Source organism: Pseudomonas sp. NPDC089569 (genome assembly GCF_050280625.1).
Lineage (GTDB): Bacteria > Pseudomonadota > Gammaproteobacteria > Pseudomonadales > Pseudomonadaceae > Aquipseudomonas.
This window is the reverse complement of sequence record NZ_JBNNVQ010000010.1, coordinates 1-56,961: the sequence shown is the minus strand read 5'-3', so window position 1 is coordinate 56,961 and position 56,961 is coordinate 1. Positions and strand designations below refer to the sequence as shown.

General features: G+C 58.2%; 51 protein-coding genes and 1 pseudogene (1 of these 52 only partly in view). 21 read left to right on the top strand and 31 right to left on the bottom strand.

What is annotated here, in order from left to right; all coding sequences use genetic code 11:
• The 4 genes from ACQKP2_RS07375 to ACQKP2_RS07360 all read right to left on the bottom strand — a co-directional run.
• Window positions 1-1,167: the 5' portion of a methylaspartate ammonia-lyase gene (locus ACQKP2_RS07375; RefSeq protein WP_427575596.1), read on the bottom strand. The gene continues 93 nt to the left of window position 1, outside the view; 1,167 of the gene's 1,260 nt are visible here — the first part of the coding sequence; the start codon lies at window positions 1,165-1,167; its stop codon lies off the left edge, out of view.
• A 104-nt stretch (window positions 1,168-1,271) separates the two neighbouring features.
• Window positions 1,272-2,711: an aldehyde dehydrogenase family protein gene (locus tag ACQKP2_RS07370; RefSeq protein ID WP_427575594.1), complete on the bottom strand. Its 1,440-nt coding sequence runs from the start codon at window positions 2,709-2,711 to the stop codon at window positions 1,272-1,274.
• 312 nt (window positions 2,712-3,023) lie between these two features.
• Window positions 3,024-4,574 (bottom strand): fumarate hydratase, encoded by a 1,551-nt coding sequence (locus tag ACQKP2_RS07365; protein ID WP_427575593.1) that lies wholly within the window; start codon window positions 4,572-4,574, stop codon window positions 3,024-3,026.
• A gap of 242 nt (window positions 4,575-4,816) precedes the next feature.
• Window positions 4,817-5,662, bottom strand: coding sequence for an EamA family transporter (locus tag ACQKP2_RS07360; RefSeq protein WP_427575592.1), 846 nt, complete (start codon window positions 5,660-5,662; stop codon window positions 4,817-4,819).
• 107 nt (window positions 5,663-5,769) lie between these two features.
• On the opposite strand from ACQKP2_RS07360, the gene ACQKP2_RS07355 reads away from it, so the two are divergent.
• Window positions 5,770-6,246, top strand: a complete 477-nt coding sequence (locus ACQKP2_RS07355; RefSeq protein ID WP_427575591.1) for an Lrp/AsnC family transcriptional regulator — start codon at window positions 5,770-5,772, stop codon at window positions 6,244-6,246.
• A 223-nt stretch (window positions 6,247-6,469) separates the two neighbouring features.
• On the opposite strand, the gene ACQKP2_RS07350 is transcribed toward ACQKP2_RS07355, so the two are convergent.
• The 3 genes from ACQKP2_RS07350 to ACQKP2_RS07340 all read right to left on the bottom strand — a co-directional run bounded on the left by ACQKP2_RS07350 (window position 6,470) and on the right by ACQKP2_RS07340 (window position 8,567).
• A complete protein-coding gene (locus ACQKP2_RS07350; protein WP_427575589.1) occupies window positions 6,470-6,787 on the bottom strand; it encodes a hypothetical protein in 318 nt (105 codons plus the stop codon).
• Window positions 6,788-7,056: 269 nt separating this feature from the next.
• On the bottom strand, window positions 7,057-7,818 hold the full coding sequence (locus ACQKP2_RS07345; protein WP_427575588.1) for a glutamine amidotransferase: 762 nt from the start codon (window positions 7,816-7,818) through the stop codon (window positions 7,057-7,059).
• A gap of 47 nt (window positions 7,819-7,865) precedes the next feature.
• The gene (locus ACQKP2_RS07340) at window positions 7,866-8,567 is read right to left on the bottom strand and encodes an aspartate/glutamate racemase family protein (protein WP_427575586.1); all 702 of its coding nucleotides are present in this window, start codon (window positions 8,565-8,567) and stop codon (window positions 7,866-7,868) included.
• Between the two features lie 34 nt (window positions 8,568-8,601).
• On the opposite strand from ACQKP2_RS07340, the gene ACQKP2_RS07335 reads away from it, so the two are divergent.
• Window positions 8,602-9,579 carry a LysR substrate-binding domain-containing protein gene (locus tag ACQKP2_RS07335; protein WP_427575584.1) on the top strand — a complete coding sequence of 326 codons (978 nt, stop codon included), beginning with the start codon at window positions 8,602-8,604 and terminating at the stop codon, window positions 9,577-9,579.
• A 226-nt stretch (window positions 9,580-9,805) separates the two neighbouring features.
• Here the strand turns inward: ACQKP2_RS07335 and ACQKP2_RS07330 are convergent, their stop codons facing one another.
• From ACQKP2_RS07330 to ACQKP2_RS07320, 3 genes are read right to left on the bottom strand one after another with little or no spacing between them, the layout of a single operon-like run.
• Complete coding sequence (locus ACQKP2_RS07330) at window positions 9,806-11,197, bottom strand: aspartate aminotransferase family protein (RefSeq protein ID WP_427575582.1); 1,392 nt, start codon at window positions 11,195-11,197, stop codon at window positions 9,806-9,808.
• A gap of 20 nt (window positions 11,198-11,217) precedes the next feature.
• Window positions 11,218-12,690: an NAD-dependent succinate-semialdehyde dehydrogenase gene (locus tag ACQKP2_RS07325; protein WP_427575580.1), complete on the bottom strand. Its 1,473-nt coding sequence runs from the start codon at window positions 12,688-12,690 to the stop codon at window positions 11,218-11,220.
• A gap of 38 nt (window positions 12,691-12,728) precedes the next feature.
• Window positions 12,729-13,331, bottom strand: a complete 603-nt coding sequence (locus ACQKP2_RS07320) for an amino acid synthesis family protein (RefSeq protein ID WP_427575579.1) — start codon at window positions 13,329-13,331, stop codon at window positions 12,729-12,731.
• 144 nt (window positions 13,332-13,475) lie between these two features.
• On the opposite strand from ACQKP2_RS07320, the gene ACQKP2_RS07315 reads away from it, so the two are divergent.
• The 9 genes from ACQKP2_RS07315 (at window position 13,476) to pcaC (ending at window position 23,726) form a co-directional block, all read left to right on the top strand.
• Window positions 13,476-15,269 (top strand): helix-turn-helix domain-containing protein, encoded by a 1,794-nt coding sequence (locus tag ACQKP2_RS07315; protein ID WP_427575578.1) that lies wholly within the window; start codon window positions 13,476-13,478, stop codon window positions 15,267-15,269.
• 182 nt (window positions 15,270-15,451) lie between these two features.
• Window positions 15,452-16,423 (top strand): flavin reductase family protein, encoded by a 972-nt coding sequence (locus tag ACQKP2_RS07310; RefSeq protein WP_427575577.1) that lies wholly within the window; start codon window positions 15,452-15,454, stop codon window positions 16,421-16,423.
• 25 nt (window positions 16,424-16,448) lie between these two features.
• Window positions 16,449-17,960, top strand: a complete 1,512-nt coding sequence (locus ACQKP2_RS07305; protein ID WP_427575575.1) for an aldehyde dehydrogenase — start codon at window positions 16,449-16,451, stop codon at window positions 17,958-17,960.
• A gap of 40 nt (window positions 17,961-18,000) precedes the next feature.
• On the top strand, window positions 18,001-19,065 hold the full coding sequence (locus tag ACQKP2_RS07300; RefSeq protein WP_427575574.1) for an LLM class flavin-dependent oxidoreductase: 1,065 nt from the start codon (window positions 18,001-18,003) through the stop codon (window positions 19,063-19,065).
• Between the two features lie 21 nt (window positions 19,066-19,086).
• Window positions 19,087-19,914, top strand: coding sequence for an alpha/beta fold hydrolase (locus tag ACQKP2_RS07295; protein WP_427575572.1), 828 nt, complete (start codon window positions 19,087-19,089; stop codon window positions 19,912-19,914).
• Window positions 19,915-20,093: 179 nt separating this feature from the next.
• Entirely contained in the window at window positions 20,094-21,278 is a 1,185-nt protein-coding gene (locus ACQKP2_RS07290) for a quaternary amine ABC transporter ATP-binding protein (protein ID WP_427575571.1), read from the top strand.
• Window positions 21,271-22,185, top strand: coding sequence for an ABC transporter permease (locus ACQKP2_RS07285; RefSeq protein WP_427575569.1), 915 nt, complete (start codon window positions 21,271-21,273; stop codon window positions 22,183-22,185). Before ACQKP2_RS07290 ends, ACQKP2_RS07285 begins: the two co-directional genes overlap by 8 nt.
• A gap of 88 nt (window positions 22,186-22,273) precedes the next feature.
• Complete coding sequence (gene proX, locus ACQKP2_RS07280) at window positions 22,274-23,287, top strand: glycine betaine/L-proline ABC transporter substrate-binding protein ProX (RefSeq protein WP_427575567.1); 1,014 nt, start codon at window positions 22,274-22,276, stop codon at window positions 23,285-23,287.
• 64 nt (window positions 23,288-23,351) lie between these two features.
• Window positions 23,352-23,726, top strand: a complete 375-nt coding sequence (gene pcaC, locus ACQKP2_RS07275; protein WP_427575565.1) for a 4-carboxymuconolactone decarboxylase — start codon at window positions 23,352-23,354, stop codon at window positions 23,724-23,726.
• Window positions 23,727-24,184: 458 nt separating this feature from the next.
• Here pcaC and ACQKP2_RS07270 read toward each other — a convergent pair whose 3' ends face one another.
• Window positions 24,185-24,991, bottom strand: a complete 807-nt coding sequence (locus ACQKP2_RS07270; protein WP_427575564.1) for an alpha/beta fold hydrolase — start codon at window positions 24,989-24,991, stop codon at window positions 24,185-24,187.
• A 91-nt stretch (window positions 24,992-25,082) separates the two neighbouring features.
• Complete coding sequence (locus tag ACQKP2_RS07265; RefSeq protein WP_427575562.1) at window positions 25,083-25,982, bottom strand: LysR substrate-binding domain-containing protein; 900 nt, start codon at window positions 25,980-25,982, stop codon at window positions 25,083-25,085.
• A gap of 107 nt (window positions 25,983-26,089) precedes the next feature.
• Between ACQKP2_RS07265 and ACQKP2_RS07260 the strand changes: the two genes are divergently transcribed.
• From ACQKP2_RS07260 to ACQKP2_RS07245, 4 genes are read left to right on the top strand one after another with little or no spacing between them, the layout of a single operon-like run.
• Window positions 26,090-26,752, top strand: coding sequence for an RraA family protein (locus ACQKP2_RS07260; RefSeq protein WP_427575561.1), 663 nt, complete (start codon window positions 26,090-26,092; stop codon window positions 26,750-26,752).
• Window position 26,753: 1 nt separating this feature from the next.
• Window positions 26,754-27,419: an RraA family protein gene (locus ACQKP2_RS07255; RefSeq protein ID WP_427575559.1), complete on the top strand. Its 666-nt coding sequence runs from the start codon at window positions 26,754-26,756 to the stop codon at window positions 27,417-27,419.
• Window positions 27,416-28,045 (top strand): RraA family protein, encoded by a 630-nt coding sequence (locus ACQKP2_RS07250; RefSeq protein ID WP_427575558.1) that lies wholly within the window; start codon window positions 27,416-27,418, stop codon window positions 28,043-28,045. Before ACQKP2_RS07255 ends, ACQKP2_RS07250 begins: the two co-directional genes overlap by 4 nt.
• A complete protein-coding gene (locus ACQKP2_RS07245; protein ID WP_427575556.1) occupies window positions 28,042-29,250 on the top strand; it encodes a pyridoxal phosphate-dependent aminotransferase in 1,209 nt (402 codons plus the stop codon). The genes ACQKP2_RS07250 and ACQKP2_RS07245 overlap by 4 nt, the downstream gene beginning before the upstream one ends.
• Before the next feature lie 259 nt (window positions 29,251-29,509).
• On the opposite strand, the gene ACQKP2_RS07240 is transcribed toward ACQKP2_RS07245, so the two are convergent.
• Window positions 29,510-30,934 carry an amidase gene (locus ACQKP2_RS07240; RefSeq protein WP_427575555.1) on the bottom strand — a complete coding sequence of 475 codons (1,425 nt, stop codon included), beginning with the start codon at window positions 30,932-30,934 and terminating at the stop codon, window positions 29,510-29,512.
• A 2-nt stretch (window positions 30,935-30,936) separates the two neighbouring features.
• Window positions 30,937-31,527 (bottom strand): transcriptional regulator BetI, encoded by a 591-nt coding sequence (gene betI / locus ACQKP2_RS07235; protein WP_427575553.1) that lies wholly within the window; start codon window positions 31,525-31,527, stop codon window positions 30,937-30,939.
• Window positions 31,528-31,618: 91 nt separating this feature from the next.
• Here betI and choX point away from each other — a divergent pair, with 91 nt between their 5' ends.
• A complete protein-coding gene (gene choX, locus ACQKP2_RS07230; protein WP_427575551.1) occupies window positions 31,619-32,560 on the top strand; it encodes a choline ABC transporter substrate-binding protein in 942 nt (313 codons plus the stop codon).
• Between the two features lie 279 nt (window positions 32,561-32,839).
• A pseudogene (locus ACQKP2_RS07225) lies at window positions 32,840-33,026 on the top strand (hypothetical protein); the annotation flags it as partial.
• Window positions 33,027-33,087: 61 nt separating this feature from the next.
• Here ACQKP2_RS07225 and ACQKP2_RS07220 read toward each other — a convergent pair.
• The 12 genes from ACQKP2_RS07220 to ACQKP2_RS07165 form a co-directional block, all read right to left on the bottom strand.
• Window positions 33,088-33,843, bottom strand: a complete 756-nt coding sequence (locus ACQKP2_RS07220; RefSeq protein ID WP_427575549.1) for an SDR family NAD(P)-dependent oxidoreductase — start codon at window positions 33,841-33,843, stop codon at window positions 33,088-33,090.
• A gap of 301 nt (window positions 33,844-34,144) precedes the next feature.
• Window positions 34,145-34,849: a GntR family transcriptional regulator gene (locus ACQKP2_RS07215; protein ID WP_427575548.1), complete on the bottom strand. Its 705-nt coding sequence runs from the start codon at window positions 34,847-34,849 to the stop codon at window positions 34,145-34,147.
• Between the two features lie 107 nt (window positions 34,850-34,956).
• Entirely contained in the window at window positions 34,957-35,991 is a 1,035-nt protein-coding gene (locus ACQKP2_RS07210) for a proline racemase family protein (RefSeq protein WP_427575547.1), read from the bottom strand.
• 69 nt (window positions 35,992-36,060) lie between these two features.
• Entirely contained in the window at window positions 36,061-37,089 is a 1,029-nt protein-coding gene (locus ACQKP2_RS07205; RefSeq protein ID WP_427575546.1) for a proline racemase family protein, read from the bottom strand.
• A 10-nt stretch (window positions 37,090-37,099) separates the two neighbouring features.
• The gene (locus ACQKP2_RS07200; RefSeq protein ID WP_427575544.1) at window positions 37,100-38,581 is read right to left on the bottom strand and encodes an aldehyde dehydrogenase family protein; all 1,482 of its coding nucleotides are present in this window, start codon (window positions 38,579-38,581) and stop codon (window positions 37,100-37,102) included.
• On the bottom strand, window positions 38,578-39,858 hold the full coding sequence (locus tag ACQKP2_RS07195; protein ID WP_427575542.1) for an NAD(P)/FAD-dependent oxidoreductase: 1,281 nt from the start codon (window positions 39,856-39,858) through the stop codon (window positions 38,578-38,580). The genes ACQKP2_RS07200 and ACQKP2_RS07195 overlap by 4 nt, the downstream gene beginning before the upstream one ends.
• A gap of 113 nt (window positions 39,859-39,971) precedes the next feature.
• Entirely contained in the window at window positions 39,972-40,847 is an 876-nt protein-coding gene (locus ACQKP2_RS07190; protein ID WP_427575541.1) for a dihydrodipicolinate synthase family protein, read from the bottom strand.
• Between the two features lie 27 nt (window positions 40,848-40,874).
• Window positions 40,875-41,540 carry an amino acid ABC transporter permease gene (locus tag ACQKP2_RS07185; protein ID WP_427575540.1) on the bottom strand — a complete coding sequence of 222 codons (666 nt, stop codon included), beginning with the start codon at window positions 41,538-41,540 and terminating at the stop codon, window positions 40,875-40,877.
• A gap of 10 nt (window positions 41,541-41,550) precedes the next feature.
• Window positions 41,551-42,222, bottom strand: coding sequence for an amino acid ABC transporter permease (locus tag ACQKP2_RS07180; protein WP_427575539.1), 672 nt, complete (start codon window positions 42,220-42,222; stop codon window positions 41,551-41,553).
• 10 nt (window positions 42,223-42,232) lie between these two features.
• Entirely contained in the window at window positions 42,233-43,054 is an 822-nt protein-coding gene (locus ACQKP2_RS07175; RefSeq protein ID WP_427575538.1) for an amino acid ABC transporter ATP-binding protein, read from the bottom strand.
• A 57-nt stretch (window positions 43,055-43,111) separates the two neighbouring features.
• A complete protein-coding gene (locus ACQKP2_RS07170; RefSeq protein WP_427575537.1) occupies window positions 43,112-44,047 on the bottom strand; it encodes a transporter substrate-binding domain-containing protein in 936 nt (311 codons plus the stop codon).
• 119 nt (window positions 44,048-44,166) lie between these two features.
• Entirely contained in the window at window positions 44,167-45,087 is a 921-nt protein-coding gene (locus ACQKP2_RS07165; RefSeq protein ID WP_427575535.1) for a LysR family transcriptional regulator, read from the bottom strand.
• Window positions 45,088-45,188: 101 nt separating this feature from the next.
• Here ACQKP2_RS07165 and ACQKP2_RS07160 point away from each other — a divergent pair, with 101 nt between their 5' ends.
• The 3 genes from ACQKP2_RS07160 to ACQKP2_RS07150 all read left to right on the top strand — a co-directional run bounded on the left by ACQKP2_RS07160 (window position 45,189) and on the right by ACQKP2_RS07150 (window position 49,631).
• Entirely contained in the window at window positions 45,189-46,535 is a 1,347-nt protein-coding gene (locus ACQKP2_RS07160) for an aspartate aminotransferase family protein (protein ID WP_427575534.1), read from the top strand.
• A gap of 71 nt (window positions 46,536-46,606) precedes the next feature.
• Complete coding sequence (locus ACQKP2_RS07155) at window positions 46,607-48,103, top strand: CoA-acylating methylmalonate-semialdehyde dehydrogenase (protein WP_427575533.1); 1,497 nt, start codon at window positions 46,607-46,609, stop codon at window positions 48,101-48,103.
• A gap of 223 nt (window positions 48,104-48,326) precedes the next feature.
• Window positions 48,327-49,631: an aspartate aminotransferase family protein gene (locus ACQKP2_RS07150; protein ID WP_427575532.1), complete on the top strand. Its 1,305-nt coding sequence runs from the start codon at window positions 48,327-48,329 to the stop codon at window positions 49,629-49,631.
• Between the two features lie 282 nt (window positions 49,632-49,913).
• Here ACQKP2_RS07150 and ACQKP2_RS07145 read toward each other — a convergent pair whose 3' ends face one another.
• The 4 genes from ACQKP2_RS07145 to ACQKP2_RS07130 form a co-directional block, all read right to left on the bottom strand.
• On the bottom strand, window positions 49,914-51,080 hold the full coding sequence (locus ACQKP2_RS07145; RefSeq protein WP_427575531.1) for a M20 aminoacylase family protein: 1,167 nt from the start codon (window positions 51,078-51,080) through the stop codon (window positions 49,914-49,916).
• Between the two features lie 16 nt (window positions 51,081-51,096).
• The gene (locus tag ACQKP2_RS07140; RefSeq protein ID WP_427575529.1) at window positions 51,097-52,740 is read right to left on the bottom strand and encodes an APC family permease; all 1,644 of its coding nucleotides are present in this window, start codon (window positions 52,738-52,740) and stop codon (window positions 51,097-51,099) included.
• Between the two features lie 86 nt (window positions 52,741-52,826).
• Window positions 52,827-54,053: a diaminopropionate ammonia-lyase gene (locus ACQKP2_RS07135; RefSeq protein ID WP_427575527.1), complete on the bottom strand. Its 1,227-nt coding sequence runs from the start codon at window positions 54,051-54,053 to the stop codon at window positions 52,827-52,829.
• 76 nt (window positions 54,054-54,129) lie between these two features.
• Window positions 54,130-55,383: a Zn-dependent hydrolase gene (locus tag ACQKP2_RS07130; RefSeq protein ID WP_427575526.1), complete on the bottom strand. Its 1,254-nt coding sequence runs from the start codon at window positions 55,381-55,383 to the stop codon at window positions 54,130-54,132.
• A 136-nt stretch (window positions 55,384-55,519) separates the two neighbouring features.
• Here ACQKP2_RS07130 and ACQKP2_RS07125 point away from each other — a divergent pair, with 136 nt between their 5' ends.
• Window positions 55,520-55,990 (top strand): Lrp/AsnC family transcriptional regulator, encoded by a 471-nt coding sequence (locus ACQKP2_RS07125; RefSeq protein WP_427575524.1) that lies wholly within the window; start codon window positions 55,520-55,522, stop codon window positions 55,988-55,990.
• 72 nt (window positions 55,991-56,062) lie between these two features.
• Here ACQKP2_RS07125 and ACQKP2_RS07120 read toward each other — a convergent pair.
• Window positions 56,063-56,961: putative PEP-binding protein (locus ACQKP2_RS07120; RefSeq protein WP_427575522.1), on the bottom strand; the 899-nt coding region annotated here is incomplete at its 5' end.

The following is a 56,961-nucleotide window of genomic DNA, read 5'->3' as shown; positions in this document are numbered from 1 at the left end:
GGCCAGCATCTGACTCACGCCAGTTGCTACACCGATGTGCGTGGTGGTGCGCGCCGACTGGTCTGTCTCGGCACAGGTGCCGCCCAGTACCGGTCCGATGCCGTGCTTGTGGCAGTCGAGAATGGCGTCGATTGAGTTATGAATGGAGCCCAGGTCCGGGGTCTTGATCTGCACCATGTCGGTTGCACCCGCTACCGCGAACAGGTGCACATCTTCAGCGGTGTTGGCCCATTCATCGGCGATGATCGCGACCTTGCTTTCACGCGCCTTGAGGGTCCGGCGCAGGGCGGCCATGGCCTGGATCTGGGCATCGCGGCTACCAGCGTCCAGTGGGTGTTCGATCCGTAGTTGGTGATCTCCCGCTGCACGCTCCAGGCGCTGGATGATGTTTGCTGTCTGTTCGATGTCGCCTTGGGCTACAGCACCGATCAAGCCATAGACATCCAGATGGATAATCGGCTGGTAGCTGGGTGTAACGCGCAGTTGACTGATCCGTGCGCGCAGCCAGCCAATGTATTCCTCCAGCCCAGCGCCGTCGGTACCGACCAGGTCGGGTACGTTGATCAATCCGTGAGGGAGCACCGGGACGCTTTTGAGGATCATCTTGTCGACAGTTGTGTAGCGCTCGTCGCCGCACTGCCCGTAGATTGGAACCGCAGCCAATGGCGTGCTGATGTCCCACTCATCCTTGATAACCTGCGCCATCAGGTGATGACCTGCCGCGTGAGCGGCGGCGTTGAGCAAAGCCTGAGAAACGCCGTAGGCCGCGGCACGTTTGCAGTCGAACAGTTCATTGATCATTCGTTCGCTGGTGATAGCAGCTTCGCGAAATATGTTGACCGACATACCCTCCATACGCGGGCCAAGATCTTGTTCGATCTGGCGAGCCAAATCGGCGGCATGAAAGCGTGGCTCGCGACCACCGACGCCGGTGTATTGCACACTTGCGCAATCGCCATGGGCAATGTAGCCATCGCTCAGTACCAGCAAAACCGATACCGATTCCGATGGCTCACGCACGGCCTTAAACCCAGGCGTCACCGCATTGCCCAGATACGCTGAGCCATCACGCACGGCGCCGGCCTTGATGGCGGCCTGGTCATCAAAAAAGAACGAGCCTACACCAGGGGATGCAATTACTTTTGCAATAGTAAGCGGAGTAGTCATTTCAACCTCTAGGAGATGTCGCGTGTTAACACGACCTGTAATGAGTGGCAGGCAGAGTGCTCACGCCGCTGTTGGCGCGAGCGCTCCGGGTCGATGCGGTAGCGTCAGAGTGCCGATTGATTGATCAGCTTGAGCTGGGTGTAGGCCAGTACGCCTTCGCTGCCGCCTTCATAGCCATAGCCGCTGTTACCCAGGCCACCGAGTGCGACATCCGGGAGGGATGGGGCTGTTTGGTTAATGCCCAGGTTGGAGGCATTGATCTTCGCCACCACCTCGTTGCGAACCCGTAATGAGTCACTGAACAGGTAGGCGGCGAAGGCGTAAGGCGCGGCGTTGGCGTGGCTAAGCGCCTGCTCGAGAGTTGAAATCTTTTGTACGGTGGCGATAGGGCCGAAAGGTTCCTCGAAAAGGATCTTCGCGTCCGCAGGCACGTTACTGAGGATGGTCGGCTTGAAGAAAAAACCAGGCCGGTCGAGCTGATAACCACCGGTCTCGATCACCGCCCCCTTGCTGACGGCATCCTCGATCAGTGCCTTGAACTCTGCGATGCGGCCCGCGTGAGCGACCGGACCGAGGGTCGTGCCGTCTTCGAGGCCGTGACCGAGTTGATACGATTCGGCTTTTTTCACCAGGCCTTTGACCAGTTCGTCGTGCAGACCTTCATGAACCAGGTAGCGGGTGGGGGCCACGCAGGACTGGCCGGCGCTGCCGAACTTGGCGGGTGCGGTGACCTGAATTACCTGTTGTGGGTCGGCGTCTTTCCAGACGATCACCGGGGCATGACCTCCAAGCTCGAACACTGAGCGTGTCAGGTTTCGCGCGGCCTGGGCTGCCAGCAACTTGCCGACATGGGTGGAGCCGGTGAAGGAGACGACTTTCACTGCAGGTGCGCTCAATAATTGCTCGCTGACAGCGGCTGGATCCCCGTACACGAGATTCACGACACCGTCCGGGAGCCCGGCATCGACCAGCGCACGAATGATCACGGTGGCGCTGTAGGGGGTAAATTCCGAAGCTTTGAGCACAACTGTGCAGCCTGCGGCAAGGGCGGCGCCGAGCTTGCGGGCGATAAGTACGGCAGGGAAGTTCCAGGGAGTAATGGCTGCCGCGACGCCCAGAGGGGTCGGTACCGACAGGCGAGTACTGCCCTCGGAAATCCCGGTGTGGACCTTGCCGAATACGCGGGAAGCCTCTTCGCCATTCCAGGCCAAGGCTTCGATGGTGCGCCCGGATTCACCATAGGCATCAGCTTTGGTCTTGCCGCCTTCGAGCAGCAGTGCGTTGGCCAACTCATCGACCCGATCGGCCAGCAACGCGGAGGCTTTCTTCAGCAGTAGTCCGCGTTGTACCGCGGGGACCTTGCTCCAGGTCGCGAACGCAACGTCGGCCGCTTGGATAGCTGCATCTACTTGAGCCGCAGTGGCCAGGCTGACGATGCCGAGAACTTCGCCGTTTCCGGGGTCCACGTTGTCGCGCTTGCCCGCGATGCCCTCTTGCCATTGGCCGTTGATGAATAGATGTGCATTCAGGTTCTTAGCAGGCATAGCAGACTCCGAAATAGCGATCGATGGGCGGCACAGAGGTCGTATGGGCGCCTGTGACGGCAGCGGGGGATGAGATTTGGCAGATGGGGTATGGATGTTGTGCCTTTGATTTCATCCGTGTAGTTGATTCTACACAACGCTTTTCAAATGACAATAAGATGATAAAAATGTATTTCTTTTGGAAGGTATTTTTCGATTGGTCTTTTTGTTTGTGGCTGGTATTGAGAGCGCTTGCTAATGCTTTTCATCACGCCTAAAGCCGCCATAGGTCTGCTGTGGCGGCCGCTTTCAGGAGTGATGACTTGGGAAGGGTCAGGCTTTACTTCGCAACAGGATTTTTTCCTGCCAGAACTTCGGACCGCTCTGATGGACCGCGGTACCGTTGCTATCCACTGCGACGGTGACGGGCATGTCCTTGACCTCGAATTCGTAGATCGCCTCCATGCCCAAATCCTCGAAGGCCAGCACGGTGGAACGTCGGATTGCCTGAGCCACCAGATAAGCCGCGCCGCCGACGGCCATCAGGTATACGGCCTTGTGATCCTTGATCGCCTTTATGGCGTCCGGACCACGCTCGGATTTGCCTATCATGCCCAGAAGACCAGTCTGTTCGAGGATCTGGCGGGTGAACTTGTCCATGCGTGTGGCGGTGGTCGGGCCGGCAGGGCCCACTACTTCATCACCCACCGGGTCCACCGGGCCGACGTAGTAAATGAAACGGCCCTTTAGATCGACCGGCAACGTTTCACCGCGGTTGAGCATCTCGGCCATGCGCTTATGTGCGGCATCGCGGCCAGTGAGCATCTTGCCGTTAAGCAACAGGGTTTCTCCGGGCTCCCAGCTTTGCACGTCCTTTGGAGTCAGGGTATCGAGATTGACACGACGGGCGCTTGGGCCAGCCTCCCAGACGATTTCGGGGTAAGCGTCCAGAGATGGCGCCTGAAGTTCGGCCGCACCGGAGCCGTCGAGCTCGAAGTGCACGTGACGGGTGGCAGCGCAGTTGGGGATCATCACAACCGGCAGTGAGGCGGCGTGAGTCGGGTAGTCCATTATCTTCACGTCAAGCACGGTAGTCAGGCCGCCCAAGCCCTGGGCGCCGATGCCGAGTTGGTTGACCTTCTCAAACAGTTCCAGACGCAGTTCTTCGACTCGATTCTGCGGGCCTCGGGCCTTAAGTTCATGGATGTCGATGGGGTCCATCAAGGATTGCTTTGCCATCACTGCAGCTTTTTCTGCAGTGCCTCCAATGCCAATACCGAGCATCCCCGGTGGGCACCAACCGGCACCCATGGTCGGGACGGTTTTGAGTACCCAGTCAACGATCGAATCAGAAGGGTTGAGCATCGTCATTTTTGATTTGTTTTCCGAACCGCCGCCTTTGGCGGCAATATCGATCCGCACTGTGTTACCAGGAACGAGTGAGTAGTGAATGATCGCCGGGGTGTTGTCTTGCGTGTTTTTCCGGCTGCCCGCAGGGTCGTTGACAATTGAGGCGCGCAAGACGTTTTCCGGCAGACCATAGGCTCTACGTACCCCCTCGTTGATGAGGTCATCGAGGCTTGTACTCGGGTCCTCCCAGCGCACCGCCAGACCGACACGAACGAATACGGTGACGATGCCCGTGTCCTGGCAGATCGGACGCCGCCCAGTAGCGCATAAGCGCGAGTTGATTAGTATTTGGGCCATCGCGTCGCGGGCCGCAGGTGACTCTTCGCTCAGGTAGGCCCCATGCAAGGCTTCGATGAAGTCCACGGGATGATAGTAGGAGATGTATTGCAGGGCGTTAGCGACGCTTTGGATCAGGTCGTCGCTACGGATGGTTGTGCCCTCATCGGCAAATACGGCTGGCTCGGTACAGTGCATGGCAAATCCTCGAATTCCGCGCTTCGGATAATGTTGCCATGATGACGTTGACAGTATTTTTCAGCTTTTGCATTTCTTTTGGAAGGTAAATAAATAATAAATCTTTCGAGTGCGATTGTTTTTTGTGTTTTAGGTGTTTATTGAGACGCTTCGGTTCATGCCCAACGTCTACCGACTCCTCATTATTGAATCATCCAATCTGCTTGGCAGCCCGAGTAGGCATTGAGCTCGCAGCCGACGTATTACTTCCTGCGGCCAATCAAGGCTGCTCCGGCACAAGCTCCAGCTATAGCAGTAATCCCTGCGCATTGGATCGGATTCAAAGTTTCACCCAGTATCAGCCATCCGGCGACAGCTCCTGCTGCTGGAGATGCACTGAGCAATACGCCAAATACACTGGGGGGTAGATGATGCATAGCGAACATGTCCAGCAAGAATGGAACAGTGCTGGAGAGCAGGGCAATACTCAGCCCCACAGCCAACACATGGGGGTCCAATAATTGGCTGCCAGCCTGGATTGTGCCCAGCGGTACACCGAGTAAGGCTGCCACCAACATCCCGCTGGCAACCGCTTGTTTACCGTGGATAGCCACCCGCGTACCGAGCGATACATATAAGCCCCAAGCCACAGCAGCCGCGAGTGCGAACGCGACACCTCGCAAATCGAGACCACCATTTCCGGCGCCCCAGGGTAATAGGATGAGTCCGATGGCTGACAAGGCAATCCAGAGAAAATCGGTGCGACGTCGGGATGACAACAGTGCAACAGACAGCGGGCCGATCACTTCGATCGATACCGCGATCCCTACCGGAATGTAAAGAAATGCCCGGTAGATCAGCAGGTTCATCAACCCCATCATGATTCCGTAGCCCAGCAGATCCGCAATATTTGCCTGACGCCATATTGTCCAGGGGCGCAGCAGTACCAGTAAGATAAGCGCGGACATACCCAGTCGAAGTGCAGCAACACCCTCCGGCCCCACCAAGGGAAAAATGGCTTTGCCTATCGCGGCGCCTGATTGGACCGAGACCAGCCCTAACAGGGCAGCGAGAATAGGAGCGTGAGCTCCGGGGTTGTCTGTACGCATGGAAATTTCCAACAAGGCTCTGGGCGAGATTTTAGTCTGCGATCCCTGTCGAAAATGCTGAAAATTGAAACGCCAAACGAGTGATTTGCTCTATTCGGGTTTGAAAAATGAATGAAATGACAAAGCGAGTGCTCGACACCTTCGATCAAGCAATCCTGCGAATGCTGCAAAAGGACAACAAGATGTCGCAGCGAATGATCGCAGAGGCTATTGGGCTTTCCACACCTGCGGTTCAACGCAGAGTCGCCCAAATGGAGGCGAGTGGCGTCATTCTTGCGAATACAGCTGTCATTGATCCGTCGAGCGTGGGCCAACATGTCACTGCAATTGTTGAGTCACGGTTGAGAGACGACGGCTCTGTAGTCATGGACCGCGCTAAGCGCTATTTTGCGAGCGTGGCAGAGGTGCAGCAGTGCTACTTCGTCAGTGGAGGGGTATCGTTCATTATCGTGATGGTTGCCCGAGACGTCGCACATTTCGAAAAGCTTGTGACGCAACATTTCGCAGACAACGAAGATATCCAGACCTACCGTACCCTTATTGTTCTAGACAAGGTGAAGGTAGGGCTCGCTTTTCCGATTTAGGGTGAGTTGCCACGGGTTTGATAGAAACAATTGAGTGGCTGCTTTTGGTCTATCTCTGCACTCGTCGGCGGGCAAAAAACGGCCAAAAGCGGACAACGGGGTGGCGCAATTCCACGCACGCCCACAGACTACTCAGCAATTCCTAACGCAGTTAGGCGTCTGCAATTGGCCGGATTCAACCGGTCGACGCAACTTATTGTCTGAATCGTTCAGCCGGGCATTTTCAAGCATTCACAACGATGCAAAAAAGCAGCTTGATATCGGTAGTCTCGTTCTGGAGTTCGTGTTCCTTTTGCGACAGGGTCATGGATGCTTTGGTCCAGCTATACACCTCTGATGAAGAAAGCGCTGAAGTGTCAGTGGTGCCTTGGTGCATGTCGGAATGTCCCAATCTACCGTCTGGGTAGCTTAACCATCCCTCCCAACCCATCAGAATAGCGCCAGTTGCCTCCAGAAGTTGCAAAGCTGTAATCGCGTGGGGATAGGGAAGAACCAGTTCGCTTTGAGATACTGATAGCCTTTGCAATTCAGCCAGGGTCATCGGGATATCCTTGTGTCATGCGTTCGGTGTTGGATGTGGAGCTAGATCAGTTCAAGAGGAGAAGGCCTAGCCGACTGAGCGCGCATACAGGCTATCAATGCATCACAGTATCGTCAGCTTTTGGCCGAATGCGGGACCTGTATGAAGGACAGCTAATTGCCGCTCTCTGCCGATCACCATCTGCGGAAACCGGCCACAAGTGGTCAATCACGTATGGACTTGATCGATCCGTAACGGTCATGCCGACAAGTGAGAGATTGGAAAAACATTCATCGTGAGCTGACGGTTAATTCTTGTGGATTAACCACCGTCTTCATCAAGGCTAGCTCAACGAAACGACAAAGAACGCCTTGTGCATATGACGTCTCCCGGAGCTCGCTCAACAAATGGGCCGGATCGCGTTGTTCGCTGATTAGGAGTGTCTTGCGGCGCCGTATCAAGGCCGCTAGATGATCGGGTGTGAACTCAGGGTGAAACTGGGTCGATATCGCATTGCGACCATAACGCACAATCTGGTGCGGATCGTGATTCGAACGAGCCAAGGCAACAGCATTAGCAGGAAGCTGCAAGATCGTCTGCTCATGGGTCAGATGAGCGGCGAATTGATCAGGCCACTCGCTCAACATTTCATCCAGTGCGGCAGCAGGAAGCAGGCTGATAATCTCACAGCCTATCTCCCGCCCCCCCGGGTGATAGCCCACCACGCCTCCCAATGCATGAGCCATCAGCTGATGGCCATAACACACGCCGAACAATGGCATTTCAATCGCCATGGCATCGCGAATCCACTCAGCCACGTATTCGCTCCATGGTTCGCGGTCGGTGACCATTGACCAAGAGCCGGTGATGATGGCCACACTATCGGTCCGAGGAGGAGGCAACCGCTCGCCCTCGAAGGTACGGATCACATGAGCCTGATCGGGCGAAACTCCAAGAGCGTTTCCAAACCAGGCTGGGAGATCACCAAGTTGAGAACGAATGTCTTCGGGAGGCGTACCGACCTGAACGATGAGAAGCCTGGGATGATTCAACTTTGGGGACCGTTAATGTGGATGAGGGCATGTTAGCGGGGATGCGATTAGCGGGGTAAATCACCCAGTGCAAACTCAATCCCAGACTCAACATGGATGGCGGTCGAGTCGAAACCTGGAAGCGGAAGTTTATCGGTCTCCAGAATCAAGCAAATCTCTGTACACCCGAAGATGATGGAGTCGGCACCTTCAGCTTTCGCTTGCTCAATCAGAGAGACAAGTACCTCTCGCGACTCCTCCCGCACGACTCCCAGGCTGAGCTCGTTGAAAATAATGTCGTGGATCAGGCCTCGTCCTTCGGTGTTGGGAACGATGACGTCGATTCCTTGATTCTTCATGCGGGCAGGATAGAAGCCGTTTTCCATGGTGTATCGTGTCGCAATCAATAATGGCTTACGGTGGCCTGCTGCCTTGAGACGCTCGGCCACAACATCGACGATGTGGATGAAGGGCAGCGACGTCGCGGCAATTACGGCGTCTGCTACCAGGTGCATGGTGACAGCGCAAATCATCACACAGTCAGCACCTGCTTTTTCCAGGCTGCGCGCCACGTCAGCCAGTTGCTGCCCGGCTTCTTCCCATTGACCAGATTTCTGCTTGTCCACAATGGTCTGGAAATCCACTGAATGCAGCAGTACCTGTGCTGAGTGCAAGCCACCAAGACGTTTGTTGATGCCTTGATTCAGCGCCCGATAGTAAACCGCTGACCCTTCATAGCTCATACCACCAATCAGACCAATCTTACGCATGCGACTCTCTCCAGCCTCAACCAGGCTTGCCGACGTGTGGGAAGCATCGAAAGCAACCCTCTATTTCGTCAAAGTGTATGCTGTCGGAGAATTCTCCAATAATGAATTATCGGTATACAGGATTCTCGAATTGAGAAACTTAGATCTAGACTCCCTGCAGATCTTCAAAGCAGTAGTTGATTATGGTGGCATCACCAATGCAGCGGTCCAGCTCAACCGAGTGCAGTCCAACATCACTACCAGAGTGAAGAACCTGGAAGAACGTCTAGGGGTGGCGCTTTTTCATCGCCAGGGCGGAAAGCTGATTCCGTCTGACGAGGGCAAGTTGCTGCATCAATATGCTGAAAAACTACTCCGCCTCTCCAGCGAAGCTGAGACTGCACTCAGGCGTGGCTCACTACAGGGCACGCTGCGAATCGGCACACTGGAGAGCACTGCTGCAGCGAGGTTGCCTCCACTGCTGTCGAGCTACCATGAGCGCTTTCCCGATGTCCAAATTGAACTGGTGTCCGGCTCATCTGATTCGCTGATCGCCCAAGTACACCGAGGTGATATAGAGGCAGCGTTCGTATCAGATCCTTTCAAGACCGCTGGCTTGGATAGCCAAGAAGCCTTCGTTGAAGAGCTCGCCCTGATCGTCGCCAAAAACAGCGCCGTGCTCAATGCTCGAGAGCTTCAAGGCTCGACAATTATCGCGTTCTCCAGCGGCTGTTCGTACCGGCGCATACTTGAGAGCTGGCTGCAAACCTGCGAAATCGTCCCAACCAAGTTCTTGGAGCTGGCTTCTTACCATGCGATTTCAGCTTGCGTAGCAGCCGGAACGGGTGTGGCGATCATGCCGCGGTCAGTGCTCAAGGCTGTTCAAGTGGAGACCCTGGTCAGGGCGTTGCCGTTACCACCAAAAGTGGCACGCGTTCGAACACGTATCATCTGGCGCTCTGGCCACGACTCAAGCGCGCTGCACGCCTTACTTGGTGAGATTGCCAGACACAATGGGGTGGAATCGTCATAGAGGTAGCGGAGAGCGTTCAGGTAGATCTGAAATCGAGACGCGGGTAATTGGCTCAGAAAATGGGGTGTGGTTCAGCCACGCTGGCCATTAACTGGTGCCAAATGAAAAAACCACCTGTTATGAACAGGTGGTTTTTGATGCTTGCTCGACGGATCAGTTGATCAGCTAGTCATAAATCTAACTAAGCAGATTATCGACCTGTGTGATCAGATAAGAACTCCACGGCTTATAGCTTTATCTCGTCCATTACGCTCAATACGGCCTTATGCGCGATATCGATGATCTGGTCGACTTCCTCGCGGGTGGTAACCAGCGGTGGAGCGAAACCGAGAATTTCACCATGAGGCATTGCGCGGGCAATCAGATTACGGTCGCGGGCGGCCTTGGAAATGCGCGCACCGACCTTTAGGGATGGATCGAAGCGTTTCTTGGTGATCGGATCTGCAACGAACTCTATGGCCGCCATCAGCCCCACGCCGCGCACTTCACCAACGATTGGTAATGAGGCGAAGGTTTCCTGCATGGACTTCTGGAAATACTCGCCGACTCTTGCTGCGTTGCCCGGAATGTCTTCCTGCTCGACGATATCCAGTACGGCATTGGCAGCCGCCACACCGATCGGATGACCGGAATAGGTGTAGCCGTGGGAGAACGCCCCCACCTTGTCCGCGCCTTCCTCCATGACCTTGTACACCTTCTCGCCGACGATGGAGGCAGAGAGGGGGGCGTACGCTGAGGTCAGGCCCTTGGCCACGGTAATCAGGTCCGGCTCGATGCCGTATTTGTCGCAGCCGAACATGGCGCCGGTACGGCCGAAGCCGGTAATGACTTCGTCGGCAATCAGCAGGATGTCGTACTTTTTCAGGATCGGCTGGATTGCTGCCCAGTAACCGGCCGGTGGCGGGGTGATGCCGCCCGTGCCGAGCACCGGTTCAGCAATGAACGCGCCGATGGTATCTGGGCCTTCGCGCAGGATCATCTCCTCTAACTCGTGTGCACGACGGTCCGCGAACTGCTGCTCGGTCTCGCCTGGTTCCGCGCCCCAGTAATAGTGCGGTGCGCCGGTGCGCAAGATGCCAGAGACCGGCAGGTCCATGTAGTCGTGGTAGAACGACATGCCGGTCATGGACCCCGACACGACCGAGCAACCGTGATAGCCGCGATCACGGGAGATGATCTTTTTCTTCCTCGGCAAGCCACGCAGGTTGTTGTAGTACCAGACCAACTTGGCCTGGGTTTCGTTGGCGTCGGAACCCGAAAGGCCATAGAACACCTTGCTCATCTTGCCTGGGGCCATCTTCACCAAGCGATCAGACAGACGCGCCAGTTCGTCGGTGGTGTGTGCCGCATAGGAGTGGTAGTACGCCAGCTTGTGCGCCTGACGGGAGATGGCCTCTGCCACCTCGGTTCGACCGTAGCCTACGTTCATGCAGTACAGACCGGCGAACCCATCGATGTATTGGCGCCCGGTCGCGTCGGTGATGGTGATGCCCTTACCGGTCTCGACGATGGTCGGGTCGCCCATCTTGCCGGAGGCGAAGTCCTTCAGGTGGGTGAACGGATGCAGTACAGCGCCACGATCCTGGGCAGAAATGAGGTCAATCTTTTGCTGGTCCATTGTTGTTCTCCTGTTATTGATCAAAGGCCGCCGACGCAGACGTATTTAAGTTCCATGTACTCGGCCAGGCCATGCTTCGAACCTTCCCGGCCCAGGCCGGACTGTTTCCAGCCACCGAAGGGAATCGGCGCGCCGGTGAATCGGGCGGTGTTGAGCGCGACCATGCCGTACTCCAGTTGCTCGGATACCCGTGCCGCGCGCTTCAGGTCATTGGTGTAAACGTATGCCGCCAGGCCGTACTCGGATTTATTGGCGCGCTGAACCACTTCCTGCTCGCTGTCGAAAGGCAGGATCGCCGCGACAGGGCCAAAGGTTTCTTCAAACGCGATGTCCATTTCATCGGTGACATCTGCCAGCACGGTCGGCAGGACGAAGTTGCTGCCCAAGTCGTGATCCAGGCCGCCGCACGTCAGTCGTGCACCCATCGAAATAGCATTGCCAATATGGTCGCGGCATTTGTTGGCAACGCTTACGCGGGTCATCGGGCCGATGTCCACGCCGTCTTCCAGGCCGTGACCGACACGCAGCTCAGCGGTCAGACGGGTGAACTCGGTGACGAAGGCGTCGTAGTGGCTTCGGTGCACATAGATGCGGTTCGCGGCCAGGCAGTCCTGGCCGGAAGTGGCGAACTTGGCACCAATGCAGCCGCTGGCCGCTTCTTTCACGTCGGCGTCTCCGAAGACAATGAAAGGTGCGTGGCCGCCCAGTTCGAGCGAGACTTTCTTCACTGTATCTGCGGACTGGCGTAGAAGGATCCGGCCGACTTCGGTTGAACCGGTGAAGCTGAAGGCGCGAACCTCGGTGCGCTGAAGCAGCTGCCTGGAAAGTTTCGGCGCATCACCGGTGATCACCTGGAACACACCGGCCGGGAAACCGGCTTCTTCGGCGAGCCTTGCAAGGGCGAGGGCGGACAGGGGCGTTTCCGGTGCCGGCTTGATGATCATCGGGCAGCCGGCGGCAAGGGCCGCACCTGCTTTACGGGTGATCATGGCGCTCGGAAAATTCCACGGAGTCACAGCAGCCGTTACACCTATTGGCTGGAGCTTGGTCAGGAGCTGGCTGTCCGGCAAATGGCTTGGGATCGACTCTCCGTAGCTGCGTTCGCCTTCTGCTGCGAACCACTCAAGGAAGTTGGCGCCGTAGTTGATCTCTCCCAGGGACTCGGCGTAGGGCTTGCCTTGCTCGGCCGACATGATTGTCGCGAGGTCTTCGCGATGCTCACGGGTCAGCGCGGCCCATTTGCGCAGCAAGGCTCCACGCTCGCTCGGCAGCAGTGCACGCCAGCTGACGAAGGCTTCGCTTGCCGCATCTACCGCACGATCGATCCAATGCTCGTCGCAATGTGCGACTTGGGCGATGACCTCGCCCGTCGCAGGATCCGTTACGGCGAGGCGTTGTTCGCCATTGATCCACTGCCCAGCTATGTAGGCACGGTGCTCGAGGAGGTCAGGACGATTCAACCGTTGTAGAGCGGCTGTGGCGCGATTGTTCATTGTTGTTAGCCTCAGTTTTTCCGTCGCGGATGTTTGGGTCATGCGGGGCTGGCAGCACGCTCGCGCTCTGCTGCAATCTCCTCCAGATCCTTGAATCGATCACCAATGCGCGGGTGGACGCGTCCACCGTCATTGGCTCCAATGGCGACAACAATTTCGTCTGGTCCAGGTGCATCGGCGATCTGGAAGGTGGACGTGATGAAGTGCGAGCGCTTACCAGTCTCGGATTTGTGAATCATCGGGACGCTCAGTAGCGCGCCGGCACCCACCCGGGTGTTGATGAAGCTGAGAAAGGCCGTGCCGTCCACGGCCTCGCGGTAGACATCGCCAAAACGCAAGGTATGGATCAGGGCTGCTGCGTGCTCGATCTCACCCGAAGTGCCTACTACCGCAGCTTTGCCATAAGCCTGCACGCGCTCCTTGGGCATGTGAGCCACCAGCTCCGCTGACATCAGTCGCCCCAATTCCGGAGCCAGACGAACGACCTCAGGGCGCAGGTCCTCGACGAATCCCTGGCCAACCCAAGGATTGCGTAATACGGCCGCGACAATCACTGACGTGATTGGCTGGGATGCGTCCTTGCCGCCTTCCTGAAGAGTGGTTTCGATAAAGGTCACGATTTTGCGGATATCAGCGGGCATCAAAGCCTCCAGAACTATGGGTTAGCTGGCATTGGTGACCATGCTATTCACTGATTTCGGAGGATTCTTCCATCGAACCATCGCAAGATTCTGTTATTTTTCCTCTGATTCGATTAATCGTCAGAGGTGGGAGAGGAGCAGTCGATGCCTGAACAACAAGAAAAAATCACGGCGTTGCGGCGGGTAGCGAGCCAGATCAGCTCAGATGAAGACCTGGAGTCGTTGCTTGGCGAGTTGACCCGCTCTGCCTGTCAGCAGGGCGGCTGGGACCTGGGATCTGTCATGTGCATTGACCTGGCCCACGGCTACGGTGTGGTGATGGCGCGCTATGAAAGCAGCCGTCTACCGCAGAAAATGCAGGATCGCTGGGAGCTGGCGACCAGCCCCTCGTTGATCGCGCTGCAGGATGGCGAGCCGGTCTATATTCGCGATGCCCAGCACACCACACGCTTCCCGGGGTACCGGCGTGACGCCTTGGCTCGTAACTACCGCACTGTACTGGCCCTGCCGATGCCCAGCAGCGATGCCGAAGGCCGGCCGATGGTGCTGACCGTCATCTCGCGTTCGGTGCGGGAGGTGGCGGAGGAGGACTTGACGTTCATGGCAGCAGTGGTCGATCTCGGCGCGATAGCCGTGGATCGCGCCCATCGGCGTCGCGCGCAATTGGAGGCTAATGAGCAGTTGCAACGTATCCTCGGTTCGCAACGTTCGCTGTTGCGCAACGTGCTGGCCGGCAATTCATTGCAAGACTTGGCCGCAACCCTGGGTGAGTTGCTGGGCGGCGCGGTCATTGTGGCAGACTTCTCCGCCGGTGACCTGGTGGGTTCTGCCTCGGCGTTGCCGGCGCTGTACGACGATGCACAATGGACGCGTTGGTTGGCGGGTAACGGCGGGCGCGAGCTACTGGGCTTCGTTCATGACACTCTGCAGCACCAGCGTAACGGGCAGGTGATGCTGCCGCTTGAGGGCGATCACCGGGTGGCGGTGCACATCGAGGCGCTGACGGTGGATGATGAGCAGGTCGGGGCACTACTGGTCATGGGCGATACGGAGCCGGACACCCTGCGCAAGCTGTTGTTGGAGAACGCCTGTTTCGCCTTGAGCGTGCAATTGATGCGTAGCGTTATCCGCTACCGCTTCGAGACTCGTACCTTGACCGAGTTGTTTTCCGAGATCGTCGAGCGGCGTTTTCGCGACCCAGAGGATGTCCTCGCCCGTGCCCGGCGCCTGGGCCTGCCGTTGACCGCGCCTTTGCGCATGTTGGTGGTGGATTTTGCCGGCCATGGAGGCCATAGCAGCAACCTGATGCTCGAATGCAACCGTCAGGTCACGGGCCTTGCCAAGCAGTTGCAAGTGCCCATGCACATGGTCACGCTGGGCAGCGGCCTGGTTTGCCTGCTACCGGAGGATGCTGCGCAGGTATCGGTGCAGGGGCGCTTTGGCCGGCGTATCGCCGATGCCCTTGGGCGTGTGCTGGGCCATGAGCCGATCGTGGTGCTGGGTGAGGCCTTCGAGGGGCTTGAGCCCTTGGTCGTTGAGTGGGAGCGCTGTTGGCGGATGATCCGGGTGGCGCGCGAATACGGGCGTAGCGGCATGCTCGAAATGCCCGACCTCGGCGCGCTACCTGTGCTGATCGGTGCCGCCGACGCCACCGATGTTCGGCATTTCGTGAGCGGGACTCTGGGTAAGCTGATCGAGTACGACAAACGTAATTCGTCGCCTTACCTCGAAACTGTGACGGCGTATCTTCGTTCGGGGTGTCGCAGCCAACTGACGGCGGATGCAATGGGACTGCACGTGACGACGCTGCGCTACCGACTCGCACGCATTCAGGAGCTGTTCGGGCTCGACTTCGATACGCCGGAGCGGCGATTCAACCTGGAGCTGGCGCTGCAACTGCATCAGCTGACAACCGGTGGCAATTCTGGAAATAAGTGAGGGGAGGGCTGCGCGTGCAGCCTTTACCAAGCAGTTTTCGAGCGTTAAACAAACCAACTGGCGCTCCTCTTAAACAGAGAAAAAATCGTCAGTTGCTCCTCCTATGAGTAGGAGGAAACCCTCCTGTCATCATCCCTATAGTTCACCTCAATCAATGCAACGGCATTCTTGAGGTGAGTGACATGCAGACCGTTGAACACGAATACAAGACGATAGATCCCGTGGCTTTGCGCCGCGCCTTCGGTACCTTCGTCACCGGGGTAACAGTGGTGACGACTCGTGACGAGCATGGCAGCCCCAGGGGCATGACTGCCAATTCGTTCACCTCGGTCTCTCTCGACCCCGCGTTATTGCTGGTGTGCATTGGCAAAGGTGCGGCGAGCTACCCGGTGTTCCTCGAGGCTGAGAGCTTTGCCGTCAATCTGCTGCATGAAGGGCAGGTGGGGCTGTCCAACGTGTTCGCTTCCAAGGCCGTCGATAAATTCGACACGGTCAGCCACGTTGCGGTGCACACCGGGGCCCCGGTACTCACTGACTGCCTGACCTGGTTCGACTGCTCGGTGCATCAGTGCATTGACGCCGGCGATCACATCATCCTGCTCGGCCGAGTCCAGGCGTTCGGTACCAGCCCCGAGGCGCCGCTGGGTTTCTGCCGCGGCCGCTATGCCCAGGTCAAGGACCCGCTGCCTCCGGGATGGTTGTCGTCCAGCGACATGATCACCGGCTACTTGATCGAATCCGAAGGGCGCCTGCTCCTGGCCGAGGATGGCAAGGGTGGCTGGGTCCTCCCGACCGCATCGCGTCGGCTCAAAGGCGGGCGCCTGCCACTGTCCGCAGGTGGTGAATTGGCCCTGCTGCCCGATGACACCTTTCTCTATTCGGTGTTCGACACTGCCGACAACGACCCGGGCTACCTGATCTACCGCGCCAAGCTGGCCGATCTGCTGATGGGCAGTGTACTGCCCGCGTCGCTGCACTTTTTCAACCTCGATCAGTTGCCCTACGAAGCCATTGCTTCCCACGAAATCCGCGCCATGTTGCAGCGTTATGCGCGTGAGACAGAGCGGGGCAGCTTCGGCATCTACATGGACTCTCAGGAAGGCGGGCGTGTCGCAATGATCGGCAGCGCCCAGAGCTGGGATAACGCCTGCTGAATTTGATATCAGGAGTAAAACAACAATGCGAACCACACTGGATAGCTTGCAAGGCTCTCGGCAACAACTGTTTATCGACGGGCAGTTTACTGCCGCCCACAGCGGCGAATTCCTGCCCAGCTATGACCCAACTACCGGGCAATCCTGGTACGAATTCTCCCAGGCGGATGCCCAGGACGTCGATGCCGCAGTCCGCAGCGCACAGGCTGCGTTGAAAAGCCCTGCCTGGCGTCGCATGACTCAGACCGAACGCGGCAAACTGGTACGCCGGCTGGGTGAGTTGGTGGCGGACCATGCCGATGAGTTGGCACGCATCGAGTGCCGTGACAACGGCAAACTACTCAAGGAAATGGTTGCGCAGATGCGTGGCCTGCCGGACTCGTTCTATTACTTCGCCGGCATGGCCGACAAACTGCAAGGCGACACCATCCCGGTTAACAAGCTCGACGCGCTGAACTACAACCTGCGCGAGCCGATTGGTGTTGTCGCCATGATCACCCCCTGGAACTCGCCGCTGATGCTGCTCACCGGCACGCTGGCGCCGAGCCTGGCGATCGGCAACACCGTTGTCATCAAGCCTTCCGAGCACACCAGCGCCTCGACTCTGGCGTTGGCAGAGCTGGCCATCGAGGCCGGCATTCCCCCAGGCGTGATCAACGTGGTGACTGGCGATGGTCCAACTACCGGCGAGGCGCTCAGTCGCCATCCCGGTGTTGCCAAGCTGGTATTCACCGGCAGCACCGCCACCGGCCGCAAGATTGCCGGCAATGCTGCGCAAAACCTGGTGTCATGCCAGATGGAGCTGGGCGGCAAGTCTCCCCACGTGGTATTCGCCGACGCCAATCTGGAGCAGGCGGTCAATGGCGTGGTCGCCGGTGTGTTCGCCGCCGCCGGGCAGACCTGTGTCGCCGGCTCACGCTGCTTCGTCGAGGCTTCAATCTACCCGGCGTTCATTGAGGCACTGGTTGAGCGCACGCGACGCATCAAGGTCGGCCACCCGACCCTGGAGAACACGGATATCGGCCCGTTGGCTCTGTCCGCACAGCTGGAGAAGGTCGAGCACTACGTCGACTCGGCAATTCGTGAAGGGGCCCGTGTTGCCGTCGGCGGTCGGCGCGCGGCTGAAGCGGCGCAAGACGGTGGCTGGTATTTCGAGCCAACGGTGATCGTCGATGCGCGCAACGACATGCGCTTCATGCGTGACGAAATTTTCGGTCCGGTGGTGGGGGTCATTCCTTTCGATACCGAAGAGCAATTGATCGAGCTCGCGAACGACACCGAGTACGGCCTGGCTGCCGGTGTCTGGACTCGCGACATCAGCCGCGCCATGCGCTTCGCCCGCGACGTCGACGCCGGCACGGTGTGGATCAACACCTACCGCTCAACGGCCTACATGTCTTCCAACGGCGGCATGAAAAACAGCGGCTACGGCACCCGTGGTGGCTTCGAGGTGATGCGTGAGTTTTCGCGGCTGAAGAACGTGCTGGTCGATTACTCCGAAACCCTGCAGGACCCCTTCGTCATCCGCCTGCGCTAAGCGCGCTGTTGCCGACCCCATACGACTGGAGATAACAACAATGAAATTTGCAGTTTCCCTGAGCATGGAGCGCTTCAACCCTGAAGAGCTCATGAGTGACAAGATCCAGAACTTCCTCAAGCTGGTGCGCATGGCTGACGAGGGTGGCTTCGAGACACTGTGGACCGCCGAGCACCATACGCTCGAGTGTACTATCTCGCCTAACCCGTTCATCACGCTGACCTGGCTGGCCCAGCACACACAGAATATTCGCCTCGGCACCTCGACCTTGGTGGCTCCCTACTGGTCGCCTATTCGCTTGGCTGGCGAGTCCGCGCTGTGCGACCACCTCACAGGTGGACGTCTGGAGTTTGGCATTGCCCGCGGCGCCTATCAGTACGAGTTCGATCGCATGGCCGGCGGCATCCCTCAGCAGGAAGGGGTGGCGTACATGAAAGAGTTGCTACCGGCGGTGAAGAAGCTCTGGCAGGGTGATTACGCCCATGACGGTCACTACTGGAAATTCCCGGTGGCTACCTCTGTGCCTAAACCGCTGCAGCAACCGCATCCACCTATCTGGGTGGCGACACGTGACCCGTCGAGCTTCGACTGGGCCGTCAGTGTCGGCGCTAACATACTGTCCACGCCACTGTCGGCACCGGCATCCGAAGTCGTCGTGCTTGGCGAAAAGTTCCGCAAGGCAGTGGCCGACCATCCCGAGGTCCCGCGTCCGCGCTTGATGATGCAGCGCCGTACCTGCGTCTATGACCGCGAACAGGACTGGGAAGTGGCCGTGCGTCACAGCATCGACTATGGCCGAGCCTTCGAGAACCTGATGCAGAACATTGGCACCGTCAACAATGGCTTCCCGGAGGCTGTGCCTTACGAGTTGGTGGCCAACCGTGACAGCTATAACCCTGAAGCAATCCGCGAGAACCTGATGTTCGGGACACCGGACGAGGTCATTCGCAAACTTGAGCTGTATGAGGCCCAAGGTGTCGATCAATTCTGCCTGGGGCTGGCCTTCAACCTGCCGTTCGAACTGCAGGAGAAAACCCTGCGACTGTTCATCGACGAAGTCATGCCGCATTTCGCCCGCCGCGATGCTGTGCGCCAATCCGCTTGAGACGGAGCAGGGGAATCGACCATGCTGACACCCGCCACTGACCCGTCGACCGTGACCCAGGGCACCCTGAGCACGGGCGGCATTGAACTAAACTACAAGTTGCAGGGGCATGGCCCGCGCGCGCTGGTGTGCATTCACGGCGTTGGCTCCTATCTGGAAGCCTGGGACGCGGTGGCTGGCCAGCTCACTGAGGACTTTCGCATCCTCACCTTCGACCTGCGCGGACACGGACGCTCTTCACGCCCCCATGGGCGTTATGAGATCGACGACTTCGTCGGTGACACGCTCGCGCTGGCTGCACACGTGGGTTTCGAAACCTTCGATCTGGCCGGATTTTCCCTGGGCGGCTTGATCGCCCAGCGCCTGGCGCTGTCGCATCCTAAACGCCTGCGCCACTTGGCGTTGCTGGCCACAGTTTCCGGTCGCACCCGGGAGGAACGAGCCAGGGTGATGGAGCGTCTTGCGGCCTTGCAGGTCGGGGAGCGCGGTTCACACCATGATGCCTCGTTGTCACGTTGGTTGTCGGAAGACTTCCAGGCCAGGAACCCGCAACTGATTGCTTACCTGCGCCAACGCGATGCCGAGAATGACCCGCAGTGTTATGCAGCAGCCTATCGGGTTCTGGCCGAGACCGACTTCGGTGGGTTCATCGACCAGATCAAACTCCCAACCCTGATCGTCACCGGCGAGCAGGACCAGGGTTCCAATCCACGGATGGCGCATTTCATGCACGAGTGCATCCCCGGCTCGCGCCTGGAGATTCTCCCGCAGATGCGCCACTCGATTCTGATCGAGGCATCGCGGCAGGTCGCTGACCTGTTGCACGATTTCTTCACGGACGATCAGTAGTGGAGCATTGACAAAATGATCATCGAAAAACGCATCCTTCGAATAAAAAGCGGTTCGATATCCACCCACCTCGTTAGCACCCACCGCGGGTCTGCTGAGGTCCGCTTTGCATCAGCAACTGCCTTCTCCCCGCGGGTCTTCTACGTGGGCCATACGAACATGAACGAGGAGACGCAGCCATGAAAGACCGTCTGGTCATCGAAAATCTGTACAAGGTTTTCTGCAACAAACCAGGCCCTGCCTTGAAGATGCTGCGCGAAGGCAGCGGTCGTGCCGAGGTGTTGGAAGCCTTGAGCCAGGTGGTAGGGGTGGACAATGTGTCATTGCGTGTTCCCGCCGGTTCGATCTACATGATCATGGGCCTGTCCGGTTCGGGGAAATCGACTTTGGCGCGCTGCATCAACCGTCTCAATGAGCCCAGCGCCGGGCGAATTCTGCTCGACGGCGAGGATCTTTGTGCCCTAGATGAGGACGGTCTGCGTGAGGTGCGGCGTTCGCGCATCTCCATGGTTTTTCAGCACTTTGGTCTGCTACCCAACCGTCGGGTCATCGAGAACGTCGAGTTTGGTTTGAAAATGCGCGGTACAGCGCCGGCCGAACGTCGCCAGCGTGCCGAAGAGGTGCTGTCCGTGGTGGGCCTCAGTAAATGGGCATATCACATGCCCCATGAGCTTAGCGGCGGGATGCGCCAGCGCGTTGGTCTGGCCCGCGCCCTGGCCACTGATGCCGATGTGTTGATCATGGATGAGGCCTTCAGCGCCCTCGACCCGCTGATCCGCACAGAGATGCAGGACGAACTGCTGCGTCTGCAACGCAAGCTGAACAAGACGATCCTGTTCATCACCCATGACTTTCAGGAAGCACTCAAGCTCGGCACTCGCATCGCCATCATGTCCGAAGGCAAAGTGGTACGTGAGGGTACTCCACAGTCCATCGTCATGGATCCGGGCAGTGACTACGTCGCCGGATTCACGCGAGAGGTCGACCGCGGCCGAGTGTTCGATGCAGGCTCGGTGATGACGGCGCTGGCACCGATATGGAAAGGACAGGGTGGCACCCTGCTGGGTGTCGGCACTGGTGTCCAAGGGCCGGGGTTCCTGGTTGATGGCGAACAGCGAGTGCTTGGCACCCTGACAGGTCAGCAGGTCGCACTCACCTGCAGCGGTCAGCAGGCACCGGAGCCGAACACCCGCTTTACCTGCGTACCCCGCACGGCGCGTCTGGTGGATGTGGCACCGCAGTGCATCGGTGGCAATCCGGTCGGGGTGACCGACGATTACGGTCGCTTGATTGGATTCCTGGACGCGGGGCATATCCTCGCCCGCATTGGCGTCGCTCAGGGCGCGGAGGTGCAACATGCTTGAAGCCAACGATTTGTCGGTATTCCCCATCGCGCAATGGATACAGGATGGCGTGCAGTGGCTGGCGCAGAACTTTCGTCCGTTTTTCTCAAGTCTGAAGTGGCCGATCGAACATCTGCTGAGCTTCGTTGATGGCGTGTTCCATGCCGCGCCGTTCCCGGTGATGGTGCTGTTTACCTTCCTGCTCTTCTGGTGTTTGGCCAATCTGCGAGTGGCGCTGTTCAGCGTGGCGGCCTACGTGGCGATCGCGATACTGGGGGTGTGGTCGGAGGCGATGACCACGCTGTCGTTGATCACAACGGCCATCGTATTCTGCGCCCTGATCGGTATCCCCATCGGCATCTGGTGCGCCCGCAGCCCGGTGGCATGGGCGGTGGTGCGGCCGCTGCTGGACGTTATGCAAACCACGCCGACCTTCGTGTACTTGGTGCCGGTGGTCATGCTGTTCGGTGTTGGCAATGTGCCCGGTGAGGTAGCGGTGGCCACGGCAGCGATGCCGCCATTGATTCGCTTCACCCAACTGGGCATCTGCATGGTCGATGCGGAGATCGTCGAAGCCGGCCAGGCATTCGGTGCCAACAAGTGGCAGTTGCTTTGGGAAGTCCAACTCCCTCTGGCAATGCCAACCATCCTGGGCGGGCTTAACCAGACCGTGCTGACGGCCATGGTGATGTCGGTGGTGATCTCGATGATCGGCGCTGAAGGCCTGGGGCTGGTGGTGTTGCAGGGCATTGGCCGTTTGGATGTCGGCGGTGCGGCGGTCGGGGGTATTGCGATCGTACTGCTGGCGATCATGCTCGATCGCTTCTCTCAGGCGCTGGGCTCTCCGCGGTCGCGCAAAGGCGTGTCCTTCAATGGAGTGCTCAAACGTTGCCTGCGCGGTGAACGCATGATCTCACAGGGGAGGTGAGCCAGACCTACGACGCCAACCATTTACTACTTGCCATCACGTGTGTGTCAAAACCCGATCACGAGCACTTAGAAGAAGGTAGATAATAATGAAAATATTCCAAAAAACGCTCACCTGTGCAGCCGTACTCTTCGCTCTAACTGGCGCCGCCCATGCCGAATCGCTTCCCGGTGACGGCAAGACCATCCGCTACGCTCAGGACAGCAGTCTGGGCGGTAATTACGTGGTGGCTCAGATCGTCTCTGATGCATTCAAAGCGCTTGGCTACAAAGTGCGCCTGGTCACACTCGACAACACCCTGTTTTTTCCCGCCGTTGCCCAGAGTGACATGGACATCGGTACCGATATCACCCTGCCGCAGCGCGAACCCGGCTTCAAAGCCGTGGCCAAGGACGCCGAACTGGTCGGCAATGGCATGATCATCGGTGGCGGGATCAACGGTTACCTGATCGACAAGAAGACCGCTCTGGCCAACGGGATCACCACCCTGGAGCAGATGAAGGATCCTAAGGTCGCGGCACTGTTCGGAGAGAACAACAAGGCCGAGCTGACCAGCTGTGATCCGGCCTGGAGCTGCGGCAAAGTCATCGACTATCAAATGAAGGAATTCGGACTCACCGGGACAGTCAGGCAGATACGAGGCAAGTACGAGGCACTGATGGCCGATGTGGTCAGTAAGGTCAAAGGTGGCAAGCCGGTGTTCTTTTACGCTTGGAGCCCTTCGTGGGTGACCAACGCTCTGGTGCCCGGAAGTGATGTTCTCTGGCTCCCTACACCCAAGGATGCCTTGCCGCCGGATATTCCCAATGATGGATCGGCACTGGTCAAGGACGTCGAGGGTTGCGCAGGCGATGCCAATCCCTGCCGTATGGCCATGGGTTCGTGGAACTACCACACCGTGGCGAACAAGAAGTTCCTGGCCGACAACCCGGCAATCAAAAGCCTGATGACGCAAGTCCATTTCCCTACCGCTGTCTGGTCGAGTTGGGAAGCAGCGATCGGGAAAGAGGGAGGTTCGCCTGCTGTTATCCGCAAGCTGGCTGATCAGTGGATCAAGTCCAACCAATCGCAATTCGACCAGTGGGTCGCCGCCGCCAAATGAGTTAGCGCCGGGCCGCATCCCACGGCCCGGTCTGCCACACACCTAATTGAAACCGAGGTTTTTCATGAATCAGGAATTGTTTGAGCGTGGGCTCAAGACTCGTCGCGAAGTGCTGGGTGACGCCTATGTCGATGCTGCCTTGGCTAACGCCGATGAATTCGGTATGCCGATGCAGGAGCTGGTATCACAGTATTGCTGGGGCGATGTATGGAATCGTCCGGGCCTGGACCGCCGCACCCGGAGCTTGCTCAATTTGGCGTTGATGACCGCGCTGAATCGGCCTCATGAGCTCAAATTGCATATTCGTGGCGCGCTCAATAATGGCGTGAGCAAGGAAGAGATTCGGGAAGTATTTCTGCAGGCGGCGATATACGCAGGTGTGCCGGCAGCAGTGGACAGTTTCCGTTGTGCTCGGGAGGTGTTTCAGCAATCTACTTGATGTCCTCGCCGTTGACTGTCAATGGGCGTCCTTTGATTCGCGATCATAATCGCGACTTGTGAATTTGACCGTCCATCGCGGATCGCCACCATTACCGTCGCGAGTGTAAAGCCACGGGCTCCAGAAGGTCTTGGACCCCGTGGCAAGTGGACAGTGGATGTGCCGCATTAATGTCTTCTGACTTTGCGGATACGCAGCAAGATCACCGTCCCAATCGCAAGGGGCGTCATGGCCAGCATGGCGACCTGCGGAGACACCGAGACACCCAGCAATCACCCTCTGAATAGCCCAGTTTAAGCAGATTGATTAAGTAGTAAGTGATGCCAATGATCGACAAGCTTTCCCGAGAGAAAGCCATTGATGGCTTCGAGTATGACGCAACCTCATTATTTTTATGACTGGGTTATGCGAGCGCACACGACCAGCAGCCGTGTACTTGGATTGATTTGAGGGCTGGATCAGGCCTGGTCTTGCAACGCCTTGATGTGCTGCCACATCAGCGCGGGGTTGGAGTACATCGGGAAATGGCCACAGTTCGGGATGCAAGCCAGTTGCACCCCTTGGGCAGCAATATCTTTCAGATACGGCAGGTGGGAGTTGGTCTCGCCATACATGTACTGGCGAGGGAATGGCAGTTCCAGGAACTTGGCCATCAGGCCACCGTTATCGGACAGCTCAACCATGGACTCGAAGATCCCGCGCACTGCCTTGGTACGCACCTTGTAGGCAAGGCTGGCCGCGTAGAGCGCACTGGCAGGATCTGGTGCCAGTCGGGTTCGCTCGATGAAGTCGCGGAAGAAGCGTGCGTCGTCGCGCTGGTGATCGTGGATCTGGCGGCTAAGGAAGCAATCTTCCGGTGCGATATTGCCCTCGATGTCGACGAAGCTCAGCACGCGTTCGGGGTTAGCGTGAGCGAACATCAAAGCGGTCAGTCCACCCATGGAGTGACCTACCAGGTGGAATTGCTTGATTCCGAAATGAGCAAGCACGGTCTGGGCAGTCTTCACCAACAAAGGGATGTTGATGCGAGATAGATCGCCAAACTCGGTTTCTCCGCAACCTGGCGCATCGTAGGCAATGAATGGGTGGCCTTCGAATGCCGGCTGCAGAGTGATGTCGGCGTAATCTTCTTTGGTGGAGCCGAAACCGTGCAGAAACAGAATCGGTGCTTTTGGACCGGATCGGTTGATCACCGCCAGATCAAGTTGCACGCCGTCAATGTTGAACCGCAGTTTCTCGTGAGTGAAGCGAGGAGTGTATGGCACGGTGGGGCCTCCTTATTCAGATTCCCCCCAATGTCGAGTTCGCTCAATAATTTGTAAAATACGAAGCCGCGAAGCCTGTCATATGCCCAGCCTATGATCCGTAAATCTGCTTGGCCTGATCGATCAATGCATCCACCAACGGATTGTTGTGGCCGCCATGCCATGCCATGGCGGCTGTGACTATCTTGATCTCCGGCTGTAGCGGTCGCACAAGCACGTTTTCTGGGGCGAGCTTGTCCATGGATGCTGGTACCAAGGCTATTCCCTGACCACAGCTGACGAATGCGACCTGAGACGATACAGAGCGGACCTGATGCACGATACGCGGCGCAAACCCGCTGGCTTTGCATAGCCCCACCAAATAGTCGAAATACACCGGACTGACATCGCGTGAAGCCATCACCAGGGTTTCATCGGCAAGCCCTTTGAGTTCGATGGCCTCACAGGCGGCCAGGGGGTGGTCATTGGGCATCGCGACTGCCAGACGATCCTCCGACAAAGACATCGACTGGAGGTACCGTCCCAGATTGCCCTCCAGACGTGCGAAAGCGATATCGATATCCCCGGCCTCCAGCGCCGGAATCGCTTCTGCGCTGTCAATTTCCCGCACGGACACCGTGATCAACGGATGGTCTTGCTTGAAGCGCTCGATCAATGGCGGCAGCACATCGATCATCGCCGAGGTTATCGCGCCAATCGTCAATACCCCCGCGTGGCCGGCAACGGCTTCATGTACCGCCAATTCGAGTCGTTCAAGCTGATCGGCAAACTTGCGCACCGCCGGCAGGATCGCAGCTCCGGCCGACGTGAGTTGCGCGCCACGGCGCGAGCGGGTGAACAGTTGAACGCGCAACGACTGTTCAAGCGCCTGGATCTGCTCGGTCAAGGGCGGCTGCGACATACCCAGCCGTTTGGCGGCGCGGCTGAAATTCTGGTCTTCGGCGACTGCCAGAAACAGCCAGAGATGGCGTATCAAGCGGAAATTGATCACGATGCATTTCCATAGGTTTTTGGTATGACAGGCTTAGCTTCTTAGTAATATACGTATCAAAGCGTCTTGCTGATACTCAAGCTTCATTTACAAGAGGTCAGCAACCGATGAGCTTGAAAGCCCCGCTTGATCGCCTGGCTGCGCTGGATACGAACACGATTTCCGACGCACTGGATTTCCTCAACCTGCCTGGTGCCACCAACGGCCTGATGCCGTTGTGGAACTGCCCAAAAATCGTCGGTCGTGCCAGCACAGTACAGCTTGGCCCGAAGCAAGATGTTGCTCCCACCGTTCACTTGATTACCCCAGTGGTAGAGCAAATCACCACTGATGATCGAGTGCTGGTGATCGCCGGAGGCGTGGACGGTATTTCCAGCTGGGGCGATATCCTTGCCAACGCAGCCCAGTGCAAGGGCATTCGTGGCTCGATCATCGACGGTTTCAGCCGCGATATCCGCGGCAGCGCTGACATTGGCTACCCGGTCTTTGGTCGCGGCGTGACCATGATCAGCGCCCGCAACCGGCTCATTCAAATCGACGCCGCCGTCAACGTGCGCATGGCAGGCGTGGATGTTGAGGAAGGCGATTATGTGATGGCCGACGAGTGCGGCACCGTCTTCGTGTCGGCCAAGGCCATCGACCAAGTCTTGGACCTTGCCGAACGCATCGACCGTCGCCAAGCCGGAATGGTTGACGCTGTCCGCGCAGGACGTTCGGTGGAAGAAGTGATGCACGACACCCAATTCGAAGCCATCAAGGTGGAGCACTGATATGAGTCTCTCCGATAAAGACCTCGTCGCCTTGTTCGAAGGTTTGGATACCCCTGGCGTTTCTGACGCGTTGGACAAACTGGGACTGCCAGGCCAGGCCTTCGGTATCGCGCCACTCGCCAATTACAGTCAGGTCGTGGTCGGCCTTGCCTTCACAGTGCAGTACGTGAGCGCGAGCACCCCGCCAGGCACGGTCGGCGATTTCATCGATGACGTGGCACCGGGCGATATCGTGGTGATTGCCAACGAAGGCCGTATTGACTGCACAGTCTGGGGCGACATCATGACCCAGTATGCGCTGGCTCGCGAGATTGCCGGCACGGTCATCGACGGCGTCTGCCGCGACGTGAACAAGGCGCTCGGTGAAGGCTATCCGCTGTTCAGCAAAGGCCGTTTCATGCGTACCGGCAAGGATCGGGTGGAAGTGGTCTCAGTTAACCAGCCAGTGTCCGTTGGTAGTGCTCGAGTATGTGCACGCGACATCGTTGTGGCCGATGCCAATGGCGTAGTCATCGTGCCCCGCGCACGTGCCAAGGAAGTCGCTGAAACCGCGCGCCGTATCGAACACGTCGAAGCCCAGATTCGCGATCAGATCGCCACTGGCAAGAGCCTCAAAGAAGCTCGCGCCGCCCTCGGTTACCATTCCCTGCAGAGCAAACCACAATGAGCCTTCCACGCGATTATCAGAAAATTTCCAAAGTCCTGGGCAGCTCTACCTTGTATGAGGCCTCTGGCCTTCCGTGCGCTGTGGACCGTCAAATCCGCCCCGTCTGGAAAGGAGCTTTTATCGCTGCGCCGGCCTATCCGGTGCAATGCTCGGCAGGTGATAACCTGGGCCTGCATCTGGCCGTAGCCAACGCGCCACGCGGCAGCGTGCTGGTATGCGATACCGCTGATTTCGTGGCGGGTTATTGGGGAGAGGTGCTGACCGTTGCCGCGGAAGCGGCCGGCATCGTCGGCCTGGTTATCAATGGTGGAGTGCGCGACATTAAGGCCCTCGAAGCTCATAGCTTCCCGGTGTTCGCACGTGGTATCTCGGTCAAAGGCACGGTCAAGGCGACCGCACCTTCGGTGGGCAAGCCATTTGATTTCAGCGGCGCGGTGGTCAGCGCTGGGGACCTGGTCGTTGCGGATGAAGATGGCGTCATCATCATTCCCGGCGCTGCTGTCGAGCGCACCTTGCAGGAAGGGCAAAAGCGCGCGGACAAGGAAGCGGTGTTCATAAGCAAGCTGCGCGAAGGGCGTACCACAATGGATCTGATGGGTCTCGCTTATCCGGAGGAGCACGCGTGAGTCTGGAAACCCTGAACCGTCGTCTGGAGGCTGCCAAGCCTTCGGCTACCTACAAGATCATCGACCGTGTGGCTGCACGGCGCGCCGAAGGCGCCAAGATCATTTCGTTGTGCGCCGGTGAGCCAGACTTCGATACGCCTGAACACATCCGTGCAGCTGCAATCAGCGCAATCGAAAACGGCCACACCCGCTACACTCAAGTCGCGGGCCTTCGCGCCTTGCGCGAGGCGATTGCTCGCAAGTACCAGCGTGAAAATGGACTGAATGTAAGCTGGCAGGACACCCTGGTATGCAGCGGCGGAAAGCAGGTCATTTTCAATGCCCTGACTGCGACCCTTAACGAAGGTGACGAAGTCATCATTCCGGCTCCGTACTGGGTCAGCTACCCAGAGATGGTGCAACTTTGCGGGGGCGGATCGCGGATCGTCGCCGGTGGTGCGGAGTCGGGCTTCAAGCTGACGCCACAGGCGCTGGCTGAAGCAATCGGGCCGAACACCCGCTGGTTGATACTCAACTCGCCGTCCAACCCAACCGGTGCGGTGTATGAGCGCGACGAACTCAAGGCTTTGGCCGAGGTGCTGCTGGCCCATCCGCAGGTGCTGATTCTTGCGGACGACATCTATGAGCACCTGATTTTCGATGGCCGCGATTTTCTTACACTCGCTCAGGTCGAGCCGCGTCTGGCTGTGCGGACCCTGACCATGAACGGTGTGTCCAAGGCCTACGCCATGACGGGCTGGCGGATCGGTTTCGCGACCGGCCCGAGCTGGCTGCTCGAAGCGATGGAGAAACTACAAGGTCAGCAGACCTCGGGCGCATGTTCAATTTCCCAGCATGCCGCTATCGCTGCCTTGGACGGCCCCAAGGACTTTATCGCTCACAGCCGAGAGGTGTTCCAGCGTCGCCGGGACTTCATGGTGGAATTGCTGAACAAAGCACCGGGCATCAGTTGCGAAACACCAGGTGGCGCGTTCTACACTTTCGCAGACTGTGCCGGCCTGATCGGTAAGTGCTCGGCAGGCGGGCGCGATCTGGTCGATGACGAAGCGGTAGCGCTGGCTTTGCTGGAAGAAGCCAATGTGGCTGTGGTGCAAGGGAGCGCGTTTGGTCTGCCTGGGTACCTGCGAATTGCCTACGCGCTGGATGATGAATCACTGCGTGGCGCGTGCGAGGCGATTCAGAGCTTCTGCGAAAGTGCTCAATAATCCCTCCTGATTTTTCCTGAAGTATCCCGTGCTGTTGTGGGATTCTTGGGGGCGTCTCCAGCCGCTTCAAACGCCCTCATGCTTAACCACAGATGCGGCTGGCTCTTAATGCCGGAATCCGATGAGTGATTCGGCCGGACGCTTAGGAATCTTCTGCTTTTTAAGTATTTGACTGGCTGCTTTTGGCCGACCTCGGCCGGTGACGATGGACGACAATCGGCCAATAGCTGCCCTTCGCGAAGGACAGCTATGCGTTAGATCAAACTTTTGAAAACAGGCTCGTTGCTAGTGAGCTTTTTTCAATTTCATTTGCAAGTCTGAGAACAGTCTCCTCATCACCAAACTTGCCAACAATTTGCAGCCCAATTGGAAGGCCATTCTCCATGATCCCTATGGGAATGCTGATGGCCGGCTGGCCGGTCAAGTTGAAAACTTCGGTGAAGGGAGAAAACGCGTAAGCATTTTTATACCACTCGTCCAGATGCCTTTCCCCTGTGGTGACAAAACCACCAATCAACGGTGGAGCAAGCGCCACTGTTGGTGTGATGAGGACATCGATGTCGGTGAAGCTATCGGCCATGTCGTGGCCTATTTTGTTCTGGGTGGCACGTGCATGGTGTACATCCAGTGCCGTTCTTCGACGCGAGCATTTGTAAAACTCATAGGTTATCCATTCGACATCTTTATCAGAGATTGGATAGCCGCGCGTTTGCGCTTGGTGTGTCATTAACGCCTCAATTTCCATTTGCCAGAATAGTGCGGCAGCTGCACCGGCCTTGGTCATGTCTGGCCATCTGAACGGGCGTAACCCATGACCGTCTTTACTTAAGAAATCAACGGCATTCAAAATGGCTTTGTGAATTGCAATATCGATACTCGAACCATCTGGACGGTAGCAAGCGAAAGCAATTTTTAGTCGTGGTGATTTTGTCTTCAGAGATTCCAGCCATGAGGCAGGTGCGGGAGGGGCAGCATAGGGTGCACCAGGTTCATAGCCAGACAGGACATCCAGCAGCAATGCGCTATCGCGGACAGTCCTGGTCAGTACATGCTCGGAATCAAGGCCTCCAACAAACTCACCGACATGAGGACCTACAGGGTTGCGTCCCCTGCTTGGTTTCAGTCCAACCACACCACAAACGGCAGCCGGAACCCTGATCGACCCACCACAGTCGGTGCCATGCGCAACAGGCACCATGCCTGCGCCCACGGCACAGGCGGATCCTCCGCTTGACCCGCCAGATGCGTAACGCGGATTCCTGGGGTTGCGACAAGGCCCTTGCCATTCGGGCTCTGTTACAAAGTCTCCTGCAAACTCGGGTGTTTTGGTTTTCCCGAGAATGATTGCCCCGGCCTTGCGCAATCGACTTACAAACTCACTGTCGACCTGAGCGGGGGCGGCATCTTCGTACAATCGCGAACCGTGCCTGGTGGCAAAGCCCTTTACATCGATATTGGTGTCCTTTATCAGGATCGGTACACCTGCGAGTGGTCCAGCCTTCGGATCTAACGCGGCTCGTTGCGCCCCTTCGATATCGATCGCTACGACTGCACCCAAGGTAGGGTCCTGGGTTTCAATTTCTCTGGCTGCGAGGTTAACCAGTTCCAACGGAGAGACTTTTCCGGACTGCAACCATTGAGCGAGGCCCACGGCATCAAGACTTTTATACTCTTCAGGTGTCATTTCTACGCCTCCAGATCATAACCAAGCAGGTTGTTGAGGAACTCGTAAGCCAGACGGCGCGAATCATCGATTGCGTCCGGGTTGCAATCGACCGCAGCCCTCAACCACAAGCCGTCAATGAAGATCGCGATCATCTGTGCCTTGGAGTGGGCTGTTGCCTTGTCCATGGTTTTTGACAAGGCATGGAAAAGTAAGGAGTGACTCCTGCGTGCAACGATGTTCTGTACCCGTTGTAATTTGGGGGATTGCGGTACTTGAGCCCAGAAAGCGAGCCAGGCCGCGACATTGTCTCGCGTCAGGTTCAAGGCACTGACGTTCCCGTCCACAAACGCGAGAACACGCTCAGCGGGTGTTCCAGACATTCGCAGGCGAGCAAAAATCTCGGCATTGATGCGTTTGTTCAGCTCTCTCAAGGTGGCTTCAAGCAAAGCATTCTTGTCCGAAAAATAATGGTGGACGATGCCGTTGGCCAACCCCGCACGGGCGCTTACCTGAGCCATGCTCGTTCCCGCCATGCCTTGCTCACCAATGAGGATGAGCGTCGCCTCGACGAGCTGTTTTCTTCTGATTTCCTGCATTCCAACCTTTGGCATAGGGTTCCCTTTTTATTTTAATTGGACACTCAATGAAAAAAAAGTTATCACTAGGTTCTCCTAAAAACAAGAGATCGCAAGGGGATCCGGTATGAAAAGCAGTGCTATCGGTTGTGCCGTGCTGTTGATGACATTCCAGGGAATTGCCGGCGCCGCGGAGCCGGCGGCGTGTCACGCGCCTCAATTCGCAGAGGTGGGATGGACCGACATCACGTTGACGACGTCCTTGACCACCGCCGTATTGGAAGGACTGGGCTACACCCCAAAAGTCATCACGCTATCGACGGGAATCGCCTACAAGGCGATGGAAGGCAAGAGCATCGACGTGTTTCTCGGAACATGGGACCCTGCGTTGATCGAGGCGGCTCAGCCTTACTACGACAACAAGTCGATTCAGACCGTGCGAGTGAACCTCACCGGTGCCAAATTCACCTTGGCGGTTCCGCGATACGTCTATGAGCAAGGGGTCAAAAGCTATGCAGACCTGGACACTTACAAGGCAAAGTTTGGCGGGAAAATCTATGGCGTGGAACCGGGCGGCAACAAGCCGATCCAGAACCTCATTGCCGATAACGCGTACAACCTGGGTAGCTGGAGCCTGGTTGAGTCCAGTGAGAAGGGCATGCTGACCCAGGTCGGCAGGCAAATCAGAAAGAACGATTGGATCGTGTTTCTGGGGTGGGCACCGCACCCCATGAACAAGAATATCGAACTGGAATATTTGTCAGGCGGCGACAAATACTACGGAGCAAATTACGGCGCATCGTCGGTGCGCACCGACGTGCGTACGGGATACCTGGACGAATGCCCTAACGTGGGCCAGCTTCTGAAGAATCTGGAGTTTTCCATCGATGCCGAAAACACCATGATGGACTACGTGATCAATGGTGGCCTTGACCCACGCTCTGCGGTAAAAAAATGGCTGGGTGATCATCCCGAATGGCTTGATAGAACGTTGCTTGATGTTCAAACAGTGGACGGTCAACCTGGGCTCGCGGCGGTAAAGTCTTATATGGATGCAACGTCCAGATAGACGACACTTCTCAGTAAATTGAAATTTCCTAGGTTCTATAGGTCGGAGCATCCTTACCAGAGCAGCGCCTAGACTCAATACGCTAGGCGCGAGCTGTGTGTCGATCCGGCTACCGCCGAACCGCAATGTCCAATAATTAATTCCTTTCGAGGTTTCAAATACTTTCGACAGTCCGCTCTTGGCCGCGCTCTGCCGAATGCCCTTTTCCTTTGATTAATTCAATGAGCTCTATGCCTTGAATTTACCCTGGGTGTCGGCACTGATCGAAAACTTACCTTGATGTTCAATTGGTGGATGCGTTTTGAGCAGCACTATGGCCCTTGAACCTTCCACCAACTGGTACACCTGGACAACTTACTGGACCGTCATTATGTCGGTTCGACGATACTGGTGGATTACAACTTGCGAGACTGCACTAGGACGGTCGTGGTATGCCGGGGCGGGGCATGAATACCAGTTGAAGTAGCAGATGCCTTGGAGTCGAGCGACGCATCAGCGGCACTCGACTCCAAGGGCGCCGTACGGCATCAGGCGACCGCCTGCGCTCCGGTGATCTCCACCAGCGAGCCGCACATGAATGCAGCCTCTTCCGAAGCCAGAAACGCGACCAACGCCGCCACTTCCTCGGGCTTACCGATTCGTCCGAACGGTACCATTCGGTCCAGATCCGCGATGGTCCGACCCGAGCGTTTCACCCCAGCCTCCAGCATCGGCGTATGGATCTCCCCCGGGCAAACCCCGTTCACCCGGACTTTATGCGGCGCATAGTCCCGAGCCAGGTTCTGGGTGAAGGACGCCACTGCAGCCTTGGTGACGTTGTAAGCAATGTGCCCGGGTGCCGGGTACAGTCCCCATTGCGAAGCTGTGTTCACGATGGCGCCGCCGCCAGCGTCGATCATGATCGGCAACACCGCACGGCACAGGTGGAACATCGAGTCCAGGTTCACCGTAAAGCTGGCATTCCAGTCGTCTTCACTCAGCGCGAGTAGATTACCGCGACGGTTGATACCGGCGTTGTTCACTAGGATATCGATGGATCCCAACTGAGTGATCGTCTGCTGCACAAGTTCACGGCAGGCTTCGCCTTGCGCGATATCTGCCGCGATCGCCAGCGCTTTTCCCCCCTCGCTGCAGATCGTGTCGACGACGGCTTGAGCGGCTTCCAGATTGACGTCACTCACCACGACTGTCGCACCTTCGCGTGCCAGTCTTAGGGCTATTGCCGAGCCGATACCGCCGGCGGCGCCGGTTACGATCGCCACTTTGTTCTCGAATCTGTCCATCGTCGACTCCCGTGATTGTTATGTTAGAAGGGTGGAACCAGCTTGTTTGCGTGTTGTGTGCAGCTCTGCATGCAAACTATCCGGCGGCCAACAAGCTGTCAATAGGCGCGTTTTTGAGGGGTTGGGCGCCAACGGAATATCCGCGTGTAGAGACTGGGAGGGGAGGAGAGTAGGCAGAAGTGCATGAAGTCTACGGTGACTTCATCTGGCGGAGAGGGGGGCGATAACGACCACTGCGCGGTTGACCGAACTCCAGCAAGCGCTGTGAATATCGGTCCGCGCGAAGTGTAAAAGAGGCGGCCTAAGCCACTGACATGCGTGCCGTCAGGTTCTGCTGCATGTAGTCGAGGAAACGGCGCTGGAACAGCATGGTGTGTTCGTGTGCAGCGGCTTCCGCGGCATCCGCATCTCGTGCGGCGATGGCCTCGATAATTTCGTCGTGGTCCCGCCCCAGTCGATTGGCACTGGCGGTGCTGACGATGTGATCGAAGTGCAGGTGCAGTAAGCGTTGCCCTTCGCCGAGAAGGCGCTCGTAGTAGTTGATGAAGTAAGGGTTGCGCCCGGCGTGGGCAATGGCCATATGAAAGGCTTTGTTCAGTTCAGACATCGCCTGGAAGTCACCGCTGGTAACGGCTTTAAGATACGCCTCATCTGCTTTGCGGATCGCTTCCAGATCTTCCGCGCGATGCTGAAGGGCTGCCAAGCGAGTCACTGCCCGCTGTATCAGGTCAAGCGCGGAAATGTAGTTCGGAAACTCTTCGATCTCAAATGGTGTCACCAGCGTGGTGCGGTTCGGCAGAATGACCACCAAGCCTTCCGTGATCAAACGTGCCAAAGCATCACGGACGGGGGATCGAGATAACCCGAACTGTGCGGCCAGTGATACCTCATCGAGTTGTTCCCCAGGCTTTAGCTTGAGGGTGAGAATCTGCTTGCGCAGTTCTTCGTAGATATAGCGCCCACTATGGCGACGAGGGCCGCTTTCACTGTCGTTATCTTTTGCCATGATCAGGTCTCGGTTGGTCTGGCCCGTATCATACAGGCCAGGCCTCATAAAATTCAGTCTCTGCTGACTTTGTGTCGCCCCCAGCATGGGGGCGGGGAGGCTAAAGGTCAAACAGCGGCCATCCATGTGTCTGAAAGGGTAAAGCCATTGGGGTACGGATCGGTTGGGTCGATACCCATCTGATAGAGGCCAGTAATCCAGGCTTGGCCGGCGATGGCCGGTACCACGGCGGCATACTTGCCGACTTCAGTCACGCCGTCGATGCTGCAGGTAAAGCGGCTACCGGTGATCGATTCATGAATGAAGGTTTCCCCTGGCGCTATCAGACCCTGTGCGTGCAGTAGCGCGAGGCGGGCAGACGAACCGGTACCGCAGGGGGAGCGGTCGCATCGTCCGGGCGACACCACCACGCAATTTTTAGCGACCAGATGACCGTTCTCTCGTCGCAGCGGCGCCATGAACTCTGTGTTGGTGATGCCTGGGATAGCAGGGTTCAGTGGGTGTTCGACTTCCAGTTGCTCGACTGCCGCCTGTTTGACGCGCTGGCCCACTTCACATAACTCACGGGCTTCGGATGGCTCGATGGCGAAGCCTAATGTCTCGGCGTCCACCATGGCATAGGTCATTCCGCCGTAAACGATGTCTGCACGCACGCTGCCGAAGCCCGGAACCTCGATGTGGCGGTCGCGGTGATAACAGAACGCTGGCTGGTTCACGAGTCGGACACTGGTTACCTTACCGTCCTTACACTCGCAGCGCACCCTGATCAGGCCAGCAGGAGACTCCAAGGTGAGCTGTGTGACGGGTTCGTGCATTGGCAGGATGCCGGTTTCCAGCAGCACCGTTGCTACGCACATGGTATTGGAGCCCGACATGGCAGGATACTCGGTGGTTTCCAGTATAACGTAGCCCATGTCCGCTTCGGGGTGGTTCGATGGCAGAACAATATTGGCGTTGTGCCAAACCGCGCCGCGAGGCTCGAATAGCACCAGCTTTCGGATGTGGTCCATGTGGTTTTCCAAATGGACCCGTTTGTCGAACATGGTCTGCCCGGGTACCTGGCCCACTCCGCCGACGATTACTTTGCCGCTTTCACCTTCTGCATGACAATCCACCACCGATAACACTTGCTTGAAGCGCATTGTGTGACTCCGTTTGGATTCAAGTTGAGGATCTGTGCTCGGACGCGCCCGAGCACAGCAAAGCCGAGATCACTGGCTTAAACCGGACCCCCAGGTGTCACTGAGCATGAACCCGGCCGCCAGCGGGTCGTCCGGGTCGACACCCAGTTGCTGCAATCCGTACAACCACGCACGGCCAGTTATGCGGGGGAGCACCGCTGGCTTGCCGGCCACCTCGGTTTGGCCGAGCAGTTCGACTTGGAACTGTCCACCGATAGTCGAGCGCGACACCAGCTTGTCCCCCGGCTGCACCAGACCACGTGCAGCTAATGTGGCGAGGTTGGCCGAGCTGCCGGTACCGCAAGGCGAGCGATCGACCCGGCCTGGGGGCAGGGTGGTGCACGTCTGGTAGGTGCGATCGTCCAGGCGGTTGCGGAACATCACGTAAGCCACCTCGTTGACCGAAGGCAAGAGCGGATGCTGGATGTTTAACTGCCGGTTGATCACATCCCGCAAGCCAACGCCAGCATCGGCCAGCGCTCGGGCTTGTTCAGGAGCGATGCTGAGCCCGACCTGCTCGACGTCTATAAGGGCGTAATACACGCCGCCGAAGGCGACATCGATCTTTATCGTGCCAAACGATTCGGTCTCGATAGCGAGATCCAGATGCTCGACGAACGATGGCACGATATCGAGGGACACGCTCAGGCAGCGTCCGTCCGCGCAAAGGGCGCGGGCGGTGACGAGACCAGCAGGCGTATCGAGCACTACAGTCGTTTCCGGCTCCTGCATCGGCACCATGCCCAGCTCCAGTAGGGCAGTAACTACACAGATGCAGTTACTGCCGGACATTGGGTGGGCCTTGTCCGCCTGAAGCACAATGAAGCCAGCATGCGCCTCGGGTCGGGTCGGGGGCAGCAGCAGGTTGACCGACATCTGCAGGCAGCCGCGTGGCTCTAAGGTCACGAGACGACGCAAACTGTCATCGACTTCGTTGATGTAGTTCATTTTGTCCAGCATGGTGGCGCCCGGGATACCCAGGACACCACCGGTGATGACCTTGCCGATCTCGCCTTCGCAGTGCACTTCAGCCAGTTGAAGAGTCTGTTTCCAAAGCATGGGTGTTACCTCACTTGATGTACCAGCCCCAAGGCTGTTCGGTGTCGTAGCGGGTGATCTGCTTGGTTTCGAGGTAGTTGTTCAGACCCCATTCACCCAGCTCACGGCCGATACCGCTTTGCTTGTAACCACCCCATGGAGCTTCGGTGAAGGTCGGTTGGGAGCAGTTGATCCAGACGATGCCGGCGCGGAACTTGCGCGCAACGCGCTCGCAGCGCTCCAAGTCCTTCGACATCACGGCAGCACCCAGGCCGAAGCGTGAGTTGTTGGCCGACTTTACCGCTTCCTCTTCGGTATCGAACGGACGGATGCATACCACCGGGCCAAAGATCTCTTCGTTCCAGATCCAGCAGTCTTCAGGTACGTCTGCGAACACGGTGGGTTGCAGGTAGAAGCCTTTGTTTAAGTGAGCTGGGCGCTCGCCGCCGCAGACCAGTCGCGCGCCTGCTTCCAGGCCGCGAGAGATGGCCTGAAGAGTGCCGTCGTACTGATTGCGGTTAACCAACGGGCCGAGCAGCACGCCTTCTTCCATGCCGTTGCCGATCTTGATCTTGCGGGCTTCCTCGGCCAGGCGAGCCAACAGCGGTTCGTATGCCGCACGTTCCACTAACACGCGGGAAGTAGCGGAGCATACTTCGCCCTTGTTCCAGAAGATGCCGAACATGATCCATTCGACCGCCTGTTCGATATCGCTGTCGGCGAAGATCACGAATGGCGACTTGCCACCCAGCTCCAGCGTCACGTTCTTGATGTCCTGGGCGGCCGCTTGCATGATGCGGCTGCCGACCGGCACGCTGCCGGTGAAGGCCAGCTTGTCAACGCCAGGGTGCGCGGTCAATGCGGCACCGACTGTGGAGCCAGGCCCGGAGACGATGTTCAGCACGCCGGCCGGCAGGCCAGCCTCATCGGCGATGCGGGCTAGCTCCAGCGAGGTCAAAGAGGTCTGCTCGGCAGGCTTGAGGATGATGCAGCAACCTGCCGCCAGGGCCGGGGCGATCTTCCACGAGGCCATCAGCATCGGAAAATTCCAGGGCACGATGGCGCCAGCTACACCGATAGGCTCCTTGCGCGCCACGGAGCTGAAGCGATCATCCGACAGCGCCACAGTTTTTTCGCGTTTTTCATCCAGCTCTTCCGCCATATTGGCGTAGAAATCGAAGCAGCCAGCAGTATCACCGATGTCCCACATCGCTTCCGGGAACGGCTTGCCGTTGTCGCGGACTTCGATGGTTGCCAGTTCTTCCTGCCGTGCACGGATGCCGTCGGCAATCTTGCGCAGATAGGCGCCACGTTCGGCACCGCTCAGGCGTGGCCATGGACCTTCATCGAAGGCAGCGCGAGCGGCTTTAACCGCGGCGTCGACATCTTCGGCGCAACCGGACGCTACGGACGCGATCAGGCTTTCATCGCTCGGATCGTACGAGTTGAAGCTACCGCCATTGATTGGGCTGACCCACTGGCCATTGATGTAAAACTGGTCGTAGCGGTTCATGCGTTTCCTCCAAGGACGGCGAAGCGTCGGGCACTAAATGCGGATAGATTCTGGGTTGGGGTGCGCTGGGCAGCGAGGTCGCTGACGAGGCGTCCGGTGGTGGCGCCAAGCGTGAGGCCCAGCTGACCGTGACCGAAGGCCAGGATGGTGTTTTTCAGCCGTGGTGAACGGTCGATTACAGGCTTGGTGTCGGGCAGGAACGGGCGATAGCCGACGCCGAACTCCATGCCTTGGGTGTTCAGTTGCGGCAATACACGGCGGGCCTTTTCCATGATGATTTCGGCACGCTTGAAATTGGGCTCTGCATTAGGGCCGGCAAACTCGATGGTGCCGCCGATCTGCAGGCCTCGGGTCATCGGGGCGAAGCAGAAGCCGCCGTCGGCATAGATCACCGAGTGGCGAATTTCGACGCCCGGTTGCGGCAGTACTGCCTGGTAACCTGCAATGCCTGCGAGGGGGATGTTCACGCCAAGGCTGTCGAAGAACGAGCGGGCACCGGTGCCCGCGGCGACCACCAGCAGATCGGCAGGCAACCGACCACCGTCCTCCAGGGTTACGCCTGTGGCCTTGTCGTGGTGCTCGTTGATCTTCACCACGCGTTGGCGTACACGTACACCTCCCTGAGTAATGAAGCTTTCGGTCAGTGCAGCGATAAAACCTTCGGTATCGCTTACAGCGCGCCAGTCGGGGAACATTAGGCCGTGCTGGAATTTACCGGCCAGTGCTGGCTCCAGATCGGAAATTTCCGCGCCATTGAGCTCTTGGGAACGAAAGCCCAACTGCTTGCGTAGCTCCAGGTGTGGGCGCTCGTGTGCCAGGCCAGCCGGGGAGTCGAAAACTTCCAGGATGGGGCGATCGCCGAGCAGGGTTTTGTCCGGGCAAGCGTCGAGCAGGGGGGCGTAGTCTTCGTAGACATGCTGGGTTAGACGCGCCATGTCTTGCGCGATCTCATTGATCTTCGACGGGCGGGCGCACGCCAGGAAGCGCATGAACCATGGCAGGATCCCCGGCAGTGCGCTCGGGCGCAGGGCCAGGGGGCCTTTCTGGTCCAGCAACCAGCCGGGGATCTTCATCAGGATGCCTGGCTTGGACAGCGGAATGACTTCGCTCACCGCCATCTGGCCACAGCTCCATTTGGCAGTGCTATCGCCTGGGGCGGCAGGATCGACGAGGGTGACCCGATGGCCGTCGCGCTGCAGGTACAGCGCGCAGCACACGCCGACGATGCCGCCGCCGATGACCACTGCCTGTTGCGATGACGTTTGCGGGTTGTTCATGAGTGCAATGCTCAACAATTATGAAGACGGGGTTGAAGATACAAAGGTGGGAGAGGGAAGACTCGCGAAGGCAAGCCCCCTCCCACTACAAGGTAGTCCGCAGACCTACCCTGTCACGCCTGCGAAGCTTCGTATACCTTGCGGAACTCTGCTTTTTCTTCGTCGGTCAGCGGCAGCAGCGGAGCACGAGCCGGGCCGACTTTGAAGCCTGCCAGCTCGGCGCCGTACTTGACCTTCTGTACGAACTTGCCGCTTTCCAGATTGGCCATGGCCGGGAACAGGCTGCGCATCACTTGCTGGGCGCCACGGATGTCGCCGCTGGTGAAGGCCTTGTGGAATGCTACGACCTTCTCCGGGAAGATGTTGGCAGGGCCGCAGATCCAGCTGTCGGCGCCCCACAGGTAGAAGTCCAAGGCCTGATCGTCGGAGCCGCAGGACAGCTGAATGCCTTTGTATTTCTCACCGATCTCGATGGCGCGCAGCAGATTGCCGCTGCTTTCCTTAATACCGATGACACGCGGGTGGTTGTGGAGGGCTGCGATCACGTCCAGACCGACTTCGACGTTGGTGCGAACCGGGTAGTTGTAGAGCACCACATTGATCTCGGGGAAGGCCTCGAGGATGGTGTGGTAGTGAGCGAGCAGTTCTTCCTGGGACGGCAGCGCGTAGTAGGGCGGAGCGATCAGCAGGTTGGTGTAACCGGCGTCTACGGTCTGCTTGATCTGTTCCAGTACTTCGCGGGTGCAAGAACCGTTGGCACCGGCGATCAGGGTGCCGCGATCACCGACCACTTCCTTGACGGTAGCCAGGATCTGGCGACGTTCTTCGTTGGCCAGGGCGTAGTATTCGCCGGTCGAACCCAGCGGGACGAAGCCACTGACGCCGGCGGCCAGTTGGTGCTCAATGATTGAGGCCAGAGTGTCGTGATCGACTTTGCCGGTGCTGTCGAAAGGGGTGACGAGGGCCGGCAAGATACCGTTCAGTTTCATGGTGATGTCTCCAATGGTGGGATGAAATCAGTAGGCGTAACGGCGCAGCAGACGTCCCTCGACCACGCCGACCAGGCGGGTGAGGGGGAAAGCCACGAGGAAATAGATGACCGCGACAGCCGAAAGGAACTCGACCGGGCGGGCGGTGCTGTTGGAAATGTTCTGGCCGACGAACATCAGGTCGGCGACACCTACCGAGGAGATCAGCGCACTCTCCTTGAACAGGCTGACCACGTTCGACAGCAGCGGCGGTACGGCTCGCAGCAGTGCTTGCGGGAAGATCACGTAAAGCACCTTGACCTTCGAGTTGAGCCCCAGAGCGGTACAGGCGTCATGCTGTTCGCTGGCGATGGATTTGAGTGCGCCGCGAAAGGTCTCGCTGGTGATTGCGCCCATGAACAGGGTCAAGGCAATCAGCACCGAGACGTACGGTGGGATGTCCAGACCGAACACCACCGGGAAGCAGAAAAACACCCAGAACAGCTGAATCAGCAACGGCGTACCGCGGAAAAACTCTACGTACAGGGTCAGTGGCAGGCGCAACAGTGGGGTTTTCAACTGGCGCAGCATGCTGACTACAAAGCCCAGCAGACTACCCAGCAAAGCGCATACACCCGTGAAAGCCAGTGTCAGGGCCAGGCCCTTGAGCAGTACCGGCCAGTAATTCAGAACAACGGAGAAATCGAGTGGCATGGTTGTCTCCTTAGCGCTGGCCGGCCAGTTCCTGGCGCCGTTCGAACCACTGCACCAGTTGCGCGATAGGCAGCGACAGGGCGAAGTAGATCAGGGCGATCAGGGTGTAGGTTTCCAGCGGACGGTAAGCCTCGGTGGCCAGGCTCTTGCCCACATACATCAGGTCGGCGACGGCGACGATCGCCACCAATGCGCTCTGTTGCAGGGTGCCGATGCCATTGGTGATCAACACCGGCAGGGCAGTGCGCAGCGACTGCGGAAGGATCACGTAGAGGGTTCGTTGCCAGGGGCGCAGGCCCAGGGCCACGCAGGCATCCAGGTGTTCGTGGGGCACCGCCTGCACGCCGGCGCGGTAGGCCTCGGCGTTGAATGCAGTGAGGTTCAGCCCCAGGGCCAGGAAACCCATTGCAATCGGGTCGATGAACACATCGAACAGCATCGGTACGCAGTAGAAGAACCAGACGATCTGTAGCAGTGCCGGCGTGCAGCGGAAAAACTCGATGAACAACTGCGCGGGCCAGCGAATGAAGAACCAGCGGCTCAGGGTCATCAGGCACAGTAAGAAGCCGCAGGTCAGACCAATCAGGTTCGAGACCAGCGCCAGTTCCAACGTCACCTTGAGGCCGTCGAGCAGCGCCGGCAGGCTGCCATTGAGAAAGTGGAAATCGAATTGATAATTCATGGTGCCGCCCTCAATCGAAGTGCACGACCTTCTCGAGGAATTCACGCATGCGTGCTTCCCGAGGTTGGGTGAAGATCTGTTCGGGATGACCCTGCTCGACCACCTTGCCGTTGGCACAGAACACCACCCGGGTGGCGATGTGGCGGGCGAAATGCATGTCGTGGGTGACGATGATCATCGCCATCTTCTGTTCGGCCAGTTGCATCATCACGTTCTGCACCTCGATGACCATTTCCGGGTCCAGTGCCGAGGTGACTTCGTCGAACAGCATCAGGCGCGGTTCGAGCATCAGCGCGCGGGCAATCGCCACACGCTGCTTCTGGCCGCCAGACAGCTGACTGGGGTAGGCGTGCAGCTTGCTTTCCAGGCCCAGGCGGGCAAGGTAGGCGCGGGCTTTCTCGGTGGCTTCGGCCTTGCTCATGCCATGGACCTTGACTGGCGCCAGAATGAGGTTGCCCAGCACCGACAGATGCGGAAACAGGGTGTAGTGCTGGAACACCATGCCGATCTGCTTGTGCAGTACTTCATCCAGTGGCTTGCCCTGTTTACGATTGCCATCGATGTAGGGTTTGCCCTGGAACTGGATGGTGCCGCCCTGGATGCCTTCCAGCCCCATCAGTACCCGAAGCAGCGAGCTTTTGCCGCTGCCGGACGGGCCGATGATGACCAGGCGATCGTCAGCGCGCATATCAAGGTTCATTCCGTCCATGACTACCAACTGTTCGGAATAGGCTTTGCGCACGTTTTGAAGCTGGATAAAGCATCCGCCCTGGCTCGAATTCGGGATGATCGAAGCCTGTGGCTGAGAAGCCACCAAATGAGGAGTGGTCATTACAGTTGTCTCCACGAGGGCGCCCCTGGCGGGGGCCCCTCGGTAGGTGAGCGGGAGTTACTGGGCTTTCTGGCCCGCAAGGATCTCGGCGGAAGCCTTGTCCACCAGCTTGTCGATTTCACCCGACTCGCGGCGCTTGGTCAGGTAGGCATCAAGTTGCGCAAGGTCATCGGCGGGCGTTTCGCGAGAGAGGGCAAATGACACGCCTTGCTTCGCCAGGGCTGGCACCGGGATCACTTCTTTTGCCCATGAGTTGGCCATGGCGAACAAGTGGTTGGTGTCGTTGGCATCCGCGAGGATGTCGGCGCGTTTGGACATCAGCGCCATACGTGTTTCATCCGAACCGGGCAGGCGCATCAGGGTGGCCTGTTTGATAGCAGCAGAAGCTGCCTTGTCTGCTGCCGTACCGGAGATCACGGCGATGGTGACGCCGGGTTTGTCGTAGTCGACGAGATCGGTTCCGGCCGTAGCGAATTTCGGGTTCTTTCCATTGATGAGCAAGGAGATCTGGTAGTCGGTCGCTGGCACTGAAAATGCCACGGCCTTTGCCCGCTCCGGGGTCATGTTGAGCGCCATGGCCAAATCCCATTTCCCGCTCTGGATGCCGGCAACCTGATTATCCCAGCTTGTGTCGACGAACTGCGCCTTGACCTTGAGCACGTTCTCCGCGAAGTCACGGCATAGATCGACGAAGTAGCCACTGTATTGCCCGCTTGCCGGGTCGCGCATTACATACGGCGCGGCTATCGCGGCACCGCAGCGCAGCACGCCGGCTTTCTGCACGTTTTGCCAGGTTTGGGTATCGGCTTGAGCCGAGGGTTGCATCAGAAGCGTCAGTGCCGCAGTGAGGCAAGCCACGCTGCCACCGAGTTTGCGGGAAAGGAACCGTGCCATTTTGAATCTCTCCGGTGATTTGTTCTTGTAGACAGAAGAGCAAGTAAAAAACTGAAGCTGTATTCTTATTTGGATGCCACAATGTGTGCAGCAATGCATTCAGGCTATTTCGATGTGTTCTGGCTGTCAACACGCCTGAAAGAATTTTTGGAAGCAAAAACGCCCTCGTTCACCTGGATTGGTGAATGAGGGCGTTCAGGAAAGGGGGGGCGGACGGTTTAGCTTGCGCTGTCAGTCAGGTGCAATTCATTGAGAAAACGCTCAAGAATCAGATTCTGTCTGCGTCCTTTGCGCATGGCGATGGCGATTTTGGAGTCGAAATGCAGCCTGTCCGGATCAAGAGCAGTCATGAGCCCTTTTTCCACCCACGTTGCGGCGTAGTGGTCCGGCAGAAAGCCAATGTACGCGCCGGTCAGAATCAGGAACGCAATGCCCTCTCGGTCGGTGGCCGATGCGGCAACACTGAGCAGTTGGTGCAAGCCGATTGCTTCGGCGGTCATCCGATAGGCAGGTACGACGGCGTCTGCCTGGGACAATTGCGCGTCGCTGACATTCGCGGCATCGGCGAACAGCGGGTGCTCATTGCTGCAGTACAGGTTCGACCGCTCCTCGTAGAGCAGGCTGTAATCCAGGCCTGACAAGGGGGTGATCAGCGGCACGGCCCCGACGTGCAGTCGGCCATCGATCAGCCCACGTTCGATTTCACCTGGCGTGCTCATGCTGAGATTGATTCGCACGCCGCTACCTTCGGCCCGTACGGCCTTGAGCGCGTGGGTGATGCGCATCTTGGGTTGAGTGACCAGGTTGTTGACGATTGCTACGTTCAGGTCGCCGCGCAGCTGCTGGTGCATCTGGTTCACCTCGCTGCGAAACCCCTCGATGGCCACCAACACGGTTTCACTGGCACGCAGCACCTCGCGGCCTTCATCGGTCAAGGCAAAACCGGCCCGGCCGCGTTGGCACAGGCGCATGCCCAGTCGCTTCTCCAGGTCGCCCATGTGCAGGCTGATGGCAGAGCGGGTGATGCCCAGCACACTCTCCGCGCCGGAAAAGCTGCCGCATTCGGCCACGGTCTTGAACACGCGCAGCAACCTGAGATCGAAATCACTGACCTGATGCAGTGGTGTTTTTTTTGTCATGCGTGAGGATTCCGATAACTGAATTAAAGAAAATATAGATTTAACGTACATGAGCCTTCGATTCAAGCTAGGCGACATCCACCCAGTCCAGGATTGCCGTCATGAATCAGGCCTTGCAAACAAGAATCCCCTTGGCCAGTGGCCTTCAGTTGGAATCCCACTGGATGCCGTTCTCCTCGAACCGCAATTTCCGCAAGGACCCACGCTTCATCGTTGGCGCCAAAGGCAATTGGCTGATCGACGAGCAGGGGCGGGAGGTGTTTGACGGATTGTCCGGGCTGTGGACGTGTGGTGCAGGCCATTCGCGCCGGGAGATTGCCGATGCCGTGGCAAAACAGCTGGTGACCCTGGACTACTCCCCGGCCTTCCAGTACGGCCATCCGTTGTCGTTCAAATTGTCTGAAAAAATCGCCAGCCTGACACCAGGGGACCTCAACCATGTGTTCTTCACCGGTTCTGGCTCTGAGTGCGCGGACACCTCGATCAAAATGGCACGCGCCTACTGGCGCCTGAAAGGCCAGCCCCAGAAGACCAAGTTGATCGGTCGCGCCCGTGGCTATCACGGTGTGAACGTAGCTGGCACCGCATTGGGTGGTATCGGCGGCAACCGCAAGATGTTCGGGCAGTTAATGGACGTCGACCACCTGCCGCACACCCTTCAGTCGGACCTGCCTTTCACCAAAGGCGCAGCCGAGGCTGGCGGGGTAGCACTGGCCAACGAACTGCTGAAACTCATCGAGCTGCACGACGCCTCGAACATCGCCGCGGTCATCGTCGAGCCGATGTCCGGTTCGGCTGGCGTCCTCGTACCGCCACAAGGTTATCTGCAGCGGTTGCGTGAAATCTGCAATCAGCATGACATCCTGCTGATCTTCGATGAGGTCATTACGGCGTTCGGGCGCATGGGCACCATGACCGGCGCCGAGTATTTCGGCGTTACGCCAGACCTGATGAACGTGGCCAAGCAGATCACCAACGGTGCCATTCCGATGGGGGCGGTAATTGCCAGCAGCAAGATCTACGACGCGTTCATGTATCAGGCGTCTCCCGAGTACGCAGTCGAGTTTGCTCATGGGTATACCTATTCCGCCCACCCGGTAGCCTGCGCCGCTGCTCTGGCGACACTGGAACTGCTGGAGAAGGACAACCTGGTCCAGCAATCGGCCGAACTGGCGCCGCACTTTGAAAAGGCGATCCATGGCCTCAAAGGCGCGAAGCATGTCGTAGACATTCGTAACTGCGGATTGGCAGGCGCCCTGCAAATCGCTCCGCGCGATGGCGATGCCATTGTTCGTCCCTTTGAGGCAGGCATGGCGCTGTGGAAGGCTGGCTTCTATGTCCGCTTCGGCGGCGACACGCTGCAGTTCGGACCCACTTTCAACACAAAAAACCAGGAACTGGATCGCCTGTTCGATGCCGTGGGCGAAGCCCTACAAGGCATCAATTGATCGGCAGCCCTCGCGTCGCGGGGATGCTTCCTACATTTAGCCAGCTTGTTATCAAGCTTTGAGGAACGAAAATGAGCACTATCAAGCATTTGATCCATGGTGAGCACATCGCAGACGATGCTCGCACCACAGACGTATTCAATCCTGCCACCGGCCAGGCAATCCACAAGCTCGGTCTGGCAAGCCGTGCCACCGTGCAGAAGGCCATCGATTCTGCCCAGGCGGCTTTCCCGGCCTGGCGCAACACCCCGGCGGCCAAGCGTGCCCAGGTGATGTTCCGCTTCAAGCAACTGCTGGAAGCGAACGAGCAGCGTATCGCCCAGCTCATCAGCGAAGAGCATGGCAAGACCATCGAAGACGCTGTGGGTGAGCTTAAGCGTGGCATCGAGAACGTCGAGTTCGCTTCGGCCGCTCCCGAGATCCTCAAAGGTGAGTACAGCCGCAACGTCGGCCCGAACATCGATGCCTGGAGCGATCTGCAGCCGATCGGTGTGGTGGCCGGCATTACTCCATTCAACTTCCCGGCCATGGTGCCGCTGTGGATGTACCCGTTGGCCATCGCGTGCGGCAACTGCTTCATCCTCAAGCCGTCCGAGCGCGATCCAAGCTCGACGTTGCTGATCGCCGAACTGCTGCATGAAGCCGGCTTGCCAAAAGGCGTGCTGAACGTGGTGCACGGTGACAAAGAAGCGGTGGATGCGCTGATTGAAGCGCCAGAAGTGAAAGCATTGAGCTTCGTGGGGTCGACGCCGATCGCCGAGTACATCTATTCCGAAGGCACCAAACGCGGCAAGCGCGTTCAAGCGCTGGGTGGTGCGAAAAACCACGCCGTGCTGATGCCGGATGCCGATTTGGATAACGCCGTCAGCGCGCTGATGGGCGCCGCCTACGGTTCGTGCGGCGAGCGCTGCATGGCCATTTCCGTTGCCGTGTGTGTCGGTGACCAGGTAGCCGATGCGCTGGTGGCCAAGCTGATTCCACAGATCAACGCTCTGAAGATCGGTGCCGGCACCACCTGTGGTCTGGACATGGGGCCGTTGGTGACCGCCGCAGCGCGCGACAAGGTACTGGGTTACATCGATGACGGCGTAGCGGCCGGTGCCAAGGTGGTTGTAGATGGCCGTGGTTTAAAGGTCGCGGGCAACGAAGACGGCTACTTCGTCGGTGGCACTCTGTTCGACCGCGTTACCCCGGAGATGCGTATCTACAAGGAAGAGATCTTCGGTCCTGTGCTGTGCGTTGTGCGCGTGAATAGCCTGGAAGAGGCGATCAAGCTGATCAATGATCACGAATACGGCAACGGCACCTGCATCTTCACCCGTGACGGTGAATCGGCGCGCTTGTTCTGTGACGAGATCGAAGTGGGTATGGTCGGCGTTAACGTGCCGTTGCCGGTACCAGTGAGCTACCACAGCTTCGGTGGCTGGAAGCGTTCGCTGTTCGGTGATTTGCACGCTTATGGTCCGGACGGCGTGCGCTTCTATACCCGTAAAAAAGCCATCACTCAGCGCTGGCCGAAACGCACCAGTCACGAAGCTGCGCAATTCGCGTTCCCGAGCAACAGCTAAGGAAGCACCCTGTTTGAGTGGCAGCGTCATCCATCGGTCAGACTGGGATCCCGGATGGCGCTGTTGCTCATCCCCGTAGAACTGCTACGGGCACCCGGAAGCTGCCGGGATTTACTCTCACCCTTTGTCAAAGGCCCAGGCTTAAGACCTCGTCGCCACCACGCTGGCGGCATTTCTTTTCCAGAGGGGCGCAAGCATTCAAATGAAGAGGTCGATCGGCACCATGCCAATTACCAATGAATACGTTAAAGGTCTTGATCGCGAATATGTATTCCACTCGTGGTCGACTCAAGGTGCGCTCAACCCCCTGGTGATCGCGGGAGGGGAGGGGTGCGAGGTATGGGACTATGAAGGCAAGCGATATCTGGATTTTTCCAGCCAGTTGGTCAATACCAATCTGGGTCACCAGCATCCTGCAGTCATCGCGGCGATTCAGGAACAAGCCGCTTCGCTGATGACCGTGGCGCCCGCGACGGCCAATTTGATGCGCGGCGAAGCTGCCAAACGCATCATCGAGCAGGCACCGAAGGGCTTCAGGAAAGTCTTCTTCACCAACGGTGGCGCCGATGCCAACGAAAACGCCATGCGTATGGCCCGGCTCTTTACTGGGCGCGACAAGGTGTTGTCCGCCTACCGTTCCTACCATGGCAATACCGGCTCGGCGATCGTCGCCACCGGCGACCCGCGCCGGGTACCGAATGAGTACGCCCGTGGCCACGTGCATTTCTTCACCCCTTATCTGTATCGCAGCGAATTCAGCGCGCAGACCGAGGCTGAAGAGACCGAGCGCGCGCTGCGTCACCTGCGTCGCGTTATCGAGAGTGAAGGTTCGGCTTCGATCGCGGCCATTCTGCTTGAAAGCCTGCCTGGCACCGCCGGCATCCTGATGCCGTCTGCCGCCTACATGCAGGGTGTGCGTGAACTGGCGACCGAGTTCGGCATTCTGCTTATTCTCGACGAAGTAATGTCCGGTTTCGGCAGGACCGGCAAATGGTTCGCTCTGGAACATTACGGCGTAGTGCCTGACCTCATTACCTTTGCCAAGGGAGTCAACTCGGGCTACGTACCGGTCGGCGGCGTGGTGATCTCGGAGCAGATTTCCAGCTACTTCGATAACCACTTCTTCCCGGGCGGCTTGACCTATTCCGGGCACCCGCTGGCCATGGCCTCGATCGTTGCGGCCATTGACGCCATGCGCAATGAGCGAGTCGTCGAAAACGCGCTGGAAATCGGCACCAACGTCCTGAGCCCGCGCCTGCGGGAGCTGCAGCAGCGTCACGCATCGATTGGCGAAGTGCGCGGCGCGGGCGTCTTCTGGGCATTGGAGTTTGTAAGTAACAAAGAAAGTCGCGCACCGGTGGCAGCAGACAAGATGCAGGCGTTGAAGGCCAAGTTGCTGGAGCGTGGGCTGCTGCCATTTGTTGTCGAGAACCGCATCCATGTGGCTCCGCCCTGCATCATCAGCGCTGAAGCAGCCGAGGCGGGTATCGCCATTCTGGATGAAGTGATCGGTTCCGTGCTGGGCTGACGGATCCATCGACACTGTTTAATGCTGACCCTTGCCTGGCTATCGCTTGGGAGGGGTCTTGTTCGAGTGGCAGCGCCATGGGCTGTTCTGTCGGGAAAAGGTCGACGGCGCTGTTAATCGGAACCGCAGGGCCACTGCGGCTTGTCTGTAACTTCATGGGGTACTGCTTCTCACCACTTTGTCGAAAGCTTTGGCTTGAGACCTGCCGCCACACTGGGCGGCTTTTTTTTATGCAGACAAAAGCCAGCTAAGCCTGGCTTTTGTCTTTCGGTACGGTTCAGCTCAAGTTGGAAGGGCCAGACGAGCTACCTCGGCAAAATAGTGCGCTCCAGTAACGAGGATCTCATCGTTGAAATCGTAGGAGGCGTTATGCAGAGGTGTGGCACCAGATTGCCCGGCGCTGCCGTTACCTATGAATACGAAGTTGCCAGGCACGTGCTGAATGAAGGCACCGAAGTCCTCGGAAATCATCATGGGGGTCACATTGGCATCCACCGCTGTTTCGCCCACGATGTTTCTGGCTGCTGCCACCGCCAGTGCAGTCGGCTCAGCCCAGTTCACCGTGGGAGCAAACTCATGGGTGTACTCGAATGTGCAAGCAGCGCCATGTGCAGCGCAAATGCCCTGGCAGAGTTCGCGCATGCGCTTTTCCAGGAGCGCTTGCACGTTGGGGTCGTAGCTGCGGGTGTCGCCCTTGATGACGACATGGGTGGGGATCGCGTTGCGAATTCCATCGGTGATGAACTCTGTGCAGGAAACCACTGCTGACAGGCTGGGGTCGACATTGCGCGAGACAACTGTTTGCAACGCCAGCACGATCTGTGCGCCGATAACCAAAGGGTCGGTTCCCATGTGTGGTCGAGCAGCATGTGTGCCTTGCCCCTGGATGCGGATGACGAAGTTGTCTTCGCTGGCCATGATTCCGCCCACGCGGGTTGCGATGTGTCCCGCAGGCATGCCCGGCATGTTGTGGGCACCATAGAGGGCATCAACCGGAAAGCGCTCGAACAGCCCGTCAGCCAACATGGCCTTGGCGCCACGGCCGTGCTCCTCTGCCGGTTGGAAAATGAAACGCACAGTGCCGTTGAAGTTGCGGCGGCTGCACAGCAATTCTGCCGCACCCAGAATCATGGCCATGTGTCCATCATGGCCGCATGCATGCATCTTGCCGGCGATGCAGGAAGCATGATGATGATCCAGCGCTTGCTCGGTAATGTTGAGGGCGTCCATGTCGGCACGCAGACCGATGCAGCCGCGACCATCGCCCACCTTCAGGCTGGCGACAAGGCCGGTGCCTCCGATACCCTGGTGGACCTGCAGATCGAAGCTCTGAAGGATCTGCGCGACCCTGGCGGCGGTATTGAACTCTTCGAATCCTGTTTCCGGGTGGCGGTGGAATGCATGGCGCCACTCTCTGATGCGCTGCTCAAAGGTATTGTCGGTGGTCATGTTGGAGAGATCCTGGTCAGTGAGAAGCGGTGGACTGCGGTGATGCCGATACTGGCGGAGTGACAACGGTGGATGTTGGGTGATAGGTCTGGCGCCACACCACGCTTTCTGCGAGATAGGGCGTGCGGTATCCGCTGCGGACACCCAAACGGTAGAAAGCAAATGCCACGGCGGTGACAACCAGCATGTCCCACCCTTCCGGCAATAGCCCGATGCCACCGAACGACTCACTTCCGATACAGGAAATAGCCGCCATGCACGGTAGATAACCGATTAGCCAGGCGGCGGCGGTCAGCTCCTTGCCAAAGCCTTTCCAGCCTTGTTTGGCCTGATAGTAGAAGAACAGCGGCAGTGCACCGATTACCAGCAAGATCACCTGGCCAGTCAGTGGCCAGCGAGCCCAGTACAGCACCAGTGAGGCACAAACAAAGGCGAAGGGTGCAATAAACGACATGCCTTTGAGGCGTAAAGGTCGGGGTACATCCGGAGCAGTGATGCGCAGCGACATCAGGCTGACGGGGCCGGTGAGGAACGAGATGATCACCGCAACCGAGATCACGGCAGCCAACGTCCCCCAACCTCGGAAGAAGAACAGGAAGACAAAGGAGATGGCCAGGTTGAACCACATGGCGGGACGGGGGACCCCGTAAATCGGATGCAAGCTGCCGAACACCTTGGGCATGGTGTTGTTGCGTTCCATGGCGTAGATCATCCGTGCCGTGGTTGCGGTGTAGATCGAGCCTGTTCCGGAAGGGCTGACGAAGGCATCGAGATACAGCAGCACGGCCAACCAATTCAGGTTCAATGCCAGGGCGAGTTGTGCCAATGGTGAGTCGAAATTCAGGCTGTGCCATCCGGCGGCGATGCTTTGTGGGCTGACGGCGCCGATGAACGCCACCTGCAGCAACACATAGATCACCAATGCGATCAGCACGGAGCTAATCAGTGCGAAAGGGATGCTTCTGCCCGGGTTGCGCGCTTCTCCTGCGAGGCTTACAGGGCTCTGGAATCCGTTAAAGCTGAAGACGATGCCGCTGGCTGCGACGGCAGTGAATACCGCGGACCAACCATAGGGGGCGAAGCTTTCAGCAGTGCCGTTGCCAAAATTCTCCGTATTGAAACTCGCCCAGATCAAGGCGACGCCGGTCAATACCGGTACCACTAGTTTGAAGGTGGTAATGGCGGTGTTGGTCTTGACGAACAGCTTCACCCCCCAATAGTTGAGGGCGAAATAGACAAGTACCAGGGCAGCGCTTGCCCACAAGCCGTGGATGGTGAGTTCACCGTTGGCGACCATCGCCTGTGCCCACGGATAGGGCCACGACGCCATGTATTGCACCGAGGCAATAGCCTCGATGGGTATGACGGAAACGATGGAAATCCAGTTTGCCCACGCCGCCATGAAGCCTGTCAATGAGCCGTGAGAGTAACGGGCATAGCGCACCATGCCACCGGATTCGGGGAACATGGCCCCCATTTCTGCATAGGTCAGGGCAATGGCCAGTACTACCACTGCGCCGATAACCCAAGCCAGGATGGCAGCTGGCCCTGCGATTGCAGAGGCATGCCAGGCACCGAATAGCCAGCCGGAGCCGATGATAGAGCCCAGGCCCGTTAGCATGAGTGACCACGGGCCGATATTGCGTGCGGTTGTTTGCATGAGGAACTCCACTGTTATTTTTATCTGGAGCAGCCAGCTGAGGTGTGTTTTGGCACACCGCAGCTGTTATCAGGGAAGGGCGAGAATCAGGCTTTGGAGAGCCAATCTTTTTGTCGCTTGAGCACCGAGTCGCTGGATTCACCGACCAGTTCTTCGTATACGGCGGGCGCTGTTGCCCCTTCGGTACTGATCAGCAGGACGCGCGACTGCGCATTGAGCCCCACGTCGGCCGCCAGGCTGCCGGAGGTCATCAGTCGGGTCAGTGCAGAGAGGCCTGCCACCGCCGACTCACCCGCCACCAGCGGGATATCCTTTTGACCGCCTTGGGCCAGGCGCTTCATGGAGGCCACGGCTTCCTCATCCTCAATGGTCATGAAGTAGTCGACACATGGCTGCAGAAACTGCCACGCCAGCGGCGAAGTTTCACCACAGGCCAGGCCAGCCATCACCGAGTCCACCGAACCAGTCGCCTTGGCTGCCTTGCCAGCGATAGCGCTCTGATAGAGACAGTCCGCCTGCACCGGTTCAACAATGATGAATGTGGGGCGATGCTCGGCAAAGTGTTCCCACAGGTAGCTGGCAATGCCGGCTGCCAGACCGCCCACGCCGCCTTGCAGGAAAACGTGAGTGAACGCTGGCTGAGCACCGTCTTGTGCGGGTAGCCCTTCGAGAATTTCCGCAGGAATGGTGCCGTAGCCTTGCATCACATCCCGTGGAATCTCCTGGTAGCCTTCATAGGAAGTGTCGGATACGACCAGCCAGCCATTGTTTTCTGCCAGGCTGGCCGCTTCTTCGACAGACTCATCATAGTTGCCGACAGTTCGCACGATCTGTGCCCCATAGGCTGCAATGGCGGTTTCACGTTCAATACTGACGTTGGCATGCAGCACGATCACGCAGCGGCAGCCGATACTTTGGGCTGCAGCTGCCAGGGCGCGGCCGTGGTTGCCGTCGGTGGCGCTGATGACGGTGAAGTCGGCAAGTTCCGCCGCATGCTTGCCAGTAAACAGGTCTGCAGCAGTGAACTTGTGTTCGGTGAAGGTACGCATGATCAGGCGCACGAGCGCGATTGGCGCACCGAGCGCCTTGAAGCTACCTAGCTGTGAGCGGACCGACTCATCCTTGACCAGCACCTGCGCAACGCCCAATTCACTTGCCAGACCTGGCAGGTTGTAGAGCGGCGTGCCGAGGGTATTGAGTCGTGACCATTGTGCGAGCCACTGGCGACTTTGATTGGCGCTGGCGATGCTCATGATGCGTTTGAGAGCATCAGGGTAGGGCTGACGGGTGACGTTTGGGTTTGCTAACAACATATCGGACTCCAATGGCAGGCAAAATGGGGCCACTGCCGCCGGCAAGCACCGGCGGACACGGGAGTGGCAGGGATAATCAGTGGGGTGCGGTCAGGCGCCGCTTGACGACATCCAGCAGGACTTCAGCGCCTGCTAGCAACTGGTCGTCATCGGTATGCTCGCGGGGGTTATGGCTAATGCCGCCGCGGCTGGGCACGAAAATCATCGCAGCGGGTGCGATGCGGGCAATCATCTGCGCATCGTGGCCGGCGCCTGAGGTCATGCGACGGTGCCTAAAACCGAAGCGCTGGGCGGAGATCTCGATCGCGTTGGCCAGCGAGCTGTCGAATGTGACGGGCTGGAATCGCACCAGTTGCTCGGTTTCGATGCTGACACCTTCTTCTTCGGCAAGCTGTGCAAGGAATACGGCAAGGTGCTGCTCAGCCTTGATTAGCTTGCCTTCGTCCGGGTCGCGAAGATCGACCGTAAAGCTGGCGCGGCGTGGTATTACGTTGATGACATTGGGCTCGAAAGTCATGCAACCGACGGTGGCCAGTGTGGTGCCGCTGGCTTTGGCCAAGCGTCGCAATTCGGTGGTCACAGCGCAGGCTACGTAACCAGCATCGTGGCGCAGGCGAGTAGGTGTGGTGCCGGCGTGGTTGGCATTGCCTTTCACCGTCACTTGCTGCCAAGAGATGCCCTGAAGATTTTCGACCACTCCGATCAGGGTGTTTTCCGCCTCCAGAATGGGGCCTTGCTCGATGTGCAATTCGAGGTACTCATGGGGGATCACGGCGCCTGGTTCCAGATCGCCGGCATAGCCGATGCGTATGAGCTCATCACCCAGACGACTGCCATCGGTGCCCAGGGTGTCCAGCGCTTCTTGTACGCTCAGGCCGCCGGCATACACCAGTGAGCCCATCATGTCGGGTTGATAGCGCACGCCTTCCTCGTTGGTGAAGGCGCCTACGGTGATCGTGCGATCAGGCAGTATTCCCGCTTCACGATACGCACGCTGCACGGCCAGCCCGGCCAGTACACCGTAACAGCCGTCCAGGGCTCCGGCGTTGGTCACCGTGTCGATATGCGAACCCATCATGAAGGGTTGCTCATGACCAGTGTCGTTAGCTGAGCGAAGCGAGCCGAAAATGTTACCGATTCGATCGACCTGAATATCGAGTTCAAGCTCGCGCATCCAGACCACAAGTTGGTCGCGTCCGGTCTTTTCCGCATCGCCGAGTGCGATCCGGGTCCTGCCGCCGTGAGTCAGGTCAACCCCGATATCACCCAAGGCCTTTATCTGTTCCAGCAGCTTCGCGCCATTCAAGTGCAGGTCAGGCACATTGCTCATTGTTTTCTCCGCTGCATGTGGTGAGTGACTAAATGGTATTCCTCTCAGAGTTCATGAAAGTTTGATTTACAGGGCTTTTGCGTAGTTTCATTGCGTTTTTCTACATCTGTTCACCGAATCATTGCGGAGTTGTCTGATGAGTCTTGATGTGTTTGACCGAGCCTTGCTGGAGGCGGTACAGCGTGATGCGACCACCTCCCAGATTGATCTCGGAGAGCAGGTGAACCTGTCATCGGCAGCGGTCAATCGCCGGCTGAAGCGGTTGGGGAGTGAGGGTGTAATACAGCGCACCGTGGCGCAGGTGAATCCGGCTAGCCTGGGCTACACGCTGACCGTCATCACCGAGGTCGAGGTGGAGAGCGAGCGTCTGGACTTGCTCGACGAGATGAAAAGAACGTTCATGGACTGCCCACAAGTTCAGCAGTGCTACTACGTAGCAGGGGAGTGCGATTTTGTCCTGATCATGCTGGTCAGAAGCATGGAACAGTACACGCAGTTGACCCGGACACTGTTCTTTGAGAGCAACAACGTCAAACGTTTCAAGACACTGGTTTCAATGAGCAACGTCAAGAGCGGAATCGCAGTGCCGACGGGCCTTGAAGACTGAACCGTCGTCGGGCAAATACAGTGGTTGCTGTACCTGCCCGACGAGACAAGAACTGGCACCTTTGAAGGTTGCTCAGGCCATTTCCAGTCGAGACGTGATGGGGGATGCAGGCTTTTGCTGTGCCTCATCCTCAGCCAGGAAGAACCAGGTCTCCAGTACGGAGTCCGGGTTCAGCGAAACGCTTTCAATGCCTTGCTCCATCAGCCACTTGGCCAGGTCCGGGTGGTCCGAAGGGCCCTGACCGCAGATGCCGATGTACTTGCCGGCCTTGTTGCACGCGGCAATGGCGTTGGCCAGCAGCTTCTTGACCGCCGGGTTACGCTCGTCGAACAGGTGCGCAATGATCCCGGAGTCACGGTCCAGGCCCAGGGTCAGCTGGGTCAGGTCGTTGGAGCCGATGGAGAAACCATCGAAGAATTCCAGGAATTCTTCAGCCAGGATCGCGTTGGACGGCAGTTCGCACATCATGATGATGCGCAGGCCGTTGTCGCCACGGGCCAGGCCGTTTTCCGCCAGCAGGTTCACCACCTGGCTCGCTTCGCCCAGGGTACGGACGAACGGCACCATGATTTCGACGTTGGTCAGGCCCATCTCGTTGCGCACGCGCTTGAGGGCGCGGCATTCGAGTTCGAAGCAGTCACGGAACGATTCGCTGATGTAACGCGACGCGCCACGGAAGCCCAGCATCGGGTTTTCTTCTTCCGGCTCGTAGAGCTTGCCGCCGATCAGGTTGGCGTATTCGTTGGACTTGAAGTCCGACAGACGCACGATGACCTTTTTCGGATAGAAAGCGGCGGCCAGGGTGCTGATGCCTTCAACCAGCTTCTCGACATAGAAACCGACCGGGTCGTTGTAACCGGCGATGCGCTTGTCGACGCTTTCCTTGATGTCCAGCGGCAGGCCGTCGTAGTTCAGCAGGGCCTTGGGGTGCACGCCGATCATGCGGTTGATGATGAACTCCAGGATGTCTG

Excerpts from the sequence above, each read along its gene's own strand:
- ACQKP2_RS07370 (WP_427575594.1), bottom strand. The coding sequence starts at position 2,711 with ATGCCTGCTAAGAACCTGAATGCACATCTATTCATCAACGGCCAATGG.
- ACQKP2_RS07365 (WP_427575593.1), bottom strand. The coding sequence starts at position 4,574 with ATGCACTGTACCGAGCCAGCCGTATTTGCCGATGAGGGCACAACCATC.
- ACQKP2_RS07360 (WP_427575592.1), bottom strand. The coding sequence starts at position 5,662 with ATGCGTACAGACAACCCCGGAGCTCACGCTCCTATTCTCGCTGCCCTG.
- ACQKP2_RS07355 (WP_427575591.1), top strand. The coding sequence starts at position 5,770 with ATGAATGAAATGACAAAGCGAGTGCTCGACACCTTCGATCAAGCAATC.
- ACQKP2_RS07350 (WP_427575589.1), bottom strand. The coding sequence starts at position 6,787 with ATGACCCTGGCTGAATTGCAAAGGCTATCAGTATCTCAAAGCGAACTG.
- ACQKP2_RS07340 (WP_427575586.1), bottom strand. The coding sequence starts at position 8,567 with ATGCGTAAGATTGGTCTGATTGGTGGTATGAGCTATGAAGGGTCAGCG.
- ACQKP2_RS07330 (WP_427575582.1), bottom strand. The coding sequence starts at position 11,197 with ATGGACCAGCAAAAGATTGACCTCATTTCTGCCCAGGATCGTGGCGCT.
- ACQKP2_RS07325 (WP_427575580.1), bottom strand. The coding sequence starts at position 12,690 with ATGAACAATCGCGCCACAGCCGCTCTACAACGGTTGAATCGTCCTGAC.
- ACQKP2_RS07320 (WP_427575579.1), bottom strand. The coding sequence starts at position 13,331 with ATGCCCGCTGATATCCGCAAAATCGTGACCTTTATCGAAACCACTCTT.
- ACQKP2_RS07315 (WP_427575578.1), top strand. The coding sequence starts at position 13,476 with ATGCCTGAACAACAAGAAAAAATCACGGCGTTGCGGCGGGTAGCGAGC.
- ACQKP2_RS07310 (WP_427575577.1), top strand. The coding sequence starts at position 15,452 with ATGCAGACCGTTGAACACGAATACAAGACGATAGATCCCGTGGCTTTG.
- ACQKP2_RS07305 (WP_427575575.1), top strand. The coding sequence starts at position 16,449 with ATGCGAACCACACTGGATAGCTTGCAAGGCTCTCGGCAACAACTGTTT.
- ACQKP2_RS07300 (WP_427575574.1), top strand. The coding sequence starts at position 18,001 with ATGAAATTTGCAGTTTCCCTGAGCATGGAGCGCTTCAACCCTGAAGAG.
- ACQKP2_RS07295 (WP_427575572.1), top strand. The coding sequence starts at position 19,087 with ATGCTGACACCCGCCACTGACCCGTCGACCGTGACCCAGGGCACCCTG.
- ACQKP2_RS07290 (WP_427575571.1), top strand. The coding sequence starts at position 20,094 with ATGAAAGACCGTCTGGTCATCGAAAATCTGTACAAGGTTTTCTGCAAC.
- ACQKP2_RS07285 (WP_427575569.1), top strand. The coding sequence starts at position 21,271 with ATGCTTGAAGCCAACGATTTGTCGGTATTCCCCATCGCGCAATGGATA.
- proX (WP_427575567.1), top strand. The coding sequence starts at position 22,274 with ATGAAAATATTCCAAAAAACGCTCACCTGTGCAGCCGTACTCTTCGCT.
- pcaC (WP_427575565.1), top strand. The coding sequence starts at position 23,352 with ATGAATCAGGAATTGTTTGAGCGTGGGCTCAAGACTCGTCGCGAAGTG.
- ACQKP2_RS07260 (WP_427575561.1), top strand. The coding sequence starts at position 26,090 with ATGAGCTTGAAAGCCCCGCTTGATCGCCTGGCTGCGCTGGATACGAAC.
- ACQKP2_RS07255 (WP_427575559.1), top strand. The coding sequence starts at position 26,754 with ATGAGTCTCTCCGATAAAGACCTCGTCGCCTTGTTCGAAGGTTTGGAT.
- ACQKP2_RS07250 (WP_427575558.1), top strand. The coding sequence starts at position 27,416 with ATGAGCCTTCCACGCGATTATCAGAAAATTTCCAAAGTCCTGGGCAGC.
- ACQKP2_RS07240 (WP_427575555.1), bottom strand. The coding sequence starts at position 30,934 with ATGACACCTGAAGAGTATAAAAGTCTTGATGCCGTGGGCCTCGCTCAA.
- betI (WP_427575553.1), bottom strand. The coding sequence starts at position 31,527 with ATGCCAAAGGTTGGAATGCAGGAAATCAGAAGAAAACAGCTCGTCGAG.
- choX (WP_427575551.1), top strand. The coding sequence starts at position 31,619 with ATGAAAAGCAGTGCTATCGGTTGTGCCGTGCTGTTGATGACATTCCAG.
- ACQKP2_RS07220 (WP_427575549.1), bottom strand. The coding sequence starts at position 33,843 with ATGGACAGATTCGAGAACAAAGTGGCGATCGTAACCGGCGCCGCCGGC.
- ACQKP2_RS07215 (WP_427575548.1), bottom strand. The coding sequence starts at position 34,849 with ATGGCAAAAGATAACGACAGTGAAAGCGGCCCTCGTCGCCATAGTGGG.
- ACQKP2_RS07210 (WP_427575547.1), bottom strand. The coding sequence starts at position 35,991 with ATGCGCTTCAAGCAAGTGTTATCGGTGGTGGATTGTCATGCAGAAGGT.
- ACQKP2_RS07205 (WP_427575546.1), bottom strand. The coding sequence starts at position 37,089 with ATGCTTTGGAAACAGACTCTTCAACTGGCTGAAGTGCACTGCGAAGGC.
- ACQKP2_RS07200 (WP_427575544.1), bottom strand. The coding sequence starts at position 38,581 with ATGAACCGCTACGACCAGTTTTACATCAATGGCCAGTGGGTCAGCCCA.
- ACQKP2_RS07195 (WP_427575542.1), bottom strand. The coding sequence starts at position 39,858 with ATGAACAACCCGCAAACGTCATCGCAACAGGCAGTGGTCATCGGCGGC.
- ACQKP2_RS07190 (WP_427575541.1), bottom strand. The coding sequence starts at position 40,847 with ATGAAACTGAACGGTATCTTGCCGGCCCTCGTCACCCCTTTCGACAGC.
- ACQKP2_RS07185 (WP_427575540.1), bottom strand. The coding sequence starts at position 41,540 with ATGCCACTCGATTTCTCCGTTGTTCTGAATTACTGGCCGGTACTGCTC.
- ACQKP2_RS07180 (WP_427575539.1), bottom strand. The coding sequence starts at position 42,222 with ATGAATTATCAATTCGATTTCCACTTTCTCAATGGCAGCCTGCCGGCG.
- ACQKP2_RS07175 (WP_427575538.1), bottom strand. The coding sequence starts at position 43,054 with ATGACCACTCCTCATTTGGTGGCTTCTCAGCCACAGGCTTCGATCATC.
- ACQKP2_RS07170 (WP_427575537.1), bottom strand. The coding sequence starts at position 44,047 with ATGCATTGCTGCACACATTGTGGCATCCAAATAAGAATACAGCTTCAG.
- ACQKP2_RS07165 (WP_427575535.1), bottom strand. The coding sequence starts at position 45,087 with ATGACAAAAAAAACACCACTGCATCAGGTCAGTGATTTCGATCTCAGG.
- ACQKP2_RS07160 (WP_427575534.1), top strand. The coding sequence starts at position 45,189 with ATGAATCAGGCCTTGCAAACAAGAATCCCCTTGGCCAGTGGCCTTCAG.
- ACQKP2_RS07155 (WP_427575533.1), top strand. The coding sequence starts at position 46,607 with ATGAGCACTATCAAGCATTTGATCCATGGTGAGCACATCGCAGACGAT.
- ACQKP2_RS07150 (WP_427575532.1), top strand. The coding sequence starts at position 48,327 with ATGCCAATTACCAATGAATACGTTAAAGGTCTTGATCGCGAATATGTA.
- ACQKP2_RS07145 (WP_427575531.1), bottom strand. The coding sequence starts at position 51,080 with ATGACCACCGACAATACCTTTGAGCAGCGCATCAGAGAGTGGCGCCAT.
- ACQKP2_RS07140 (WP_427575529.1), bottom strand. The coding sequence starts at position 52,740 with ATGCAAACAACCGCACGCAATATCGGCCCGTGGTCACTCATGCTAACG.
- ACQKP2_RS07135 (WP_427575527.1), bottom strand. The coding sequence starts at position 54,053 with ATGTTGTTAGCAAACCCAAACGTCACCCGTCAGCCCTACCCTGATGCT.
- ACQKP2_RS07130 (WP_427575526.1), bottom strand. The coding sequence starts at position 55,383 with ATGAGCAATGTGCCTGACCTGCACTTGAATGGCGCGAAGCTGCTGGAA.
- ACQKP2_RS07125 (WP_427575524.1), top strand. The coding sequence starts at position 55,520 with ATGAGTCTTGATGTGTTTGACCGAGCCTTGCTGGAGGCGGTACAGCGT.